The sequence below is a fragment of the Conservatibacter flavescens genome (assembly GCF_002795425.1).
GTDB lineage: Bacteria > Pseudomonadota > Gammaproteobacteria > Enterobacterales > Pasteurellaceae > Conservatibacter > Conservatibacter flavescens.
Window position 1 is genome coordinate 1 of the sequence record NZ_PHHA01000005.1, and the last position, 57,671, is coordinate 57,671.

A 57,671-nucleotide genomic window follows, 5' to 3' on the forward strand; every position below is an offset into this window, starting at 1 on the left:
TGAGGTGGCTCAGGTTGTGGTTGAGGTGGCTCAGGTTGTGGCTGAGGTGGTAAGGCTGCTAATGTCCAAAAATATTCATCTTTACCATTCACCGTACGTTTTGCGAGCTGCACTTCACCTGCACCCGTAGTTTGTGCTGTTCCGGTAAAAGCAGTATCGCCCGCTTCTCCCACATTCACCACAGGAATGGTATTCACGATTTGTGCTGCTTTAACAATATTCCCTTCAATGATATTTTCCGTACCGTCGGCTTTCACCGGAATCACTTTGGTGCTGCCTGTGGCTTTGCCACTGATATTTAATACGTCAGAAGTAGAGTTTGCCCCGTTAGCATCGCCTGGCGCATTCCACACAGTGTTCATTTTCACCACACCATTATCGCCGGTATAATCGCCATTGATATTCAGGGTTTGCCCCGTGCTGCTGTTATTTTTGTGTAAATCAATAGTGCCACTGTTTTTCACATGACCGACTATGGTACTGGCAGTGCCTGTTACACCTAGCACAGAATCCGTACTGATAGTTAAGCCGTGAGCCGTTGAAGCGCTGGTGGTTAATGTGCCGGCTAAATCAAGCTGAGTATTATTCAGATTAATCACTTCCCAGTTGATGATTTTATCGCCGTTGGCTGACACTTTAATACCGTTTAGATTTAGGGTATCGATCATATCATCGGCAATCTCTGCATCATCGCCGCCGTCCAACAACTGCGTGCCGTCATACTTACTAGAACTAACCGTTGCAGTATCGCTGCCATCGCCACCGTCAATGCCGTTAATAGCGGAATCGCCCGTCCAAGTAATGCTGTCGTCACCCTGTTGACCGAAAACTGTGCCAGAAACCACCGCACTTCCTTCAATCAGGATGCTATCGTTACCGTCTTTGGCAGCACTGTTATCTACGCCGGCATTGCCGCCGTACACATCACCATTCACTTTACCTCTGATAATAATGGTGTCCGCTCCGCCTGCGCCTTCCACTTTCGCTACTTCACCGTCCGCTTCAATGGTAATAGTATCGTCGGTAATACAGCCCAGACCGTCATATTTTGTGCTAATTGCACCGCCGCCTACCGTGTGCGTACCGTCAGTACAACTACTACGCAAATACCAGTCATTCGAGTCAATGCCCGTAATATCTGCGTTTTCTGGAATGCCATTTGTGCCTAAAGCATCATTATTCGTGCCTTGATATAAACGATAAGTAAATTGATGTTTTTGTGGTGCTTTCACTGAAATACTGTCATTAGATACCACATCATCACCAATTAAACGGAAATTATCTGCGGGTGAATCGCCATCTACTTGTACAACTTTGATCCCCTGTTGTGTAAGACCACCATGACTACCCTCTACAGGCGTAATTTGAATATTGGTTTGGCCTGCTGAATTGCCTACGATATGCAGCACGTCAGAAACAGAATTGCCCTTATTATTTCCATCATCTTCTAATAATAACGTATCTAGCTGTAAACGCGCCTCGTTTTTACCTTCATAGTGGGCCTCTAAATGCAGCACATCACCCGCTTTTTTGTCATGGCTAAGGTTAATCACCCCTTTATCACTGCGGACGTTTCCTCTATCTGCTCCAATTGTGGCACTAATGGTGTAATTATTCGTTCCTGTACTTTCATAAGCCCCATTTAATACCGCGCCATTACTTAAGTTTAAATTATCTAGGCTTGCTGTAGTGTCAGTATCTTTTTTATTTAAATGCCAAGTAAATTGATTATTTAAATTCACATTAAGCTGTGCAACAGGATTGGAGGTTTTATAAGAAAGGCCGGTCATCTCACCCGCATCTTCCCCATTAACAACTAAATCATTTGTACCTTCCGCAGAAATTAGCCACCCTTTATCCGCTGCCCTAACAGAGGTATCATCTCCTGAAAATGTAAGGGTAGAATTTCTCATGCCTAAGCGATTAACAATTAATGAGGCCGTTTCTGACGTTGTTGAAATATCGGTATTTCTTAAGGCAATACTTTGTCCCGTTGCCGCAGCTGCTTGCAAATAGTCCTGATTATCAAATTGTAACGCGGTACCACCTGAAATAATCTTGCTTGAACTGGTATCAAAATCCGCTTTTAATGAAGAATTGTTACCTAATAAACGAACCGTTGGCGCACGACTTTCTGCTGTAGAATCTAAAATCATATGCCCTTTCGACTCAATACTTGCGCCACCTGCGCCAACAGCACGAGTCTTACCGATTTTTAAAGCTGAAGAATGTTGACCAGAACGGCCTAAAGTAATTTCAGAATCATTGAGGAGCACTTTATTATTTTCACCAGAAACATAAACCCCGACAATATAATCACCACTACCATTCGTACTGCTATCAAAGGCATTAATCGTCGTTTTGCCCGTTGATTCATAAATGGCGTTAGAACCGGCATTGTCGTCTGCTCGAATCACACGAATACCGGATAAAAGATAAGGTGTTGCAAAGCCAAAGAAGCCATTACCTGTTGCAGCAGAATTTGTTACCGTAATATCTGCATTATTCACTGTAATTTTTGAGGTTGTCCCCGCACGACGGTCTTCACCTGTAATCCCTGTACCGACTTGAATCCCATAACTTTCAGCTTGTCCTCTATCACCAAAAGCATTACTTTCTCCTGAATACACAACATTGGCCGTTAAATCATTTGCAGTCACAGAAGAACCGCCCCACGCAGTTACCCCTCTCACAGTAACTGTTTTGCCTGGCTCACCTGAGCGGATAGCTAAATTTAAATTATTGGCATTGAGGTGGCTATTATTCACCAATGAAATCACCGTTGAATCATAACGTGTGTATCTAGCACTATTCGTTGTGGCATCAATACCCAAGTCGCCATTGATACTCACATTCGCATCGCTTCGCACCCCAAGTCTGAGCACACTTGTCCAACCCACCTGAGTTGACAGATTTTGGCCACTTATTTCGCATGAACCATTAGGCACATCCCAACCCGTATTCCCTGCTCTAGCCACACATTCTGCTGCATAAGCGTTCGTTGATAAAATACTCCCTTGTAGGGCTGTAGCAGCTATACCTAGTGCAGCAACGCCAAGCATTGTTTTTACACTACTTTTCACTTTACCTGCATTTTTGGCAAGCTCAGAAACCGCAACATAAATACCCATTTCCTTGCAAAATTTTACTTTATATATTTTGTTCATACGAAGCTCCAAATGATAAAAGATAGACCACTTACTACAACTTCTCTTAATTTAACACCAATTGTCAATATAGCAATGTATTTTGCAAAAAAAAAAAGTAAACCTAAGAAATTAAATGTAAATTTAACAACTTGATAAATTCTAAAAGCACATAAGCCCCCACCTTTAGACACAATTCGACTACAGGAGGTATCATGAAATACGGTTTTGCTACGTGGGCTTCTGCGGTGATGATTTATTGATGAACTTAAGTACGATGATTTTAGCTCATGAATATAGATAATAAGATTAGATGTCGGATTATGCAACCAAAGTCGCTAACCCGACCATAGAAAGCAAATGGAAATGATTAATGCCCTTCAAAATCAACGAGGACAAAAGGTTCAACACCTAAATTACGTAAACGCTGTGCGCCCCCCAAATCAGGTAAATTGATAACAAAAGCCGCGTGATTGACTTTGCCACCTAAACGCTCAACTAACTTTACACAGGCCTCAAGGGTGCCACCTGTAGCAAGCAAATCATCAATAATTAATACATTATCTTCTGCTTGAATTGCATCAGTATGAATTTCAAGTGTATCTTCGCCATATTCTAGCTGATAACTCTGTGAAATCGTTGCTCGAGGTAATTTGCGAGGTTTACGCACCAAAATAAAAGGTAAATTTAGCGCCAATGCCACTGGTGCGCCAAAAATAAACCCACGAGACTCAGTGCCAATAATTTTATCAATCCCTTTATCTTTATATTGCGCGACAATTAAATCCACAGTGGCTTTAAAGGCTTCAGGCACTTCAAGTAAGCTAGTAATATCCCGAAAAATAATCCCATCTTTTGGATAATTTGGAATAGATTTAATAGTATTCTTAATTAAAGTCAGTTGTTCATTCATTGTTTATACCTAAAAAAGTGCGGTCAAAAAATAGATTTTTTTCCTTCTATTAAAAAAGGAAAAGTATGTTTTCTCTTTTATTACACAATATAACATAATCGCTCTGTAATAAATAATGAAATTATTTTTTAATAAATATCTTCATTATCGCGACGGGTTTTTAATAATTTTAACACCCAAACATATTGTTCTGGTGTCGGCGTAACAAAATATTCAATTTCAGCATTCATTGCACGCGCGGATTGCGCCGGCTCTTCTGTCAATGACATGGCTGGGCGAATTTCCATTTCATATAAACCACGTTCTGCGTTATAGCGAGGGAACATTGGAATAACCACCGCTTTTGCCAATTTCGCCATTTTGTTCAAACCTGGCAATGTCGCCTTATATGTGGCAAAAAAATCCACAAACTCACTGGCTTCCGCCCCATAATCTTCATCTGGCAAATAATAGCCCATATTTCCTTGCTTAATAGACTGCAAAAAAGGTTTAATGCCATTTTGTCGGGCATACATTTTGCCGCCAAAACGTTCACGCGTCGCGTTCCAAAGCCAATCAACCAAAGGATTACGATGAGGATTATACATGGCAGTCATAGGCATACCATGAGTATGCAAAATGATTCCGGAGGCATCAATTGCCCAACCATGAGGAATCATCAGAATAATATTTTTACCTTCCTCACGGGCTTTTTGAATATGCTCTAAACCGATAAATGCACTGCGTTTCTGCAAATGTGCCTTTGAACGTATTGCGATTTCCCCAATGCCTAACATGACTTGGGCTGCGGTTACAAACATCTCGTCGATCACTTGTTCTCGTTGTTGCTCCGTCCAATGGGGAAAACAAAGTGTCAAATTTACTCTCGCTTTATGGCGAGGTTTATGGGCTTTGCGGGCGATTAATAGTCCTAATTTACGCGCAAATTTATCACGCCAACGAAAAGGCACAAAAGCCAATCCCGCCAACACAACAATACCTAACCAAACACCCCAATATTTAGGGTGTAAAAATGCCCACAAAAAACGAGGTTCATACCCTACGCGAGCGGTTAAACGAACGTGTTCTTGTTTGCTCATTATCCAAACCAACCTTGATCGTAAATCATTTTACTCGCCATAATAAATGACATAATCACAACCATTGGACGAATTAAGACTTTCCCTTTAGTTAATACCATTTTAGCGCCTAAATTCGCACCAATAAATTGCCCTAACATCATAATTAACCCCACGCTCCACATCACATGTCCGCCAATTAAAAAGAATAATAAGGAGGCAACATTTGAGGTAAAATTCAAAACTTTTGCATGTGCTGTCGCTTTGGCAAGATTGAATCCTAATAGCATGACAAAAGCAAGGCTAAAAAAAGACCCTGTACCTGGTCCAAAGAAACCATCATAAAATCCAACCCCTAATCCAATCGTCAACGCAAATCCCCAGTAAGAAATACGTTGTTGGCGATCTTCTTCACCCAGTTTAGGCGTAAATAAAAAATATAAACCAATGGCGATAATCAAGATTGGCAATATGCCTTTTAACACCGAAGAGTCAATTTGTTGAATTAATACCGTACCAATCACTGCACCAATAAAAGTGAGCAAAATTAAATGCCAAACTTCTGATAATTTAACCGCTCTTTGTCGAATAAAATATAAGCTAGCCGAAAATGAGCCGCCACAAGCTTGTAACTTGTTTGTTCCCAATGCTAAGGCGGGTGGCATACCTGTTGCAAGCAGGGCGGGAATAGTAATTAATCCACCTCCACCAGCGATAGCATCAATAAATCCGGCTATCAGTGCAACAGCAAATAATATCCCTAAAATCTCAATACTTAGCTCCATCAGTTATCCTTATTTTATTCTAACCATGTATTTCTATCAGGAGAGTTTAACACCTGCTGACATAAAAATGGCGCAGGAGGTGGCGTTTTCGCTTTTGCGACAGTATTCGATGGGGGCGCGGGTTCAAACCAAGAATAAAGCTCATCGCCACACCCTTCCCCAGCCGGTATTGGCGCTTGATTTTCACAATATTGCGCCCCTTTCGGACATGTTAAACGCACATGAAAATGGGAGTCATGACCAAACCAAGGACGAATTTTTTGTAGCCAATGACGATCACCTTTTACCGTCTGACATAATTTGACTTTAATCGCTGGATTAACAAAAATACGTGACACTTGCGGATCTTGCGCAGCCAGACGAATTAAATTTGCATGATTATCTGTCCAAACTCTGTCATCAACCCGTTGCGCTTTTCGATTCACAACTAACAAGCCCTTGCCATCTGAATTAAGAGCATCTTTAGCCGACATTCTTCCCATTCGTAACCAAATATCTGCATCTAATCCCATTTGATGACTGGCATGACCGGTTAAAAAACGACCGCCACCAGGCATAGCAATATCACCAATTAACATATCGGGCATACCGGCCGCTTTCACCTTTTTCCCCAAACGTTGCAAATAGCTAATCATATCAGGATGTCCATAAAAGCGGTTACGATTTAAACGAATAACTTGATAGCCATCACCTTCTGACGGTAAAGCCTGTGCGCCGATGATACACCCATTCGAATAGCCCCCTATCGGTTGAGGCTCTCCTGGAATCGGGCGTTTTACTCGCTGCCATTCCTGAGGCGAGGCCACGACCTCACCTGCCAATAAAACTGTTCCAAAAATAACCGCACTTAGTGTTTTAAATATTGCTGTTTTCATATATATCGTCAAATCCTTGTTAAATCATGTCCGCACGATGAAACTATTTTTTCCACCACACGCACAACTCCAATCGTTGATTAATCTACTTATTACACTGTGCTTTAAAACGTAATAAATGATCCATCAAAACAATAGCCATCATTGCTTCCGCAATAGGTACTGCACGAATGCCTACACAAGGATCATGGCGACCTTTTGTGACAACCTCAACCGGTTCGCCTTGTAAATTCACTGTTTTACCCGGTATGGTAATGCTTGAAGTCGGTTTTAACGCGATTGTGGCGATAATGGGTTGACCTGAGCTAATTCCGCCTAAAATTCCGCCAGCATGATTAGAAACAAATCCATTTGGTATCATTTCATCACGGTGTTGGCTCCCTTTTTGTTCTACCACCGCAAAGCCATCACCGATTTCCACGCCTTTTACCGCATTAATTCCCATCAACGCATGAGCCAGATCCGCATCTAAACGATCAAATACCGGCTCACCGAGACCTACAGGCACATTTTGCGCAACCACTGTTAATTTTGCCCCAATAGAATCCCCTTCTTTTTTCAAAGTGCGGATCAATTCATCAAACTTTTCTACCGCCTGTTCATCTGGGCAAAAAAATGGATTGCTATTCACCTGTTGCCAATCAATATTTTCAATAGTTTGTGGCGCAATTTTTATTTCACCCATTTGTGACAAAAAACCACGCACTTCAATACCAAATTGCTCACGTAAATATTTTTTTGCAATCGCACCGGCCGCAACTCGCATAGCGGTTTCACGCGCCGAAGAACGACCGCCACCGCGGTAATCACGTATGCCATATTTTTGTTGATACGTAAAATCCGCATGGCCTGGACGGAAACGGTCTTTAATCTCACTATAATCCTGAGATCGCTGATCCCCATTTTTAATAATCATACCGATACTTGTGCCCGTGGTTTTTCCTTCGAACACACCGGATAAAATTTGCACTTCATCATCTTCTCGACGTGGTGTCGTATAACGAGAGGTTCCCGGTTTACGTCGGTCTAAATCAGGTTGAATATCTGCCTCACTTAATACCATATTCGGTGGTACACCATCGACAATACAACCCAATGCAATGCCATGGGATTCACCAAATGTGGTGACACGAAAAAGTTGTCCAATACTATTACCTGACATATTAAGTTCCTACTGTTTGTTCTGTTGATGCATTTTGGATATTCACGTCTAAACGTTCAATCGCAATTTTCACACCATGCTGTTTGAAAAGTTGATTAATTCGATAATTAATAAAATTAGTTGCTGGCACGCGATCATCAAGATCAGCCACATGCACTTGTAATTCATACTCCAACGCATTTTTGCCGAAAGCCAAGAAGTTTACATTAATTGCCTGATCTTGCAAGACCCTTGGCGCTTCTGCCGCTGCTTGATGGAGTAATTTCGCCACCAAATCCAAATCTGTTCCATAGTCAATATTAACCGGAATCACCACACGAGTCATTGTATTATGTAATGTCCAGTTAATAAAACGATCTGTCACAAAGGCCTGATTTGGCAACACTACATCTTTGTTATCTGCATCAACCAATGTCGTCGAACGTAATCGGATTTGTGTCACCACTCCCGTATATTGTCCTACGGTTACTTTATCGCCCACGCGCACTGGTCGATCAAATAATAAGATCAAACCTGAAATAAAACTACCAAATATCTCGCGAACCCCAAAACCAAGCCCCACCGAAAGTGCGGTAAAAATCCACTGAATTTTTGTCCAAGATAACCCAAGATTAGAAAACGCCCAAATACTGCCGATTACAATGACAATATAACGCAAGATAGCCGTTGTTGTATGAGCAATACCTCGTGAAAGCCGGGTACGAGAAAAAATTAAAACCTCTAAAATTCCATCTAAGTTACGAATTAACGCAAAGGTGATTAACAAGACAAAAAGCGTTCGCATTAAATTCAATAAAGTGATGGTTTCAATATGATTGCCTTCACCGCTCTCCCACAAGATAAAACCATCTAAATAATACGCAACGCTAATTAAATCAGACCAAATGAGATAAAAACAAACTAATAAAATAATCCACCCGACAAAATCGGCAATTTGAAATAATTGTCGGTTCACCGTAGAAATTTTAATGGCGTTCTTTTCTTCCAGTTCTAAATTATCTTTCGTTTTTTCATCACTATTTTCCTGCTGGCGAATTTGTTGACGTTTTTCTTGTAAACGACGATAGGCCATACGGCGTGATGATACCGTAAAAATACGGTAAACCAATTGACGGGCAAAAAACCAAGCAATAACAAGTAGATAACTATTTAGCAAATGTTTAATAAGTACATTTGCCGTATAATAGTAGCCTAAAAAAATCAATACCATTAACGAAATCGGCACGATAACTAAAATCGCTCGTGATAATTTTAACCAACGAGTATTTGCCACTTCCCCAACCTCTTCCGCATCATGTTCATAACGCTTAATCGCCTTATTAAAGAGAGGAAAAATAACAAACTGACACATAACTAAAGCAACAAGGCTCATGGCTTCGCCTAATACGTCATCAGAATAATCCACACTTTCAATATAAGAAAAACCAAACGCGACGACAAATAATACGTACATTGTGATAGATTTTTTTATCGCATAACGGAAAGACTCATTACTTCTTGGTGACATACCAAAGTGTAAATAAGCAATACCATGAGGACGTAATAACGACAATACTGTTGCAAAGAATAACCAATGGGCTGATAAAATGAGCGATAAAATCCACAGTAATGACTTATTTGTAAAAACGATATTGCCTAAAAAAGACACAATACCAAAGAAGATAAAAGTACTTGGCAACGCCAAAATCACCGTCCAAAATAATGCTTCCGGTGTATGCCAGTGACTATCTTTTTTCAAGGTGTTCACATTGGCCGCTAGCGTATTTAAGCGCTCTTTAATGGCTGATTTTTTCCATGTAATCACAAAATAGCTCAATAATAACGCTATCCCGATGGCGATAATGATCCCTAAATGCGCGGAAATTTGGCTTAAATCCACTGTTTTGGATAGTTCTGTCAACTCCCATAATGCCCGGTTAGGGAATTGTTTAAACCATTCCAAATCCATCACGCTATTACTCGGCACCCAAAAACTTTGTTGTTGGAGTTGTTGTTGCAGTGAGTCGCTAATCGACATGACTTGCTGTTGATAAAGTTCAATATTCACTGCCAAATTCAGCTGATTATTCAATGAATTAATCAAATCAGATAGGAGCTTATAACGATCTTGGAAAATCTTTTCTAGTTCTAACCGCTCTTTTTCACTCAATACCAAATTTTGTTCTTTTGCCAATGCCTCAATCGCACTTTTAGGTTCACTCAAACGGCTACGTACTTCGGTATAATTAAAAATTTGCACCCTTAAATCCGTAATAAACTTCGGTAAACCTTTGATGATCTGGTCTCTTGGCAAATCTTGGCGCTGTTTATTAATTACTCGCGACAGAATTAATGTGCCTTGCAATACATTAATTTGATTTTCAATATATTGTTGTGTTTGTTTCAAATTATCTAATACGGTTTTAATGTAAAGATTATTCTGCGACAGCTCATTCATTTGTTTTGTCTGCTGTAATAAATCTTCACTCAATCGGGTATTGATCGCAAGCTGAGATGCTATCGTTGGGTTACTCACATTTTGCTGCTCGGATTGTGTTGCTTGAGTAACCTGATCTTGCGATGCTTGCAAATTTCGGTCATTAATGGCTTCGATTAATGCGACGATCTGCACCTGTAATGCCTGTTGCTGCGATGTTTTCTCTTCAACTTTTGCTTCATGCAATGTGCGTAATTTATCATTTTCACGCAATAACGTTTGGTGATAGGCTTCTCTTAAGGCAATTAACGCTAATTCAGTTTTATAACGATTGCGTTGAATATCATCACTCGCATTGACAAATAAACGCTCTAACTCTTGCGTACGCGTTAGATTTTCTTTTAATGTCGTTTGTACCCAGCTCACGACATTGCTTTGCCCGCCCCCTTGATTATTCAGCTCAATCAGTTCTTCTTGTACTTTTTCCAATTCAGCCTGTCGAGCATTTAAACGTGACTGCAATTCATTTAATGTTAAATCGGCAAAACTTTTCTCAAAGTTAGTTGCCATCTCTTCGCGATATTTCTCACTGTTTTTGTGACTAAGCTGCAAAGAGGTATTCGCCTCTGCCACCTCTTTATTTAATGCTTCGTTTAAACGCTTTTGTTCATCAATTTTATGTAACAAACTCTGCGTTTCATCCAGTAAGCGAATTTCCGTTTTATCCGCTCCTGCATTTGTTGCAGCTTCAAGCTGCGAAGTAATCGCTGATAAATTAGGCAAATCTTGCAAACGATTATCTTCAGCATATGCCGACCAAATCATCAACCAAGAACAACAAAAAATAAGCCACTTTTTCATTTCTTTTTCAATCCTAACTATCTAAAACGATGGGTTAATTATTTAATACCAACGGTTTTTCCACAACCTTAACTTCGTCACCTGTTGTTTGATTTTTGATAAACACATCAAGTTGATTAAAGGCTATGTCTATATTATTTTCATTAAATAATTGGTTAATCCGACGATTTAAAAAGTCTATCGTCACAGTACGATCACCAATTTGTCCCACATATACCCGCATTTCATGATCTAAGGTGCTATCACCAAAGTTTAAAAAATAAGCCTTTGGTGCGGGTTCTTTTAAAACTTTCTCTGATTCACTTGCCGCTTGCAGCAATAATTGTCTTGTCAATTCTAAATCAGAACCGTAAGCTACCCCAATTTTAATCACGATACGTGTTACTGAATTGGACAACGCCCAGTTTGTTAAACGTTCCGTCACGAAAGCTTTATTTGGTACAATCACTTCTTTTCCATCAAAATCAACAAGGGTTGTCGCTCGCATACGAATTCGCGATACGGTTCCTGAATATTGTCCAATTGTAATCACATCACCAATTCGAGCAGGACGTTCAAACAAAATAATAATTCCTGACACAAAGTTAGCAAAAATTTCTTGTAAACCAAACCCTAATCCAACAGATAATGCCGCAAATAACCACTGTAACTTACTCCAAGAGACACCTAATGTCGAAAAAGCCAAAGCTGCGCCAATTGCAATGACAAAATATGAAGAAAGAGTGGTGATAGTATAAGGCGTACCTTGAGATAAAGTGAAACGTGAAAATATCGCCACCTCAAGGATCCCCGCAATATTGCGTACTATCGCGTAAGTTACCACTAAAATCACAATCGCTTTTAACAAATTGAGTAAGGTAATGGATTCTACGACCGTTCCCGATTCCGTTGTGACATTTTGTTGCCACAAGGTGAAGCCATCAAGATAATTTGCAACGGTAATTAAATCCGCCCATACCCAAAACAGCATGATGCCTAATCCAACCCATAGCACAAAATCCACCATGCTGAGCACTTGTGTCCTGACTTGAGTAATTTCTAATTCATCTTCTTCTAAACTGGCCAGTTCGCCCTGTCCTTCTTCTGTTTCCGCTTTAATTTGTGTTTGAGCGCGTTTTTCTTGTAAACGACGATACGCGAGACGGCGGGCAGAAACCGCAAATGCACGGTATACCACTTCACGTAACAATATCCAAGTGACAAGGACAAAATAAGAAGCCATTAAATGTTTAATTAAAGTCAACGCCGTATAATAATATCCCACAACAATCAGACTAATTAACATCACCGGAGAGAGAATTAAAACAAGACGAGCAATCACAAATAAATACCGGCGCGAGTCCGTTTGTTTCATATGTGTATTGCTTTCATAGGTAGAAATCGCATGTCTAAAACGAGGACCGACAATGAACAGAGAGATAATCAGTGCCGTCACTGTCACCACTTCTCCAATGGCATCATTAGTTACGCCAGTACTGTCTAAATGTGTCAACACTGAGGTGTTAAGTAACAAAATAACTAACCAAATAGAACGTTTTAATACCTGACGAAACATTTCTGCACTTTGTTGCGAAAGTGCAAAATGACGAAATGCTAAACCGTTCGGGCGTAATATGGCCAACATAAAGGCAAAAAACAACCAATATCCCGCCATTTGACAACACCACAACAACATCGGTGTAGGTGTCTCAAAAATGATATAAACAGCAAGCAATAACACCACCAAAAACAACATTGTACTTGGTAAGCATAAAATAAAGGTCCAAAAAATGCCGGCTGGCGTATGCCACTGACTATCTGCACTTAATGTATTAATTTGTCCATCAATCAATTTAATCCGTCTTTTAATCTTCTCTTTTTGCGAATAAATGCCCGCAGACAATATCAACAATAAAAGAATAAAACTGCCGACAAGTAAGACATGATCTTTCCAATTAAAGAAATTAATTAACTTATTTATTTCTTTTAATTGCCATGTGGCTGTTGGTAAAAAATTTTTTACCCAATCTACATCAATTGGCGCATTGCTTTTTACCCAAAAGCTCTGTTGTTGAAGCTTGTTATGTAAATCATCACTGATGGCAATCACTTGTTGTTGGTTTAAGTCAATATTGATTGAAGCATTTAACTGATTATTTAGCACTCTAATTAAATTAGACACAATATCTAGACGTTCAGCCACAATACTTTCTAGTTCAACTTTGTCTTGTGTATCAAGTATCAATTTATTCTCTGTCGCCAACGTCTGAATATAACGTTCACTATCCGTTAACTTATCGCGCATTTCTGCTAAGTCGAATAATTTAACGCGCAAATCCGAAATACGTTTTGCTAACCCTTTCACCATTTCATCTTGTGGTAAGGCTTGTTTTTGTTTATTAATAATGCGAGAAAGCGCGAGCGTGCCTTGTAATGCACTAATCTGTTCATCAATATTCCGTTGCGTTTGTTGCAAATTATCCAACATATTTTTAATACGCAGATTATCTTGTGACAAGATATTCATCTGCGTTGTTTCTGCAACTAAGTCTTTGCTCAATGTCGCATTAATTTGTAACTCTGACAATACAATTGGGCTTGTATCTTTTGTAAAAGTTTCTTGCTGATTTTTAGCAACTTGCTCAACTTGTGCTTGTGAGGCTTGTAAATATTTTGCATTAATGGCTTCTTGTAAATTTGTGCTTTCTGCCTGTAACTGCTGTTGTTGCCAATTTTGCTCTTCTCGCTGCGCTTCATATACTTGAGTTAAAATATCATTAGAATATAACAGGCTTTGAGCATAGTTATTTTTTAAATCAATTAACACTAATTCCGTTTCTAATTTATTGCGTAACGGTTGATTGATTTCGCCTAAAAGTTGGCTATTGATTTCTTGTGTTCTTTGCGCTCCCGCCGTTAAAATACTTTGAGCCCGCTCCGGTACTGCATTTTGCGTAATGACTTGCGCATTAATTTTCGTTAATGCTGTCTGTATTTGCTGCAGTCGCTCAATAATTGCACTTTGTTCTACTTGCAATTGGTTCAACGATAATTTTTCTAAATCTGCTACAGATTTAACCGCACTTTTCTGCTTTGCCGCCACTAAGTTTTTTTTACTCGCCTCTAGTTCCGATGGTGCATTTTGAATCTCGGTTTCTAATTGCTGATTCTGTATTTTCTGTTTTTCAATCTCGGCCAATAAACTGAGATTTTGTTCTAAATCCTTAACCAAGACTTTTGTCTCAGAGCTTTCTGACGACGATTCTTGCGCTGCTTTAAGTTGTGCATTAAGCTCTTTTTCTGTAGGGAGCGCCAATACAAATTGACTTTGCAACAACAAGCCAATACTTATCAATAAATATGCAATATATTTTTTCGTTTTCATCATTCGTCTTTTCTTAATAATTGTACTAATGCTTGTTTTAACATTACCCGTGATATTTTAATACCATGCTGAGCCTGTATTGGCAATGGATAATATGCGATGGGTTGTTTGAATTTTTCTATTTTTTCTGCTATCCAACTACGTAATTCTGTCACCTGTGCCGTAGAAAAATCACCAGAAAATTGCACCATTGCCACAGGGCGTTGGCCAAACTCAACATCATCAACAGGCAACACAAAAGCTTGTTTAACTGTTGGATACTGTTGTAATAGAGCTTCAATCTCTTCCGGTTGAATATTTTCTCCTCCCGAGATAAATTGATTATCTAAGCGCCCAATAATCACTAATTCACCATTCACCCAGATTCCTTTATCTCTCGTTTGCAACCACCCTTCGGAGTTTGTAAAAGGTACAACCGCCCCATTTTGCCAATATCCTAAGCCTAAACCTGCGCCTTTTAACCAAATTTCCTCATCGACTAATCGTAATTCACGTCCTAATAATGGTTGCCCTACGCCAACATGCTCATCACTTTTTTTCGCACAAACTGTAGACGCCATTTCCGTCATACCATATCCAGAATAACTTTGAATATTCAATTGACTGAGCTTTTGAGTTAAGGCAATGGGAATATGCGTGCCACCTAAAAGAATATGCTGAGTGCGCCAAGAAAGACATTGTTGCATTTCTATATAAGCGAACATTCGCTGTAATTGAGTGGGAACGAGAGAAACATGTGTGGCTTCTAACACCGACCCATAAAAATCCTCTCCAGGTAACATTAATATGCCATGACAAGATAACCAACGCCACAGGATACCTTGCCCTGAAACATGAAATAACGGCAAAGATAATAACCATGTATCTTGCTCATTAAACGCCATTAATCTGCACACGCCCTGTGCATTATCTAGATGTGCTTTTATATTATGCACAACAGCTTTCGGATTGCCTGAAGATCCCGATGTTAATGTCAAGGTAAGAGAATGAAAAAGAGGACTACATGTTTTTCCCTCTCCTGTCGGCACCAAACCAGTTTCTTCATGAAATAAGAAAGCAATTTGGTTATCTTGACAAATGCGTTGAATTTTCTCAGGGGAAAAAGCGGGATTAATCCCTAACACACGTCCTTGTAATTGCAGAACCGCCAAATAAGCTAACACGAATTCAAGGCTATTTTTCCCACACAAACCAACGCCAGTCCCCATGCCAACACCTTGTTGTCGAAATAATACAGCTCGCGCATTAATCTCTGCAGCAAGCGCTTGCCAAGACAAATTGCCCTGCGTTGACCGCAAGGCAATTTGATGTTGCAAGCTAGAATCTCGACCATATTGTTGCCAAAGAGAAGTTGTCATCATGAATTAATTAGCAATAAAAAACGACCGCACTTCATCAATTAAATCTTGTGGCAAATGCATGGATTGCATCGCGCCTTCCAACATCAACATCTTACGCCCACTATTGGTATTGGTAATCACCCAATATGGCGTATCAGGGATTTGTTTTGGTTTCGTATGATTACCTGCGGCTAATAATGTCGCTTCATCTCGCGCAAAATAAACCCGCGTTCTGCCCTGTAAAGATTCTGTGGCTTGTGCAAAACTTTCTGGATTAGTGCGGTATAATACTTTTAACAATTCAAGAAAACGAACAACTGCCTTGCTCTCTTGTAAGAAATCTTCCGAAGCTAATAATTGGCGCACTTTCCCCACCACTTTTTCAATCGCTTCTTCTGGCTGTTTTTTCGTGATCACTTTGATAGGTTCTTCTTCCACTTGAGACGAACTCGCTACTTTTTCATTTTGTCCCGCTGTAGGAGCTGCTTCTTTAGGGGGAACCGCTGCCACTGGCGCCTCATCAGGTTGCCGAGATAACAGCGTAGAAGAAGACAAATTTAACAATCGGCGCAAAATATCTGAGGCACTTTCACCGATAGATTGTGTTTGGCTTGCAATATACTGATACAGCTCTTCATCAACTTCAATGATTTTCATTATTTCTTCCTCTTTTTATTCTCTGCTATAATGGGCATGTCCCTATTATAACTGCTTCCAAAACAATAGACTACGATAAAATGAATTTATTAAATTATCAATTTACACCACCAGCCTTTCCAAGTTCATCACCAACATTGGTTTTTATTCATGGTTTATTCGGTGATATGAATAATCTTGGCGTAATCGCTCGCGCCTTTAGTGAAAACTACCCTATTTTACGTGTTGATTTACGCAATCACGGTGAGAGTTTTCATACCCCTGATATGAACTACTCCTTAATGGCTGACGATCTCTATCGTCTTATTCAGCATCTCAAGTTAAACAAGCTAATTCTTATTGGACACTCTATGGGGGGCAAAACAGCCATGACATTTGCCGCCCGTTATCCTGAATTAGTCGAAAAATTAATTGTGATTGATATTGCTCCCGTATCTTATCAAGAAAAATGGCATACTCGCGTTTTCGAAGGGCTATTTGCCGTCAAACAAGCCGCGCCTGAAACACGACAACAAGCGAGACCTATTCTCGCGCAACATATTCAGGAAGAAAGCATTATCCAATTCATGCTCAAATCTTTTGACAATCAAACCACAGAAAAATTTCGCTTTAATGTGACCGCACTTTTTCAAAACTATAATACATTGATGGATTGGCAATCGGTCTCCCCTTGCTTAGTGCCAACACTATTTATCAAAGGAGGCGATTCGCCTTACATTCTCCCGGAATATCGCACGACTATTTTAGCGCAATTCCCACACTCAACCGCCTTTACTATCAGTGGTTCTGGACACTGGGTGCATGCGGAAAAACCCACTCACGTTGTACGTGCCATTGAAAAATTTTTAGAAAAATAGAGGAAAAAATGACCGCACTTTGGCAAGCCGTAACTGCTGCATTGGCAGAACAAAATCCTTATCAAAAAGTCATGCTTGTGCATCAACTCTACCATGAGTTACTTCCTAATGCCCAACTAGATGATGAACTTGATTTTCCCGATGTCTCTGCACAACAAGAAATAGCAGGTTTTCCAAACACACCACGCTTAGTTGCACCTAAAGACGTTCCAAAACGTTCATTTGCCACATCGGAAGGCTATGCAGCCACTTTTCATGCCATTGCCCATATTGAGTTTAACGCCATTAATCTCGGTTTAGATGCGGCTTGGCGTTTTGGTCGAAAAGCCCAACAAGAGTTAGGGGAAGGAAAACAATTTGTACAAGACTGGCTGCGTGTTGCGGAAGAAGAAGCTACGCATTTTACCCTAGTCAATGATCACTTAAATACGCTCGGCTTTCAATATGGTGATTTTGAAGCCCATGCCGGGTTATGGGAAATGGCACAAGCTACGGCCCATGACATTTGGGAACGTATGGCCTTAGTCCCTCGCGTACTTGAAGCGAGAGGATTAGATGCCACCCCTGTATTGCAAGAAAAAATTGCACAACGCAAAGATTTTGATGGTGTACGTATTTTAGATATTATCTTACGTGATGAAATCGGCCACGTCTCTATTGGTAATCACTGGTATCATGCCTTATCCACAAAACGGGGGCTTGATGCCATGCAATGTTTCGGGGAACTGTTACGCAAATACCGTATTGTCATCTTTAAAGGAGTGATTAACACCGATGCGCGTATTCAAGCCGGTTTTACCCAGTTTGAATTAGACTGGATTAAAGAAATTGAAGACTCTTTAAAAATAAAGGCTTAGGGTTTGTTGCGCTTTGTTTATTTTCATTTTTCTTTATTTGTGCTATAGTGCGCCCAAATCTAAAGTGGCTTCTCATTCGCATTGAGCCACCTCATTTATTTCAGTGGTTAAACGATGGCAAAACAAGATGCAGACTGCGTGACATTGGATCTATTTGCTAATGTACCTAAAGTTGGTCGCCCTAAAACTAACCCTTTAACCCGGGAACAACAACTACGCATCAATAAGCGTAATCAACTTAAACGCGATAAATCCAGTGGACTTAAGCGGGTTGAGTTAAAATTACACCAAGATCTCGTGATGGAGTTAGAAAAACGCGCTACTGATCTTGGAATAAGCCGATCAGAGCTTATTGAAACTATTTTACAAGATTATTTAAATATTCAGAAAGCAAGGAATTAACATGGCTATTGTTGGTCTATTTTACGGTAGTGACACAGGCAATACAGAAAATATTGCCAAAATGATTCAAAAACAACTCGGTAGCGATCTCGTAGATATTCGCGACATTGCGAAAAGTAGCAAAGAAGATATTGAAGCCTACGATTTTATCATGATTGGTATTCCTACATGGTATTATGGTGAAGCTCAAGCAGATTGGGATGATTTTTTCCCTACATTAGAAGACATTGATTTTACAGATAAATTAGTCGCAATTTTCGGTTGTGGCGACCAAGAGGACTATGCCGAATATTTCTGTGATGCTATGGGAACCGTTCGCAATATTATTGAACCACATGGTGCCACCATCGTCGGTTATTGGCCGACAGAAGGCTATAATTTTGAAGTCTCTCAAGCACTCGTAGATGAAAACACATTTGTCGGCTTGTGTATTGACGAAGATCGTCAACCTGAATTAACTAGCCAACGTGTTGAAACTTGGGTGAAGCAAGTGTATGAGGAAATGTGTTTGGCAGAGCTTGCTGATTAATCATTTTTTAACATTTTCCATTTAAACGTTGCAATTGATAAGCATTAGCCTTAATATAACTAAGGTTATCATACATTATTTAGGAACTAATAGGTATTCTTATGTCTGAAGAAAACATCAAACTGCTAAAAAAGGCTGGGTTAAAAATCACTGAGCCACGCTTAACGATTTTAGCCTTAATGCAAAAAAATAAAATCCAGCATTTTTCAGCCGAAGATATTTACAAAATGTTGCTCGAACAAGGCGAAGAAATCGGCTTAGCAACAGTGTATCGTGTTCTTAATCAGTTTGATGAAGCCAATATTCTGATTAGACATAACTTTGAAGGAAATAAATCTGTTTTTGAACTCGCGCCAACTGAACACCATGACCATATTATTTGCGTAGATTGTGGTAAAGTATTTGAGTTCAATGATGATATTATTGAGAAACGTCAACGTGAAATCAGCCAAGAACACGGTATTCAGCTTGAAAATCATAGCTTATATCTATATGGTAAATGTAATGATATTGAAAAATGTGATAAATAATTTTTAATATCTGTTATTTGATGATCTGCACTCTAAAAGTTGAATAATAAATCAACCCATTAAAGTGCGGATTTTTTTGGTGAAATATAACGGATTTTTTAAACCAATCTTTTAAATCTGAATTTTCTCTTTACCCATTATGCCCTATAAACTTCCAGTAAAATGTTTTATACAGCATCTTCACTGTCTAAACCCATCGCTTGGCCCTGTTCTATTTTGATGATCCGATCGACTCTCCCGATTAATTCATTAGGTTGATGAGTAACGATCACAACAGTTAATTGCTTTTCCAGCCATAATTGTTGTAATAAATTTAACATCTCTAGCCGTAACGCTGGATCTAACGCTGAGAAAGGTTCATCTAATAACAAAATCGGTTTATCCCGTAATAGGCAACGCGCCAAAGCTACCCGTTGTTTTTGTCCGCCTGATAATTCCGTAGGTAAGCGAAATAACAACTCTTTCAATCCAACCGCATTAGCCACCTCTTCAACTTGTCTTAACTCAGCCCCATCAAGTTTCAAATTCGGCTTCAATCCTAGCGCAATATTTTGTTGAACATTTAAATGCGTAAATAAATTATTCTCTTGAAAAAGCATTGATACTGGCCGTAAGTGCGGTGCGGTTTGCGTGTGTTTTTCATTGTTCAGCCAAATGTCGCCACTGTCTGCGAATTCAAATCCGGCAATTAAATTGAGCAACGTACTTTTTCCAGCACCACTTGGGCCAACAATCGCAACGCGTTCTTGTTGGTTAATATGTAGGTCAAATGCCATTGGCATTTCTGGATAATCAAACTTAAGTTTATTTAATCGAATCATGTCTATTTTTTTCAACCATTTGGAAAATACCCAAACAAATTACCAATAAAATCAATGCGGTTACTGCGGCTTCATCTCCCCGATAACTGCCTAATTGTTGATATAATAAATGCGGTAATGACGTAAATTGATGATTACCAAACATGGCTATCGCGGTAAAATCACCTAAAGACAACGCACAAGCTAGGGCAAATGCATATTTCATTGGTTGAGCTAATTGCGCCCATTCAACCCAACGTAAGCGTGCCCAACCTTGAATGCCTAAAGATTGACACAGTTTTTCATAATAGATCATATTATTGTTCATCGGCACCGCTAAAATACGGATCACAAAAGGCATAGCAGCTAACGCATTACAAAATACGACAATGATAAATAAATGATATGTCGCAAACTCAACTTGTTGTGACCATAAAAAAAGACCGATGGCTAATAATAATGTCGGTACCGCGAGAATTAACATCCCCGTATTCAGTAACATATGCGCTGTTTTGTACCAGTGTAACCAATATAAACGACGTGATAATAGCAATAATGCACTTGCCATTAAGAGCGAACATAGCGCGGATAAAGGTGCGATCGATAACGAATAACCTAATGCGCGCCATAATTGTGGACGAGACCAAATTGTCCATAATGCTTCAGAAAAGAGCCCCTGAACAACAGTGTTTAAGAGGGGTAACACCAGGAATAAGCTAACACATACAATCACAAAAAATTGCCAAATTTTAACCGCTCTTCCTTGCGTTGCTTGCCATTGTTTTCGCTGATGTAACGTGGTCTGTGACATTGGCGAGATTACACTGTTTATGCCAAATAATACAAAACAAAACACAAATTGTAACAACGCATACATTCCCGCTTTGGATAAGTCAAAATCAAACACTATTGCCTGATAAATGGCGACTTCTAATGTAGTATACTGTGGCCCTCCTCCCAGTGTCAGCACAATCGTGAAGCTGGTAAAACATAACATGAAAATCAAAGCAAACGCAGGAAATATTTGCTGTTTGATATAGGGCCATTCTAAAAGACGTATAAAATACCAACTGCGAAGATTAAGCTGTGCGGCGAGTTGATGGCTTTGCACAGGAATGGTCTGTAACGCCTGTAAAAACATACGGGCCGCAAGAGGAATATTAAAAAACAAGTGGGTAATCAGAATACCTGTTAGACCATAAATATGAGGTTGAAAATCTATGCCGAAAAGCACCGCACTTCGTGCTAACCAGCCTTGATTACCATAAATCCCAATCACCCCAAAAATCGCCACCAATGCAGGTAATACAAAGGTTAAAGAAAATAATTTAAGTAAAAACCTTTTGCCATAAAAAGATTGATAAAAAAGTGCACGAGCAAAAATGACACCGATAATGACCGAGAGTAAAGCCGATAAAAATGCCTGTCCAAAACTAAACTTGATGACATGGCGCACATAAACATCCTGCCATATATCTTGCCATGAATAGCTTTCCCCACTCCAAAATACCATTTGTAGTGCATTAAAATATACCCACAGCAAACACAACAAGACCGCCACGCCACCTAGATAATGTTGTGGCCGAAGTTGCGGATTGTTCAGTAAACGCCACATCATTACTTAATCAAAGCACTTTGCCAAACATCTATCCACTGCTTTAACTGTTCTGAAGAAGGAAAATCCGTCCCCAAAATGCGAGTACCTGCCTGCTGGGTTCTTAACGCATCAAAATGTGGTTCTATCTCGCCGGCAATCACTGGCAGCATAACGTTTTTTATACTGATTTCTTTTTGTGCTGCGGGTGTTAATAAAAATGATAAAAATAACTCAGCGCATTCATTTTCTTCACTTTTCGCTAATTTTGCTGCGGTTTCAATTTGTAGCACACTTCCCTCTTCAAACATCGTTGCGGCATACTGAGATTTTTGCTCCTGCAGCAAGTGATATAATGGCGAAGTCGTATAACTCAATACCAAATCCGCCTCGCCTTTAAGAAATGCGCCGTAGCTTTCTGTCCAACCCTTCCCAACAGTGACGGTATGCTGCGCTAATGTTTTCCATGCATTCGGTACTTGCTCAACCTCATACACCTGATTTAACCACACTAACAATCCACGCCCCACACTACTGGTACGTGGATCTTGATAAATCACTTTCAAATCCTGTCGCTCAACGAGTTCTTTTAAGCTTTTTGGTGGGTTATCTAGTTTAGTTTTATCATAGACAAACGCATACTGCCCAAAATCATAGGGTAAAAAAGTATCGCTATCCCATGTTATCGGCAACGCCAATTGGGTTAAATCGACTTGATTGGGTGCAAACAAACCTGATTTTTTAGCGGCTTCTAATTGATAGTTATCCAAGCCCAATACTAAATCTGCTTTTGTTTTCTTTCCCTCTAAACGAAGTCGGTTTAACATAGTTGTACGACTATCGAAGGGGATTAAATTCAAATGGCATTGAGAATATGTTTGTTCAAACATTTTTTTGATTTCAGGGCCCGGCCCCCAATCTGCAGAGAAAAACTCTTCTGTATAAACATTAAGTGGTGTGATATTAGCCGATACTGCAGAAGAAAAAGAAAGTGCGGTACAAAAAGCAAATATTTTTAATTTAGACATAAAAATCCTTTAATCTAACAATGAATTAAAGGAATTTAAGTGTGGTCAGACAATGTTTTGACCTAACTCAAATCCCTACGCAGATACTAATCAGTTCAGGTTCTATGGGTATTTTCTCAGCACGTTGGCACCCCATTGAGCATTAGTCGAGTTTATGACGTTCAATCAAATAATGCAACTACTTTAAATGGGAAAATACCCCCATATAATTTGCACTCACATCTTGATTTAACCAAAATCTTCCGGTTAATGGATTGTAATGATAGCCAGTCAAATTTTGACATTGCAACTCGACATCATCACACCATGCTAATAATTCAGCCGGTTTAATAAATTTCTCATAATCGTGAGTCCCTTTCGGCAGCATTTTCAGCACATATTCCGCCCCAATAATCACCAATGCCCAAGCTTTGAAAGTACGGTTTATTGTTGAAAAAAACAATACGCCATCGGGTTTCAATAAGGCCTTACAACTGGCAATTATCGAACTTGGTTCAGGAACATGTTCCAACATTTCCATACACGTAATGACATCAAATTTTTCTGCAGAAAGTGCGGTTTGTTTTTGCAAAAATTCTTCAATTGTAATTTGTTGATAATCAATCTCTAAACCTTGCTCTGTTGCATGATTACGCGCAACTTGTAGCGGTTCAACCGACATATCAATCCCTGTCACTATCGCACCTTGCTTTGCCATGCTTTCTGACAAAATACCGCCCCCACAGCCCACATCAAGTACGGTTTTTCCGACCAAACCATTACTATGGGATAAGATATAGTCTAAACGCTTAGGATTCAGTTGATGAATGGGTTTAAAATCGCCTTCAGGATCCCACCAACTTGCCGCCATTTTTTCAAATTTGTCTAGTTCTTGCTGATCGATATTTTGCATAATACCCTTATTATATAATCATTTATCAGAACAAACGGTTATCTACTGTTCTAAAATAAAACAGTATAATACTGTATTTTTAATAATTCTGTTAACTTTATCAATAATACGCGTATTTAAGCACATTTTATGCTATAATTCCCCACAATTTTTTCCAAAACTCAATTGATGACAAACTAGGATTTTTCAATGAGCGATTTAGCCCAAGATATTACCCCTGTCAGTGTTGAAGAAGAACTGAAATCTTCTTATCTCGATTATGCCATGTCTGTTATTGTAGGACGTGCGTTACCTGATGTCCGCGATGGTTTAAAACCGGTACATCGCCGTGTGCTATATGCCATGCACGAAGGTGGCAATGCCTATAATCGCCCTTACCGTAAATCAGCACGTATTGTCGGGGATGTAATCGGTAAATATCACCCGCATGGTGACAGTGCAGTATATGACACCATTGTACGTATGGCACAGCCTTTCTCACTACGTTATACCTTAGTAGATGGACAAGGTAACTTTGGTTCTGTAGATGGTGACTCGCCGGCTGCAATGCGTTATACCGAAGCTCGAATGACCAAAATTGCTCATGAACTACTGGCAGATTTAGATAAAGAAACCGTTGATTTCTCACCAAACTATGATGGTACAGAAATGATCCCTGATGTGTTGCCAACAAAAGTGCCTGCATTACTGGTAAACGGCTCCTCAGGAATTGCGGTCGGTATGGCGACCAACATCCCCCCTCACAATCTTGGTGAAGTATTAGATGGCTGTCTCGCTTATATCGATAATAATGACATCACTATTGATGAGTTAATGCAACATATTCCAGGTCCAGACTTCCCTACTGCTGCGTTAATAAACGGTCGCAAGGGGATCGAAGAGGGTTATAAAACCGGACGTGGTAAAATTTATGTGCGCGCGAAAGCGGAAATCGAAACTGATGATCGTGGTCGAGAAACCATTATCGTTAATGAAATCCCTTATCAAGTGAATAAAGCTAAGTTAATTGAGAAAATCTCTGATTTAGTGAAAGAGAAAAAAATCGAGGGGATCAGCGCGTTACGTGATGAATCTGATAAAGATGGTATGCGCATCGTGATTGAAGTGAAACGTGACGCGGTGGGTGAGGTACTATTAAATCAACTTTATGCACTCACGCAATTACAAGTCACTTTCGGGATCAACATTGTCGCATTAGACCATGGTCAACCAAAGTTATTAAATTTAAAACAACTGATTGAAGCTTTCGTATTACACCGTCGCGAAGTCGTCACGCGTCGTACTATTTTTGAATTACGCAAAGCCCGTGAAAGAGCGCATATTTTAGAAGGTTTAGCCATTGCCCTTGCCAATGTTGATCCTATCATTGAATTAATTCGCAACGCACCAAACCCAGAAGCGGCAAGAAAAGGTTTAATCTCTCAAGGTTGGGCCCTTGGTCATGTCGAAGAAATGTTGGCTGCGGCAGGGGTTGATGCAGCACGTCCTGAAGAATTATCTGCAGAATATGGTTTCCGCGACGGATTGTATTACCTTACCGAAGTTCAAGCCCAAGCGATTTTAGATTTACGTCTACAAAAGCTCACGAACTTAGGAAAAGACGAAATTCTAGATGAATACAAAAAACTCATTGAGGTGATCGGGGAATTACTCTACATTTTACGTAGTCCTGAACGCTTAATGGAAGTTATCCGCGAAGAATTAGAACAAATTCGTAACCAGTTTAATGACCCACGCAGAACTGAAATCACTGCGGCTTCAGGTGATATTGATCTTGAAGATTTAATTGCTCGTGAAGATGTGGTTGTTACCCTTTCTCATGAAGGATATGTAAAATATCAACCTCTTACAGACTACGAAGCACAACGTCGTGGTGGTAAAGGTAAATCAGCGACTAAAATGAAAGATGAAGATTTCATTGAGAAATTATTAGTGGCGAATACTCATGATACCATTCTATGTTTCTCTAGTCGTGGTCGCTTGTATTGGTTAAAAGTTTATCAATTACCACAGGCGAGTCGCGGCGCTCGTGGTCGTCCAATCGTCAATATTCTTCCACTAGAAGAAAATGAACGTATTACCGCGATCTTACCAATTTCTGAATACGCTGAAGATCAATTTGTCGTGATGGCTACAGCTGGCGGTATCGTCAAGAAAACAGCTTTAACCGAATTTAGCCGCCCACGTGCTAACGGGATTATTGCAGTAAACCTACGTGATGAAGATGAACTCATTGGCGTGGATATTACTAACGGTAGTAATGAAATCATGCTCTTCTCCTCACAAGGCCGTGTTGTACGCTTTGCGGAATCTGCTGTTCGAGCAATGGGACGTACCGCTACTGGTGTACGAGGCATTAAACTTGCCTTAACTAATGATTTATCTGAAGATGAAAATGCAGTAGACATTGAAGAAACGTCAGATGACAGCGCAGAAGACATTCTAGACTTGAATATTGATAAAGTCGTTTCTTTGGTTATTCCAAAACATAGCGGAGAAATTCTCACTGCCACCCAAAACGGTTACGGTAAACGCACTAAATTAGATGAATATCCTGCAAAATCCCGTAATACAAAAGGCGTGATCTCAATTAAAGTGAGTGAACGTAACGGTAAGGTTGTTGCCGCTGCTCAAGTTGAAGAAAACGATCAAATCATGTTGATTACCGATGCAGGTACATTAGTCCGAACCCGTGTTAGCGAAGTCAGTATTGTTGGACGTAATACACAGGGTGTGCGTTTAATTCGTACGGCTGATGACGAACATGTTGTGAGTTTAGAACGACTTGCCGAAGCAGATGAAGACGAGTTTGAGGAAGAGTTAGAAACCGCAGTGTCTCAAACAGAAAGCGCGACAGAATAGTATTTCAGCTTTCAAAACTAAAGGTGAACTCAATTATGATGTTCACCTTTATTTTATTTAATTCTAATACCGCGAAAGGCATTATTTCTCTTATTCAATAATTGGGACAATCTTGGTAGCATGGGAACCTTTTTCGCCGTGGACAGCTTCAAAATTCACTTTTTGTCCTGCTTTCAACGAACGATATCCTTCCATTTCAATTGCAGAATAATGAGCGAAAATATCCGCATCATTCCCTTCCATAGAAATAAAACCAAATCCCTTTGCATTATTAAACCACTTTACTACACCTACTTCCATAATTAACCTCTATATATCCATCTTTTTATAAAAGATTATCACTCAATAAAACTACAGGTTTATTTTCCAATAATGCCCTTCGTCCTATACTAATACTACCGCGACATATTCAACTAATTTACAAAATGGAGCAACTAAAAAAATGCAAAAATTTGGCCTAGATCACAAAATTTTCTATAAAAATTAAGCTGATACGATTACAACACATTTTTAACAATATGCTGACATAAAAAAAGAAGCGCCAACCGCGCTTCTTTTGTAAACCCAATTAAAGTTATTTCTTTCTTTCAATCCAATGTCCATCAACAAAATCCACCACCCATTTTGTAGCTTTGCCATTTTTTTCTGATGTGACATATTGGCGTTTCTCTTTGCGACTAAAACGAATAATCGCTTCATTCCCCTCAGGATCTTGCTGAGGCGCATCGGCTAAATATTGTAGTTTTTCCGGTAAACGCTCACGATATGTTGCCAATTCAGCCACTTTAGGCGCTCTTGTTTCCCGTGATTTCGGGAAGTTATGAGCAGACATAAACACACCACTTGCACCATCTCTTAAAACAAAATAAGCATCAGACTTCTCACATTTTAATTCAGGGAAATGAACTGGATCTTCTTTTGGCGGTGCAACCTCACCATTTTTTAAAATCTTACGTGTGTTATCACAATGTGTACATCCCATGTATTTACCAAAGCGACCCAGTTTTAAGTGCATATCTGCGCCACACTTATCACATTCCACCACCGGTCCATCATAGCCTTTGATTTTAAATGTGCCTTGTTCTACCACATAACCATCACAGTTTGGATTATTCCCACAAACATGTAATTTGCGATGAGCATCAATCAAATAGCTATCCATAGCCGATCCGCATTTAGGACAACGCTTACGCGCCATCAATGCTTTCGTTTCTGAAGCTTCATCTAACACATTTAATAACTCCGCTTCCGGAATCAAATTTATTGTCGTTTTGCACCGCTCTTTTGGTGGTAAAGCATAACCGGTACAACCTAAAAACACCCCTGTACTCGCAGTTCGAATCGCCATTTTTCGCCCACAAGTCGGACAGTCTATATCCGTTGGCACTAAGCTATTTGGCTTCATCCCCCCTTCAAGTTCATCCAGTTCCGCTTGCGTTAATTGAGTCGAGAAATCCTTAAAAAATTGATTAAGTTCTTCTTTCCAATTTTTCTGCCCATTTGCAATCTTATCCAAATCAGCTTCCATATTGGCCGTAAAATCATAACTCATCAATTCACTAAAAGATTGATTTAACCTATCCGTCACGATCTCACCCATTTTCTCCGCATAAAAACGACGGTTTTCAGTGCGCACATAACCACGCTCCTGAATCGTTGAAATAATCGTTGCATAGGTAGACGGACGGCCGATTCCCCGTTTTTCTAATTCTTTGACTAACGCGGCTTCTGTAAAACGTGCGGGCGGCTTAGTGAATAATTGTTTTGGCTCCACCGACTTTAATTGCAATACATCGTTGATCGACACAGCAGGCAAAACTTGATCTTCTGCAGACTTACCTAGCGGAGGCAGCACTTTTGTCCACCCATCAAAGCGTAAAATACGTCCTTTTGTTTTAAGTTCATAATCACCCGCTTTTACCGTTAATGTCGAGCTATCATATTGAGCAGCAGGCATTTGACAAGCAACAAACTGGCGCCAAATTAAATCATATAAACGTACCGCATCTTTATCCATTCCTGATAAATTATCTGCCAACACATTCACATCCGACGGTCGAATTGCCTCATGTGCCTCTTGAGCATTATCTTTACTCGAATAAAAATTCGGTTTCTCGGGCAAATACGCGCCCCCAAAGTGTTTATCAATATATCCACGCGCCATAACTAATGCATCTTGGCTTAAATTGGTGGAATCCGTACGCATATAAGTGATATAGCCAGCTTCATACAAACGCTGTGCTAACATCATGGTTTTTTTCACACCAAACCCCAAACGAGTGCTTGCTGTTTGTTGCAAAGTAGAGGTAATAAAAGGCGCTCTCGGGCGTGAACTTGTGGGTTTCGTTTCTAAATCGGTCACAATATAATCAGAAACTTGTAGAAAATCGACCGCACTTTGAGCTTGTTCCGCATTTTTAGGATCAAATTTTTTCCCTTTATACTCCACAACATCTAACGCCAATGGCTGTTTAGTCGCGGTATTTGTCAGAACAGAAACTTCCCAATACTCTTCGGGATTAAAGGCTTTTATTTCACGCTCACGCTCTACCAATAATTTTACCGCAACAGACTGTACTCGCCCGGCGGATAAACCTCTCGCAACTTTTTTCCATAATAACGGAGACACCATAAAACCCACTACACGATCAAGAAAGCGGCGGGTCTGTTGTGCATTCACACGATCTAAATTAAGCTGCTCTGGTTTTTCAAATGCTTGTTTAATCGCATTCTTCGTAATTTCATTAAATACCACACGACTAAAACGGCTGTCATCTCCTCCTATGACTTCACGTAAATGCCATGCGATTGCTTCCCCTTCTCTATCCAAATCGGTAGCAAGATAAATATGATCCGCCTTTTTCGCTAAGGATTTCAGTTCAGCAACGACCTTTTCTTTACCAGGCAAAATCTGATAGTTCGCCTGCCAGTCATGATAAGGATCAATCCCCATGCGTTTAACAAGTGCATTTCGATCTTTTTCTTCTTTAATTTGCTTTTTCTCTTCTGCACTCAATCCTTTAGTCGAAATCGGCTTCGCTTTCTCCCCCATTGAACTCCCTGCTGTAGGTAAGTCACGGATATGCCCCACACTAGATTTGACCGTATAATTACTGCCTAAATATTTGTTAATTGTCTTCGCCTTAGCCGGCGACTCAACAATCACCAAGGATTTGCTCATTTCTTATCTCAACTTTTTTTAATCGGTTAAACATTTAATTAATACTATAATTGGGCTGAACAATAGCAAGCTTTGTTATGAATTACAATACTCTATAACGATAATTACAAAAAACCCTTGATAAATACTACAGATTTTTACTCACAAATTTAGTATAATAACGCGGTGAATTATCTAACCCATACTCAAACTATGACAACATTGCACGAACTACTGACCGAACACCTCCCCCAAATCCAAGCCCAATACAAACAGCAGCACAGCAGCCAAGCGCTAAAAGACATTTTGCTCATCAGCCTTGGCAGCGGCGAGAAGCGCGCCAAATCTGCCAGCTTGTTCTTTGACGATGGCGAGCTGCTTGCGGACGATTGGCAAGCGGTGGGCGAAAAAATTTTGGCAAAACTGACCGCGCTTTCTCGGCATTTTGAGGCGCCTGTGCGCTGGTTGAAGGTAGAATGGGTTATCAGCGAACAAGCGACCACTTGGGGCGCGCTGCCTGCCGAGCTTGCCAAGTATAAGCGCAATTATTATCGCTCAGGGCTTGCATTCGGTGGCGTTACTTCGCCGTATTTGATGGCGACCGAGATGGAGCTCAACAGCCACGCCGCCTTATATCAAGGCGCGGACAAGCCTGTGGCTGGCATTAACCAAGCCAATTTAGAAAAATACATCAAATCGCGCTTTTCGTCCAAGCAAATGCCAAGCTTTAGCGCGGATATGCCCGTCATCGGCTTTATCACCGCTGGCGTGTTTTTAAACACCGACACCGCGTCTTGTGTGTCGCTGTCCACCTTGCAGCGTCAGCACGCGCGCCGCCAGCTGCCTGATTTGACCGCGCCTCAAACCGCAGAATTTGTCGCGCTGGGCACGCAGTATTTGAGCCGCCAAATCAAAGACGATGGCTTGTTTGACTATGGGCATTTTCCTTGTTTTGGCAGAGCCATTCCCACTTATAACACGCTGCGCCACGCCAGCAGCTTGTACGCGCTGCTTGAGGGCTTGGAGCTGTGCCAAGCGCTACAAGACACGCCTGACGCCACCCTACACACCATCAGCAATACGCGCTTGCAGGCGGCGGATTTGGCGCACATTCGCCAAAAAATTGACAAATCGCTGGATTATTTCATTGCCAACTTCACCAAAGATTATGACGGCGGCAAGTCTTATGTGATTGAAATCAATAACGAAATTAAGCTTGGCGCCAATGCAGTGGCGATTTTGGCGATGGTAAAATACGTCCAAATCTTTGGCAAATCTGACCGCGCTTCTCGCCTGCTTGCGTTGTGTGAGCGCTTGGCGTGCGGCATTGTAGCAATGCAAGAAGCGGACGGCAGTTTTGTGCATATTTTGGACGCCGATACCCTTGCGGTTACTGCCAAAACACGCACGATTTATTATGACGGCGAAGCGGCGTTTGGACTGATGCGCCTGTATGGTGAGACCCAAGATCCGCGCTGGCTTGCGTGCGTGGAGCGTGCCTTTGACTTTTTTATCGCCAATCATCACGAAAAAGCCCACGACCACTGGCTATCTTATTGCTCAAACGAGCTGATTCGCTACAAGCCAGAGCGCCGCTATTTTCAGTTCGCGGTAGATAATGTCAAGGGCTATTTAAACTTTATCCAAAACCGCCTGACCACATTCCCAACGCTGCTTGAGCTGTGCATGGCGTTTCATAAAATGCTGCTTGCGCTTGATAAGCACCCCGAATACCAAGACGTGCTGCGCGATTTTGATGTGGCGGCGTTTTATCGCGCCTTGCACGCACGCGCCAACTATCTGGTGAACGGCTTTTTCTTCCCAGAAATGGCAATGCACTTTGCCAAGCCAAACGAGATTTTGCACGGATTTTTTATCCGCCATCATGCGTTCCGCGTGCGTATTGACGATGTGGAGCATTATTTGTCAGGCTTTGTGCATTATCACGAATTGCTCAAATCAGGCAAATATCCAAAAAGCCTGACGGCGAAGGCTTATGAGGCTGACAGTTTGACGGTTGATACTCATAAAGCAAGTCGCAAAGTCTCAGGCAAACAGCACTATTTTTTCTTAAATGAAGACATCGGACAAAAATTAACTGGCATTGAGAGCTCGGCATTTTTACGTGCAAAAGTATTTTTGGAACAACTGGGTATCACGCCAACATTTGTAACTCAGCGATTTAATAGCTCAATACAAGAAAATCGCGACAAATACATTAACAGTGGCGCATTGCCTGCTGATATGCAATTATTAACCATGATTGACTTTTTCCGTGAAGCGCGTGCGGATGCCCCTGCCAATCCTTATTCTGACACTCACCAAGACACGCTACAATACACAATTTCCCAAGATAAGCGCACCGTCAGAGTTCATCAAGGCAATAAACGCATCATGGTAAAATACTACCGTGCCGATTGTCAAACAGTGCACTTTGTGCGCTATCATGATGACGATGGCGTTTATCGCTTTGACTATTACGATTATCAGGGCTATTTGTCATCTGTCAGAATCAAGAACCCTAAAACCCAACAAATTATCAGCGAAGCATTTTATCGCCAAGATGGTAGTTTATGCTTAAGTTTTCACTATCGTGGCGACGACAAAAATACATTGCGCAGCATTCTTGTAAGCGACCAACATGGCATGACCACTCATCATTTTAACAACCTGGATGATTTGATTGCTTTATTTTTAAATAGATTGGCTGCCCAATACCCATCGGAAGACACGTTATATTTTATCGTAGACCGCAATTTACGATACTACAAAGCAACTCAGCAAGTAAACCGCCTAAACGTGAAAGTTATCCCAGTTGTGCACAGCACTCATACTATTGGTGCGCCAGATTTGCCAGACTCTCCCTTAAAACGCCATTATCGCGAAATACTCAAGGATTTAACCAAGCCTAACGCAGTTGTTATCCTGACAGAACGACAAAAACATGACATCACTGCACGTTTCGGCTCATACGATAACTTACACGTGATTCCGCACGCTATTGAGCAACTCCCTACGCCTCGTGCTTTTAGTCAGCGCATCCCTCAAAAAGTTGTTACAATCGCGCGCTACGCCCCTGAAAAACGACTTGATCTCATGATTGAAATCTTTGCTGATGTAGTTAAAGCCTTGCCAAATGCCACCTTAGACATCTATGGTTATGGCAGCGAACAAGCTAAAATGCAAGCACAGATTGAGCGTTTCGGCTTGCACAACAATGTTTTTTTAAAGGGTTTTACTACCGATCCACATGCCGCCTTTAGCACCGCTTGTTTATCGTTATCTACCAGTGCAATGGAGGGATTTTCCCTAACCATACTGGAAAGCTTGTCTTGTGGCTGCCCTGTTATTTCCTTTGATATTGCGTACGGCCCATCAGCCATGATTGAATCAGACAAAAACGGCTACCTCATTTCTTTTGATGATCGCCAAGCTTATGCTCAGCATATTATTCACTTGCTTCAAGACCCTGTTATTAACGCACTGTTCTGCCAAAATGCCTATCAAAGCGCAGCGTCATTCACCGCTCAAGCTGTTGCCGAAAAATGGACAGAGTTATTTAAAAAAGTTTGATAAAACACCAACATACACCGATTGTTAAATTCATTTTGAGATATGTCGGGCAGCCTGTTAGCTGCCACGTCTATGCATAAGCTCAAAATGAATTTATTTGGTTATAAACTATTTAAGACACTATAAGCTGTTTTTTCTCCTCTAACTCTTCCCAGCGTAAGAAAGCGGATTCTAACTCTGCTTCTGTGTCAGCAAGTGCTTGTAATTTAGCGGAAGTATACTCATGAGGCTGTTGAAAAAACGCGGATTCACCCACTTCAGCCTGAAGAGCGGTCAGTTTTTGCTCTAATTCTTCTAATAATTGTGGAAGCTGTTCTAGTTCTCGCTGTTCTTTATAAGACAACTTCGCCGGTTTTTGGTTTTCTACAAAAACTTTTTCCGTTTTAACCGCACTTTCTTGTGAAGATTGCGGGGCTTTTTTTATGTTGGCGGCCTGCTGCTCCGCGCGTTGTGCAAACACATTTGCCTGTTGTTGTTTTGCATCATAAAATCCGCCTACATATTTATTTAAAACACCCTTGCCTTCAAAGAAATAACATTCCGTCGCCGTGTTATCAATAAATTGACGATCATGGCTAACAATGAGCAACGTTCCTTGATAATCCATTAAAATTTCTTCTAACAGTTCCAAAGTTTCTACATCCAGGTCGTTAGTAGGTTCGTCCAAAATTAATAAATTGTTCGGTTTTAATAACAACTTTGCTAATAGAAGCCGATTTCGCTCACCGCCTGATAACGCTTTTACCGGTGTCATCGCGCGTTTTGGCGGAAATAAAAAATCTTGTAAATAGCCCAAAACATGTCGTTTTACCCCGTTGACTTCAATATCTTGTTTGCCGTCTGCGACATTATCCATTACTGTTTTTTCTGGATCTAATTCGCTACGATATTGATCAAAATAAGCGATATCTAACTTTGTACCACAGCGTACTGTCCCTGTGGTTGGCTGAATTTCTCCAAGTAATAATTTGATAAAGGTTGTTTTACCGCAGCCATTTGGCCCGACTAATGCGATTTTATCGCCACGCAAAATTGTGGTACTGAAATCACGTAATAATGTTTTGCCTGCAACTTCATAGCTCACATTTTCCATTTCAAATACGATCTTACCTGAGCGGCTCGACTGGTCGATCTGAATTTTGGCACTTCCCATTAATTCTCGACGTTGACGACGTTCTTCTCTCATTGCTTTTAACGCTCGAACACGCCCTTCATTGCGGGTGCGGCGTGCCTTGATGCCTTGACGGATCCAGACTTCTTCTTGCGCGAGTTTTTTATCAAACAATTCATTCTGCAACGCTTCTACACGCAGATTTTCTTCTTTGGTACTCAAATAGAGATCATAATTTCCCGGATAAGACACTAACTTGCCTCTATCTAAATCCACAATACGCGTGGCCATCTTTCGGATAAAAGAGCGGTCGTGAGAAATGAAAATAATGGAGCCTTCAAAGTCAAGTAAAAACGTTTCTAGCCACTCAATTGCTTCCACATCTAGATGGTTAGTCGGTTCGTCTAATAATAATACGTTAGGGCTACATACCAATGCGCGTGCTAAAGCCGCTTTACGCAACCAACCACCTGACAAGTCCGATAATAAGGTATCTGCTGATAACTCTAATGTTGCTAATACTTCGTTGATCTTATTCTCAAACTGCCAACCATTCATATGCTCTAATTTGGCTTGAACTTCTGATAATTGATTTAAAATCTGTTCACTATAATCGGTTTCTAATTGACGGGAAATTTGATGATATTCTTTTAATAAATCAGCAAGATGAACAATGCCTTCGGCGACATAATCAAATACATTACCTTCGGCATAACGTGGCGGATCTTGTTCCAAACGAGCAATCACAATTTCTTTTTCATATTGAATTCGACCATCATCTAACGCAACGTCACCGGATAAAATTTTCATCAACGTAGATTTACCCGCGCCATTACGCCCAACTAAACATACTCGTTCTCCTGCTTCAATATGCATTTCTGCATGATCAAGTAAAGGGTGGTCTCCAAAAGAAAGATAGCCATTGGTTAAACTGATTAATGCCATGAAAATCAACTGCCTTATAAATTTATAAAAATTGGGGGAATTTTAGCAGTTTTGTGGGTAAGAGCAAATGAGAAATGCGCCTCCTAAACAATGGTGACGGATTTCATTTTATTCATTAAGACATTTATCCTTTACGACAACACAGACACCGCTTTAATCTGTACATATACCGGCTGCCCTTCAATCAGTTGCAAATCCTGCAAGGACCATTTACTAATCGTCGCCCACAAACGATAATTGGCGACTTCGACTTGTACATCAACTCGATTATCTTGTATTTCAATCGCCGTTACAATGCCGTTAAGAATATTGCGGATACTACTTTTTTCGGGGTAACTTAGCGCTAAAGAAACATCTGTGCTACGAATACACAAGCGCACAAGCGAACCAATGTCCGCAGGTATGGCGTTAACCCACAACTTTTGTTCATTGCTGAGTTGCAGCGCGGTCATATTATAAACGGGATGGTGATAAAAAATTGGTAAAGAAATGACCGCACTTTGTTCGTTTTCTTGTTGTTTCCACGTCGCAAATAGCGGGCTATTCCACATGTTTTCTAGTGTGTCATAAGCTTTGACTTTCCCATTCTCCATCAATACGACATTCTCAGCTAAACGTAAGAGTTCATCAATACTGTGAGTCACGTATAAAATAGGAATATCAATTTCTTTTGTGAGTTTTTCTAAGTAATTTAATAACTCGCGTTTGCGTGGTAAATCCAGTGCTGACAACGGTTCGTCCATTAATAAGATTTCAGGCTCACTTAATAAAGCCCGCCCAATGGCAACCCGTTGTTTTTCTCCGCCAGATAAGGTTAAAGGATAACGATGTAATAAATCTTTAATCCCTAATAATTCAACGACATGATCAAATTTTGTTTGGCTGCTATTTTTCATGCCATAACGCAAATTTCCCTTAACAGAGTAATGGGGAAACAGGCGCGCATCTTGAAACACATACCCTATATTACGCCGATTCGATGGCACAAAGCTTTGTTCATCTACAAGTACGCGATTATTCAAATAAATTACGCCTGAATCGGGTTTTGTTAAGCCGCTGACTAAATTAATTAGTGATGATTTTCCAGAACCTGATAAGCCAAAAATTGCGGTAATTCCGCGCGAAGGCAAAGTTAAATCAGCCTCTAATAACAAATTTCCTAAGCGTTGTTTTACATTAATTCGCAACATGCTGTTGTCCCAGTCGTTTCTGCATACGTCTTGCTAGCCATTCGGATAGTAATAAAGAAATTAAAGAAAGTATAATCGCTAAGATACACAAGCGTGCAGCCTGAGATTCAGCACCTGGCGTTTGAATAAAAGAATACATCGCAAGGGGAATAGTTTGCGTTTCTCCCGCAATATTTGAGACAAAGGCGATCGTCGCCCCAAACTCTCCCAACGAGCGCGCAAAACCTAATACGACTCCGGCTAATACTCCGGGTAGCGCAAGGGGTAAAGTTATGGTAAAAAATACTCGCCAAGCTGAAGCGCCTAAAGTGCGAGCTGCCTGCTCTAATTTTATATCAATACTTTCAAGAGAAAGCCGAATAGCCCGAACAACCAAAGGAAATGCAACGACTGCCGCCGCTAGTACAGCGCCTTTCCAGCTAAAAGCAAAACTTATCCCAAACCACTCAAACAAATATTTCCCAATGAATCCGTTCCGCCCCATTGCAACGAGCAATAAATACCCGATGACCACGGGTGGCAATACCAATGGCAAATGAATTATGCCACTCACTAATGCTTTGCCGTAAAAATTTTTACGGGCTAAAATCCACGCCATTAAAATGGCCAAAGGTAAGCTCCAAAGCATCGCATTGAGTGAAACGGATAAACTGAGTTTTACCGCACTCATTTCGAGCGGACTAAGATTAAAAAAAGAGAGAAATTGAGTTAACAAACACGCCCCGATAATCAATATAAAATGGGCGAATCTTGTCCGCCCGTTGAAGATGATATAAACATTATTTTACTGAAAAACCATAGTTTACAAAAATGTTTTTCGCCCGCTCTGAAGACAGGTAATTTAAAAAATCTTGCACTTCTGCATTATCACGTCCTTTTAATGCGGCAACAGGATATTCTACAGCGGTATAACTGCCCTCAGGAAATATCCCCACAACTTTCACTTTCTGACTAACTTTAGCATCAGTCGCATACACAACCCCAAGGGGTACTTCGCTTTGTTCCACTAGCGCAAGGGCTGCACGTACATCTTTTCCTCTTGCTAAACGAGGTTCAACCTGTTCCCATAGGCCTAACTTAATGAGAGACTCTTTCATATATTGACCAGCTGGTACATGATCAGGATCGCCTACTGATAAAAACTGCCCTTTTAATTGTTCAATCCATGTTCCTTGAGAAATATCGACATTTTCAACCGCACTTTTTTTAGGGGCAATCATGACTAAATCATTTCCTAATAAGACTTTTTCCGTATTTTTTGCAGTAAGATTTTTCTCTGATAAATATTTCATCCATTTATTATTGGCTGAAATAAAAATATCAGCTGGCGCGCCCTCCTCAATTTGCTTGGCCAGTGTGGAAGAAGAAGCAAAGGAAAATACGATATCTTCTGTCGGCTTGTCTTTTTTATATTCAGCAGCCACATCTTGCAAGGCGTTAGTTAAAGAGGCTGCTGCATAGATAGTAAGTTTAGCCTGAACTACAGAACTGCAAGCCAATAATATTGCCGCAAGGCCCAGTGTTAATTTTTTGATTGTTTTCATGATTAGTTACACTCCTTTGGTTATATATATAACTATATATGTAACAAATTATATAACAAATAAAAAAAGAAAAGCTACTGTGGAGTAAAAATTTCTTTTAAAATAAACAAAACAAGGTAGGGAACAATGCTTAACACTGAAATTTTACTAACCATTAAATTACAACAACAACTCTTTGTTGATCCGAAACGAATCCGTTTACTCAAAGAAATTCAACAATGTGGGTCAATAAATCAAGCGGCGAAAAATGCGCGTGTCAGTTATAAAAGTGCATGGGATCATTTACAAGCCATGAATGAAATCAGCCCAAGTCCATTACTTGAGCGCAATACAGGTGGAAAAAATGGCGGAGGTACTTTGCTTACGCCCTATGCCGTCCGTTTGCTACAACTATATGATCTCCTTGAACAAACTCAAGAAAAAGCCTTTAGTATTTTACAGGATGAAAATGTGCCGCTAGATAGTTTGCTTTCTGCCACCGCTCGTTTTTCATTACAAAGTAGCGCACGCAACCAACTATTTGGCCGAGTACACAATTTAACTTTTGATCATGCGACTAGTTTGGTAGAAATTAAGATTCCCACACTGCCCCATCCTGTTTATGCTGCGATTACAGAGAAAAGTGCGGTACGTTTAGGGCTAAAAACGCATCAAGAAGTTATGTTAATGTTTAAAGCCCCTTGGGTCAAAATCTCGCAAGAGATGCCGTCAGAAAATAATAAAAATATTTTTCAAGGAAAAGTTATCTCAGTAACAAGTAAAGGGGAAGATAAAGAGGTTATGATCCGTATTACACAGGAGATAGCCCTTTGCGCCCGATTATCCGCACAACAACACATTGTTCAAGATGATGTCGTTTGGGCACAAATTGATCCCGAGCAAATTATTTTAGCCACATTATTTTAGACGATTAACAAGGTATGATTTGTTTTGGGGCGTATGGCATACGCCCCTGTTTGAACATTATAAGTTATTTAAATCTAACACATCTGTCATATCAAATAACCCTTGTTTACGCTGTGCGATCCATTTTGCAGCGCGCACGGCACCATTCGCAAAAGTCATTCGACTAGACGCTTTATGAGAAATTTCTACTCGTTCACCAATATCCGCAAACCAAACCGTATGTTCCCCAACAACATCTGCAGCGCGAATTGTGGCAAAACCGATTTCATCACGTTTGCGCTCGCCTGTAATACCTTCTCTAGCAAACACGCCATGAGTTTTTAAATCACGCCCTAAGGTTTTTGCAATATGCTCTCCCATAGACAATGCCGTACCAGACGGTGCGTCAACTTTATGGCGGTGATGTGCTTCAATCACTTCAATATCACAATAATCCCCCATAACTTTAGCCGCTTTTTCTAACAGTTTAAAAACTAAATTAACGCCAACGCTATAATTAGAAGCAAATACAATAGCAATTTTTTCTGCTGCTTGTTGAATCGCTTGTTTACCCGCTTCATCAAAGCCTGTTGTTCCAATAATCATGGCTTTTTGGTTTGCAATACAAAAATCAAGATGTGCAAGCGTTCCCTCAGGACGAGTAAAATCAATTAATACATCAAAATTTGCGCTTTCAAGCGCCAAATCATCTGTCACTTTAATTCCTAAATGCCCAATACCGGCTAGTTCACCAGCATCAGCGCCCACTAAAGAAGAGCCTTTTCGCTCAAATGCCGCACCTAATTTAACGCCCTCACTCGCTTCAACCGCTTGAATAAGTTGGCGTCCCATGCGGCCACCCGCACCGACTATTGCGATTTTTAATGTCATGTTTTATCCTTTATCACTGTCAATTTTCAATAGACCCTACTGAATTTCAGGTTCTGTCCATAATTCTTACATGTACTGTAATCTCTTCACGATCATGATACAAATGCTTGGCTTGAAGATCAAATTGAATCCCTTTTTTACTCAATGCATTTTCCAGTTGTTGTAAACATTGTTGTACTTCTAGATAACGCTTTTTCATGGGGAGTTTCAAATTAAAGATGGTTTCTGTACACCAACCTAAGGTTAACCACTTAGCGATCAACATAATGACACGGCTAGGCTGTTCAACCATATCACACACTAACCATTGAATTTTCTTACGTTTTGGAGGCTGAAATCTAAAACCATCTTCTGCGCAATGCTCAATACGTCCGGTGTCGTGTAGGCTGGCCGCCATTTTTCCATGATCCACCGCATAAACAAATAGCCCTCGTTTGACTAATTGATAAGTCCAACCGCCAGGACAAGCACCAAGATCGACCCCAAGCATCGTATCATTCAGGCGTTTCTGCTCTTGCTCACGCGGGATAAAAGTATTAATTGCCTCTTCTAATTTCAAGGTGGAACGACTTGGCGCATCAGAAGGAAATTTTAGACGTGGAATCCCCATAAAATAAGCAGAATGATTGCGATTATAAGAATAGCCTACATAGCATGCGTTAGATTTAATGAAAAAAATATGCAATGTTATCCCGCTCTTTTGACTTTCCTGAAAATTCAGCCAACCTTGCTTTTTCATTCTTTGGCGCAAAGGCACAGTAAACTTACGACAAAAGGTTAATAATGCCTTAGCTTCATTTGTATCCGCAGTTTCCACCCACAACTCTGTACTTTGCTTTAAAGAAAGTGTTGTCATCTGTTGATATTGCTCGATGATTGGACTAATTCGATCCTCTAATGATAAATCGGATAACAAATCTGATACCACAATCATTTGGCGTGCAAAAATCAACTGATTAAATGGGATTTCTTGTGCCAAACGATCCGCTTCGTTTGGTTGGTAACATTCAAAAATAACATACCCTTGATTTTCTTGTACTCGAGCAAAGCCAAAAACACCTAATCCGCTAGCCTTTTCTGAAATCTCTGCAGCGACTTCTTTTTCAAATCCGTTGCGGCAATATAAAACTAATTTATTCCACATCAATTCCATATTATTTCTTCACACTCAAAGATTAATCAACCCTACGCAGACTAACATAAAGCAAGGCTGCCCACCCAATTAAAAATGCAACACCCCCTAATGGCACAAACATCACAAACGCTGTCGTATTCAATAATGCCATTACATATAATCCGCCACTAAAACAAACGATGCCTAATAACCAAAAAAATCCGATAATATTGACCGCTCTTTTTCGCTGAACCCACACGGACTGCGCTTGTGTGGCTGCCATAAAGCAACCTATAATCAATAAACTGACTGTATGAAGCGCTTGGTAACGCCAACCTTTTTCAATCCATAACAAGGCTGCTGGAGATAAATGCCCTTCCAAACTATGTGCAGCAAATGCCCCAAAGCCAACTAAAAAAAAGCCGCTCAACGCGGCGCAAACTAAAAAACGATTTCCCATTTATCTTTCTCCACCATTCATCGCTTGTTTGATCCAATGACGAAAAGCCACTATTTTTGCCTCTTCCACATTATTTAAATGGTTCACGACATAAAATGACTTTGAATCTTCCATTTGACAATCCAAAGCCGGCTTCAGATTACCATGTTCAATTTCCTGTTTAGCCAATAATTCATTTGCTAACACAACGCCTTGTCCATGAATAGCTGATTGCAGGGCCATAAAAGTATGACTAAATAACGGCCCATGCTGAATATTCACATTTTCAACCTGTAAATAATCTAACATATTTTTCCAATTATCTCGTGTATGCACATGAATTAATACATGATTTCTCAAATCTTCGGGTTGATGTATAGGCATTTTTTGTAATAATTTCGGTGAAGCTAAAATTTGTAACTTCTCTTTCGCCAAACTCTCCACATGAAGATTTGTCCAATTGCCACGACCATAATAAATTCCTACATCAATATCTTCACTCAGAATGCCTTCATCTTGATCCACCCCTTTAATGCGTACTTCAATATCAGGATATAAGGCATTGAACTCACTTAATCGAGGTACTAACCAATGAATACCAAAACTCTGCGGCACACTTATGGTTAAATGTTGTACATCTTTCTGTTGTAATAATTTATCTGTCACATCAGATAATTTACGTAGGATACTTTTAACGTCAAGATAATAGCTCATACCGAGTTCGGTTAATTCTAATGCCCGATTTTTACGCTTAAAGAGCGTGATCCCTAAAAAGTCCTCGAGTAATTTAATCTGATGACTAATTGCAGCTTGTGTCACAAATAATTCTTCAGCTGCTTTAGTAAAGCTTAAATGCCGTGCAGCCGATTCAAAAGATTTCAATGAATTCAAAGGAGGCAAACGTTTACTCATAAATTTTTCTCATCTGAACAACGTATTTTTATTATTCGGATTAGATTTTTTTATCCTTCAAATAAAAAAATCTCGCTTGTCCGACCACAATATTCTACATAAAATAGCGGACATACTTAATTAAGTACGAATTACTTCCTTACTGGTTGAGCGTTTCATATTTAAGTATGATGTTGTGTTTGCATGTCTGTTCAGGAAACTGAACAAAAAAGTAACATTATGTTACTTTAACTTCCTGTATTTTAAACCTATTATTGGGTTGTATATAACGCCGTTCTATTTGAACGGCGTTTTTTTATGTCCACTATTCTACCACAATTCCTTAAGCAAATATGCATAATATTTTTGTTCTTGTTTCAAATGAGTTGACTCTATACAAAGGGCAGAGAATGGTGTAGATTAAAAACAATTGATGTCAAAAAAGAGCTTAAGGATACAAGATGACAAAAAATATTGACTGGGCCAATTTAGGTTTCGGCTATACAAAAACCGATTATCGCTACATCGCCTATTGGAAAAATGGTGAATGGTCAAAAGGTGAACTTACACAAGATAATATTCTACATATCAGTGAGGGCTCAACGGCATTACATTATGGCCAACAATGTTTTGAGGGACTCAAAGCTTATCGCTGTAAAGACGGTTCCATTAATCTTTTCCGCCCGGATGAAAATGCTAAACGTATGCAACGCAGCGCCGATCGTTTATTAATGCCTAGAGTGCCTGTTGAAATGTTTATTGATGCCTGTAAACAAGTCGTAAAAGCAAACGAAGAATGGGTCGCACCCTATGGTACGGGAGCCACATTATACCTACGTCCATTCTTAATTGGTGTAGGAGACAATGTCGGGGTGAATCCTGCGAAAGAATACATTTTTTCTATTTTCTGCTGCCCTGTGGGAGCTTACTTTAAAGGCGGTCTCAAGCCGACTAATTTCTTAATTTCTCGCGAATTCGATCGTGCGGCGCCACATGGTACAGGTGCAGCAAAAGTAGGCGGAAACTATGCAGCTAGCTTGCTTGCTGGCAAAGTAGCTAAAGAGCGTAATTTTGCAGATTGTATTTACCTCGATCCCGCTACCCATACAAAAATTGAGGAAGTAGGATCAGCTAACTTTTTTGGTATTACCCACGATGATAAATTTATCACGCCTTTTTCTCCATCTATTTTAGGCAGTATTACAAAATATTCCCTGCTTTATTTGGCAGAACACCGCTTGGGGTTAAAAGTGGAAGAAGGGGATGTTTATGTCAATCAATTAGATAACTTTAAAGAAGCTGGAGCCTGTGGTACTGCCGCAGTCATCACACCGATTGGCGGTATTCAAGATGAAGACAATTTTCATGTTTTTTATTCTGAAACAGAAGTTGGCCCTATCACTAAACGTCTCTACGATGAATTAACCGGTATTCAATTCGGTGATATCGAAGCCCCAGCCGGGTGGATTGTCAAAGTTGACTAAACACAAAATTCTTTCAATACCTACCGCACTTTTCTCATGATGAGTGCGGTAAGTATTTGTAAAAAATCGTTCATGACTTTACTAAATGCATTGAAGCCCGTAAAATAAAGACCTAGTTCAACAGCTTTTGACCCATTATGTTAAAATTACGTGGCTTACTTTCTGTTATCATCATAAGCGTATTTATTTCCGCTTGTACAACCAATCTTGAACGACCGACAGATGTCAGTTATATTGAGAAAACCGATCTCACCTGGCAGCAACATCTTCAACAATTAAAACAAATTCGCTCTTACGCCAGCAATGGACAACTTGGTTATATTAGCCCTTCTGAACGCTTTTCTACCCGTTTTGAATGGCACTACAAAAATCCGCGTGCTTATACCTTACGACTTTCCTCCACAATCAGCAGCGCAAGCCTATTGATCGAAATGCACGAACAAGGCATGACAATATCTGATCATAAAGGAAGACAGCGTTCAGAGCGTGATGCCCAAATGTTACTCAGAGAAGTGATTGGTATGGATTTTCCATTAAATCAATTTACTTACTGGCTAAAAGGCCAACCGGACGAAAATGAAGATTACAAAGTAGGCACTAATCATCTATTAGCCACATTCAGTTATCCGATAGAGGGGCAAATATGGACTGCGGATTATCTTAGCTATCATGAGGAGCGACAGCCAGCCTTACCCAAAGATATTCTACTAAAAAATCAAAATCAAACTTTAAAAATTCGGGTAGATAGTTGGACATACTGATGAAAACTGTGTCATTTTCCACCACACTTTCGCAACAAATTGCTAAGGGAAACCCTAAAAATCGTTTCCCTAGCCCTGCAAAACTCAATTTATTTCTATATATTAATAATAAGCGACCTGATGGTTATCATGAGTTACAAACCTTATTTCAATTTTTAGATTATGGTGATTGGCTAACCATTGATGTCATCGATACCCCAGAGATTATCCTCACGCCATTCATTCCGAATTTAGCCGTCGAAGATAACTTAATTTATCGCGCCGCCAAACTCTTACAACAAAAAAGCGGGGTGAAAAAAGGCGCTAAAATTCATTTAGATAAAATCCTCCCAATGGGCGGTGGAATCGGTGGGGGTTCATCAAATGCCGCGACAACCCTGATTGCGCTCAATAAATTATGGCAAACAGGATTTTCACTTCAGGCATTATCGGATTTAGGATTACAACTCGGTGCGGATGTGCCTATTTTTGTACATGGTAAAGCGGCATTTGCGGAAGGCGTTGGTGAAAAAATGACTGATTGCTACCCGAAAGAAAAATGGTATATCGTCATGAAACCTGATGTTTCTATTGCGACAGCAAAAATCTTTGCCGATCCGCATTTACCACGTAATACCCCCAAAAGAGTACTTTCTCAACTATTAACAGAAAAATACGAAAACGATTGCGAAAAAGTTGTTTTAAATCATTATCCAGAGGTTGAAGAAATCCTATTGTGGTTGTTACAATATGCACCAACTAGATTAACAGGTACAGGAGCTTGTGTTTTTGCTGAATTTGACAGTGAATCAGCAGCACGAACAGTATTCCAAATGAAACCTGAACATTTTGAGGGTTTTGTTGCAAAAGGCGCAAATATCTCCCCTTTGCACCAATTACTTAATGATTAACCGTTTTATAATTCCGATTGCATAGCAATCCTAACTTTACTTTCAAACCTGAGGTTTAACACTATGCCTGACATTAAGCTTTTCGCTGGTAACGCAACACCAGAGCTAGCCAAACGAATTTCTGAACGCCTTTACACCTCTTTAGGTGATGCTACGGTTGGTCGCTTTAGCGATGGAGAAATTCAAGTTCAGATTAATGAAAACGTTCGTGGTGCAGATGTTTTTATTATCCAATCTACTTGCGCTCCAACTAATGACAACCTCATGGAATTAATTGTCATGGTCGATGCCTTACGCCGTGCTTCTGCGGGCAGAATTACGGCTGTCATTCCTTACTTTGGGTATGCTCGTCAAGATCGTCGAGTGCGTTCTGCCCGTGTTCCGATTACAGCAAAAGTAGTCGCAGATTTCTTATCTAGCGTAGGGGTTGATCGCGTGTTAACCTGTGATTTACATGCTGAGCAGATTCAAGGCTTCTTTGATGTTCCTGTAGACAATGTCTTTGGCTCGCCGGTGTTAATTCATGATATGTTGAAAAAAACCGACTTGGATAACCCAATTGTGGTTTCGCCTGATATTGGTGGTGTGGTACGTGCCCGTGCCATTGCAAAATTATTAAATGATGCCGATATGGCTATTATTGATAAACGCCGCCCACGCGCAAATGTTTCACAAGTCATGCATATTATTGGTGATGTAGCGGGTCGCGATTGTATTCTTGTCGATGACATGATCGACACTGGTGGCACATTATGCAAAGCTGCTGAAGCACTAAAAGAACGCGGTGCAAAACGTGTTTTTGCTTATGCGACACATGCTGTATTTTCAGGTTCTGCGGCTAAAAATCTTGCCAGTGATGCATTAGATGAAGTCGTCGTAACAGACACGATTCCGCTTTCTCCTGAAATCAAAGCACTAAACAAAGTACGTACATTAACGCTATCAGGCATGTTAGCTGAAGCTATTCGTCGCATTAGCAACGAAGAATCAATTTCAGCAATGTTTAACTAAATCAATATGGGTGAACAGCTTGTTCACCCTTACTTAACTTTTTAACGCCTCAAAAATCTTTTCGGCTAGCGCTTTTGAAATACCAGGCACAGATGCAATTTCATCTAATCCCGCATTTTTAACCCCTTGCATACCCCCTAAATATTTTAATAAGGCTTGGCGACGTTTTGCCCCTACACCTTCAATTGACTCAAGACTACTATGTGTAAAAGCTTTTTGCCGTTTTTTACGGTGTCCTGTAATTGCATGGTGATGGCTTTCATCTCGAATATGCTGAATCAAATGTAATGCCAAGCTATCTGCGGGTAAATTCATTTCTCTATCTTGCCCACTGATAATCAACGTTTCTAAACCTGCTTTGCGATCAACCCCTTTCGCTACCCCAATCAACATCGGTTGGTGTTTATCCCATTTGACATCAAGCCCATTGAATACTTCCAGCGCTCGATTAAGCTGCCCCTTGCCTCCATCAATAAAAATAACATCGGGGATTTTATCTGGTTCAAGATCTCTGTCATAACGTTTTTTCAGTGCTTGCTCCATCGCAGCATAATCATCTCCCCCCGTAATTCCGTCAATATTAAAACGACGATAATCCGATTTTATTGGCCCCGCTTCGCCAAATACGACACAAGAAGCAATGGTTTGATTCCCCATTGTATGACTAATATCAAAACATTCCATACGTCGAATTTTTGCGATATTCAATAAGGATTGTAATTCATGATAACGCTCCTCAATTAATGAAGCTTGTTTTAACCGAGTAACAAGGGTTGCTTGCGCATTTTTTTTCGCAAGTTCTAGATATTTCGTTTTATCCCCTTTAGTTTGCGCTTGGATAGTCACTTTGCGGCCGGCTTGCTCACTTAATAACTGCTCCAGTTCGACTCTTTCTGCCAGTTTATGATCAACAACAATCGTATTCGGAATACTACGTCCCTGATGTGCTTGTAAATAGAATTGGCCAACAAAGGTTGCTGTAATTTCTGCAAGATCCGTATTAGCCGGTACTTTGGGAAAATAACTACGATTCCCTAAAATCTTGCCTTGTCGAATAAATAACACTTGTACACAAGCCAAACCATGTTGGTAAACTATCGCAACAATATCCATATCGTCTAAACGTTCATTAGACACAAATTGTTTTTCAATAACCGATCGTACAGCTTGAATCTGATCTCGAATTCGTGCAGCCTCTTCAAAATTTAATGCTTGGCTAGCCGCTTCCATTTTGCTAATTAAATACTCTAATACTTGTTGATCTTTCCCCTGCAAAAACAAACGTGCAAACTGTACTTGTTGAGCATATTCTTCATCTGTCACATAACCACTCACACAAGGCGCAGAACAACGTCCAATTTGATATTGTAAACAAGGGCGAGAACGATTGGCATAGACTGAATTTTCACATTGTCGAACAGGAAAAAGTTTTTGCAGCAAAGATAAGGTTTCACGTACTGCACCGGCATGGGGATAAGGCCCAAAATATTCACCTTGAATTTTTTTTATCCCGCGATATGCGGTCATTCTAGGATGGCGTTCTTGAGTGAGTAAAATATAAGGATAAGATTTATCATCACGTAATAAAACATTATAACGAGGTTGGTAGGTTTTTATAAAATTATGCTCTAATAATAGGGCTTCAGTTTCTGATGACGTAATCGTTGTATCAATATGATGAATTGCTGCCACTAACGCTTCTGTTTTACGACTACCTAAATTCGCCCGAAAGTAACTGGATAATCGCTTCTTCAAATTCTTTGCTTTACCCACATAAATCACTTGATGTTTATCGTCATACATACGATAAACACCAGGTTCATGAGTGACCGTTGCAAGAAACGTTTTCGCATCAAACATAATAAAATTATTTTACTAAAATCGACCGCACTTTTTCTAAATCTTCTGGAGTATCAACCCCCACAGCCGGCACTTCTTTAGCCAACTCTACATGAATTTTTTCGCCATACCACAAAACACGGAGCTGTTCTAAAGACTCAATTTGCTCTAATGCGGTAGGCTGCCATTGCACATAATGCTTAATAAAACCTGCTCGATAAGCATAAATCCCAATATGACGTAAATAGACGGAGCCAATATTTAATTGAGACACATCAAACTGATTTTGGCTGAGTGTTGCAAATTCATCACGATGCCATGGAATCACTGCACGAGAAAAATAAAGCGCATATCCCTCTTTATCGGTTAATACTTTCACCGCATTAGGATTAAACAACTCTTCCGCTGAGTGGATTTGTACCGCAAGCGTTGCCATATTCACGCCGCTATTCGCCAAGTTTGTTGCCACTTGGTTGACAATGACAGGTGGAATCAAAGGTTCATCACCTTGAATATTCACGATAATCTCTTCATCTGCGATCGCTAATTTTTCGACTACTTCGGCGAGACGTTCAGTACCGGAGGAATGCTTATCTGAGGTCATACAAACTTCCGCGATGTTTTCCACCGCCTGTCTAACCTGCTCATGATCTGTTGCAACAATGACTCGGCTAGCACCTGATAATTTAGCGCGTTCTACGACATGAGCAATCATGGGTTTTCCAGCAATGTCTGCTAATGGTTTACCGGGTAAGCGACTTGAAGCGTAACGAGCGGGAATAATTACGGTAAAAGCAGTCATATATTTATTCCTTCTCTTCCTGTGAAAAAATAGGCTCTGCTCGCTCAGCTAATAACACAGGAATCCCTTGTTCGATAGCATAAGCGACATGATCAAAATGACAAATTAAACGCTCATTCCCTTTATCATATTCCAGTCGCCCTTGACACATAGGACAAGCCACAATCTCTAATAATTTATGATTCATGTTTACTCGCTTTTATTGATTCAATTAATGTAAATAATTTAGCGGTATCACCTACTATCTCTGTTTGTACAGGCACATACCACCAGTTTTCTTGCGCAAAGCCTCGACATTTTACCGCATCTTTCTCTGTCATAAAGAGCGGTCTATTTTGGGAAAATTTTTTAAAATCTCCCGCAGTATATTCTTGGTGATCCTGAAAGGCTTGAGTAACAATTAATGCTAAACCTAACTCTTGTCGCAACATATTAAAAAAGCGTGTTGGATTGCCAATACCTGCAATGGCATTAATCTGCTCAAATTCATCAAATGTTTTTTGTTCTTGAGTCAGTAAATTCACTGCATACAGCGGAACCAAACGCATAAAAACATCGGCTTCATTGGTTAATGCGCCATTTGTTACAACAAAATCAACCTCTCGTAAACGAGACGGCAACTCGCGTAGTGGCCCAGCCGGTAATAAAAAACCATTGCCTAATCCAAATACCGCATCCATGACCACAATTTCTATATCTCGCTGTAATTTGTAGTGCTGCAAACCATCATCACTAATAATGATATCGAGATCATAGTGTCGTTGTAATAATTCAATACTGTGTTGACGATTGGGTGAAATACAGACCGGTACGCCTGTGCGATGCGCTAATAATACAGGTTCATCTCCTGCTAGTTTTGGATCGGATTGCGCTGTAACAAGCAGGGGAAATGTTTTAGACTTTGCGCCATAGCCTCGAGAGATAATCCCCACTTTCATATCACGCGCACGCAATTGTTGTACTAGCCAAAGTGTAAAAGGGGTTTTACCATTTCCCCCCACAGATAAATTGCCAACCACGATAACCGGAAGTGTTGCTTTATAGCTTTTAAGCAATCCCCAAGCAAAAAGCTGGCGCCGTACCTGACTGACTAGCCAAAATAACGCTGAAAAAGGCAATAAAATATAACTAAGTATTATACGTTTATACCAAAATTTCATACTATTGCCTCATATGTCGACACTTTACTCACCAAATTGCATTTGGTGCAACTGACGATAAATACCATTATGCGCCAATAAAGTTTGATGATCTCCCCGCTCTTTTACTTCACCATGCTCAATAACCAAAATTTCATCTGCTTTTTCGATGGTAGATAAACGATGAGCGATCACTAAAACTGTACGATCTTTTTGAATTTCTTCAAGGGCAGCTTGAATAGCGCGTTCTGATTCCGTATCTAGCGCTGATGTTGCTTCGTCTAAAATCAACACTGGCGCATTACGCAATAAAGCACGAGCAATGGCTAAACGTTGGCGTTGGCCTCCCGATAAACTCGCGCCATTTTCGCCAACTATTGTGTCTAAACCATGTTCAAGGCCATCAATAAATTCCATCGCATGCGCAGCTTTTGCCGCTTTGATAATCTCCTCTCGGCTATATTTATCAGTTGCCGCATAAGCAATATTATTCGCTATCGTGTCATTAAATAAATAAACTTGCTGCGATACAATGGCACAATTCTCACGCAAATCAGCTAACTTATATTCTTTGATATTGACACCATCTAATAAAATTTCGCCTTGTTCAATATCATAAAAACGCGGTAATAAACTAGCGATTGTTGATTTTCCTGACCCCGAACGTCCAACTAAAGCAACGGTTTTACCCGATTCAATCTGAAAAGACACGTTACGTAGTGCTGCTTGTTCTTTGCCTTGATAGCTAAAAGTGACATTCTTAAATACAACATCGCCTTTTACTTCTTTGCTTTCATATTGGCCTGTATCTTTTTCAGTTTCTAAATCCAAAATAGCAAATAAGGTTTGACATGCTGCCATTCCTCGTTGGAATTGTGCGTTCACATTGGTTAAGGATTTTAATGGGCGCATCATAGCAAGCATAGATGAAAACACGACCGTAAAAGAACCCGCTGTCAAATTTTGGCTCATAATAGAAGGCATTGTGGCCAAATAAAGTACGGCAGCTAAGGCAAACGAAGCGATAACTTGCACAACAGGATCGGCAATCGCATCGGCCATCATCACTTTCATTCCCTTGCGACGCATATCATTACTCACATGATTAAAACGTTCTTCTTCGATCTTCTGTCCACCAAAAGCCAAAATTTCACGGTGTCCTTTTAACATTTGTTCCGTCGTGGCCGTTAAATTCCCCATAGAATTTTGCATATTTTTGCCTAAACGACGAAAATGTTTCGAAACCACGCGAATTAACACCGCAATAATCGGGCCAATCACAAACAATACAATAGATAATTGCCAGCTCGTATAAATCATTACACCTAGCAAAGAGAGAATATAAGCACCTTCACGCACAATCGTCACAAGAGCACCAGAAGAAGAATTGGCTATCTGTTCTGAATCATAAGTGATTCGAGATAATAAATTTCCCGCTGGGTTTTTATCAAAAAAACTCATTGACATATACATTAAATGCTTAAATACTCGGCGGCGCATCACCATCACAACTTTGCCCGAGACCCATGCCAAACAATAAGTAGAGATAAAGCTTGATACCCCGCGTAATAATATCAATAACACAACAACCACAGACATCATCTTCAAAAATGAGGCATCGGCTTTGCCAAAACCATCATCAAGCAACGGTTTTAGCATTGAAATTAAACTCGCATCGGTTAAAGCATTAAGTACGAGAGCTATCGCAGCAGCTATTAATCCTATTTTAAACGGTGAAATCAATGGCCATAAACGTTTGAACGTTTGCCATGTGGAAAAATCCTTATCTTGCATAATCACTCTTCTTTAAGGTCATTTATCATTACTTCTCATATTAATTATGGGTGCATTGTACCTTTATTTCCCCCTTTCTCCAATTATTCTACGATACCATGGTGAAAATTTGTGCCTTGCCGTTGTGACTTTCAGTTGTTCTTGTTGAAAAATGAGGGAAACTTGTCCAAAAAATGCCGAATTATACACCGCACTTTTATGCTGATGTAATCGCTCAATCACCTCAAAATGTGGCATTCCCCAAGCATTCCAACGGCCACTAGAAATCAACGCGATATCAGGCTGTGTTTCCGCCAATAATAATGCACTTGTCGAGGTTTTACTGCCATGATGTCCAACCTGTAACACATCTATTTTTCCCACTTGAGGCGCAAATTTTCGCTCCGTTGCAATATCCGCATCACCAGTCAACAGCACTCGGTAATAAGCATCTTCAATCAATACCACACAAGAGTCCTCATTCCCTGCCCGTTCCACAGGCTTGTTAGGAGATACGGCAGTAAATAGCAGCCCTCGCCATTCCCATTGCTTACCGGTGTAACATAAAGTGCGGTCAGTTTTCTCATAATTTTTATAAGATGACTGAAATAAAGCTGCATGAGGGTAATGCAGTAACAGCTCATCAACCCCACCTGCATGATCATTATCATCGTGGCTAATTATGATTTGTTCTAATACAATGCCTTGACGACGTAAATAAGGCAGAATCTCCAATTGCGCCATATTGCCTCCTGCCCATGCCCCCCCCGTATCATACAATACCGCATGCCCATTTTTGACGATTAATGTTGCTAATCCTTGCCCCACATCAAGGCTTTCTAACCGCCATTGCCTCTGATTTTCCCATCGACTGATACTCCAAAAAATCAAACACGTAATGGCAATAACTCCCGTTAAAAAATAGATCCAATAAAGCAGTCTTTTAGGTAATGAACGTTCGAGTTTTAAAGAAAAGGGAAAGGGGCTTCTCGCCAATAATTGCGCTAAAGCCATTTGTTTTTGCTGCGGTTTTTGATAAATAAAATAGCACGTAAGGCTAAATAACCCCGCTAATAAAAAGGTGAGTACTGCTATTTGTTGCCCAGAAAAATATACCCAGCTATCCGAAAAGACATTCAGCCATTCAGTACACCAAACGGCAATATTATTTGCCCATGACCATGAGCCTAGCGCGCCTGCTGTAAAAGTAGCGAACAGCACAATCGGCACTAATAATAGACTAAATATCGGTACAATAATAAGGTTTGCCCAAAAACTATGTAATGACATACCATAAAACATCAGCAATTGAATCGGGGTAAATAACCACAATAAACCCAACTGCAAATGCAATAACCCTAAGATATATCGCCCCTTACTTAAGGGAGAATATTGCAATGGCACGCCACGCCATTCCAATAAAGACAAAGGAAAGACTTGATACCATACAATTAAACATCCTACCGCGCCAACAGATAACCAAAAACTATCCGACAACATCATAAAAGGATCCCAAAGCAATAACACAGCCAATGTGCGTACAAACAATTGCCATACGGTAAAATATACGCGACCTAAACGGCATATCAGTACCACTCCCAACGCGATTATCGCCCGAAAAGTGGGGATTGAAAACCCAGCCAGTTCACTATACATTCCAGCCAAAAGGAGACCACCCAATAACGGCCAATAAGGGGATATGCGATATGTGGGCAGCCTCCATTGCAATAATCGTATTAAACCAAAACCCAAGCTCATGGCTAAACCGATATGTAATCCTGAAATGGCAATTAAATGTGCTGTATTGGTTTGTTGATAAACAAGCCACGTAGCCGGTTTAAACCATGCTCGTTCTCCGAATGCCAAGGCTAATAGCAGCCCTTGCTGCTCTAAGTTAGCGGTATGTTGCAAAGCTTGATTTAATCGTTGCTGTCTCCATGAAAAATCTTCTCCTATTTTGACCGCACTTTTAATCACTGCCTGTCCTGTAATTCCCTTAGCAAACGCCCATTTTTGTCGGTCAAAACCACCTTGATTAAGACGAGATGATAAGGGGCGCAATCGAAGTTCTCCTTGCCAAATTTCGCCCAATTTGGGTTGTGAGGGCGCTTGCCAAGTAGTGTATATCCTCGATGTCTGATTAGGCAATAACTCCGCTTCAATTACTAAGGTTTGGTAAGCCTGTTGATGTAAAATTTCGACAATAGTAAATGTCGCCTCTTGTTTTTTGGGTAAATAGGCAATCTGCTCTGCCTGCTGCACTAACTGTAAGGCTTGCCAATGAAACCAGCATAGCACTATCCCAATCATAACAGCTGTCCAATATTGTCGTGTTATCCATACAAACAATACCAAAGGCACCATCAGCCACCATGCTAATAAGCCTTCTATAGGCAATATAAGGAGCGTTCCCCCTATCAGCACAATGCTTATAGCAAGCACATCTAAATTAAAATATTTCATTTTTATACCGCACTTTTTACTTCACTGTGCCAATAAATCACAACGCTCACAACAACCTGTTGTTTTTTTAAACTCAATTTGGAAAATAGATCACAAAAATAAAATAAAAAATCGAAAAAATGCTAAATAATCTCCAATATCATATTTTTCTATTTGCTAAATAGAAAAAATTCTGATATTTATAGCCCCTTTGAAAACGGGGCGTATTTTTTGCGTTAAACCACAACTTTAGAATAGGAATGCAGTGATCAATAAGGCTCCGCCTAACATGGACACGTTTTCTATCAGGAGATAAACATGACAACGACAAAATCTTCTTTAAGCCTTTTAGCCTTGGCCGGCGTAGAGCCTTATCAAGAAAAAAAAGATGAAGAATATATGAATGAAGATCAAATACTTCATTTCAGAAAAATTCTAGAAGCCTGGCATGAACAAATCATGGGCGAAGCAGAACGCACTGTTGCACATATGCAAGATGAAGCCGCTAACTTTCCGGATCCGGCTGATCGCGCAACCCAGGAAGAAGAATTTAGTTTAGAGTTACGTAATCGTGATCGTGAACGCAAACTACTCAAAAAAATCGAACGTACTCTTAAGAAATTAGAAACAGATGATTTCGGTTATTGCGATTCTTGTGGGGTTGAAATCGGCATTCGTCGCCTAGAAGCTCGCCCTACCGCAGATTTATGTATAGACTGCAAAACCTTAGCTGAAATCCGTGAAAAACAAATGGTTGGCTAAATATTCAACCGTGATCACATTGAGGGCAGACCATTCTGTCCTCAATACTTCTCACCTTTTCCTTTCTGACGAAGCTGTTGACCCTAAATAAAAATCAGACTAAAATTCTGCCCATATTATCTGTATTAGGTTTAACCTTATTCTATTATTTTGGAGTGCATTATTTTAACTTATATTAAAAAATGGTTTGGCAATAAAAAATCATCTAGCCACCCTGTGTCTACCCAAACGCAGCAACATCAAGACAATAACAGCAAAGTTCATTCAGAACACAAAAACACTCATCACACAAAATCTATTAAACCTCATCGTTTTGATAAGCATATTATAAAAGCGTCCACTCATGGGGTCAGCCCTCGCTTAATTAGCAAACATGCTTTAACGGTTGTTGAAAAGTTACATCGGCATGGTTATGAAGCTTATGTTGTAGGCGGATGTTTACGAGATATTTTATTGGGAAAAAAACCCAAAGACTTCGATATCGCCACAAATGCACGCCCTGATCAAATACAAAATATTTTTCAACGCCAATGCCGCTTAGTCGGACGTCGCTTTCGTTTAGCTCATATCATGTTTGGGCGCGATATCATTGAAGTCGCCACATTTCGCGCTAATCATGACGAAATTAAAAATAATCATCAAGCGCGCCAAAGTGCGGAAGGCATGTTACTACGTGATAATGTATACGGCACGCTAGAACAAGATGCTGCCCGACGGGATTTTACTGTTAATGCACTCTATTATGATCCCCAACGCAATGAGTTACATGATTATTATAATGGTATTGACGATCTCAAAGCCGGTAAGCTACGTCTAATTGGTGATCCTGTTGTTCGCTATCAGGAAGATCCTGTTCGTATGTTACGCGCCATTCGTTTTATGGCAAAACTGGATATGTTTCTCGATCAAGCAAGTCGTCAACCCATTAAACAGCTTGCGCCTTTATTAAAAAATATTCCGCCAGCACGTTTATTTGATGAATCACTGAAGTTACTACAAAATGGTTATGGGGTAAAAACCTATGGATTATTACGTGAATACGGGCTATTTGACCCCCTTTTCCCTACGTTAATTCCCTATTTTACCGAAAAAGAAGACAGCTTGGCAGAACGTATGATTTTAACTGCGCTCAACTCAACAGATGAGCGTATCGCTGATAATTTACGGATTAATCCAGCCTTTTTATTTGCTGCCTTTTTTTGGTATCCCTTACGTGAAAAAGTCGATATATTAAAAAACGAAGGTGGACTCAATAATCACGATGCTTATGCCCTTGCAGGTAACGATATTATTGCGCTGTTTTGTCGTTCTCTTGCCGCGCCACGCCGTCATACAGCTGTGATCCGCGATATTTGGTCTTTACAATTACAATTAATTAAACGTACCGGTCAATATCCAGTACGCACAATGACACACCCCAAATTCCGCGCAGCATTCGATTTATTAGCGATGCGTGCTGAAGTTGAAGGAGGGGAAACGATTGAATTAGCAACCTGGTGGCATGAGTATCAATTAAGCAATCCTCAACAACGGGAAAATCTCGTTGATGCGCAACAAAAACGGCAACCAAAACCCCGTAAAAAATATTACCGTCGTTCAAATCAATCTCGTTCTCGCAAGAGGTAGCCACAATGAATTGTGTTTACATTGCTTTAGGCAGTAATTTAGATTCACCATCGGCACAATTAACGCAGGCTTTGCAACGTCTTGATCATTTACCGATGAGCAAACTCGTAAAATACAGTTCATTTTATCGCAGCCAACCCCTTGGACCACAAGATCAGCCAGATTATATTAATGCCGTTGCCTGTTTACATACGGCATTGTCGCCCTTGGTACTGCTTGATGCATTACAAAATATCGAAAATGAACAAGGCCGGATTCGCGCACGCCGTTGGGGTGAGCGCACCCTCGATCTCGATATTCTATTATATAATAATGATATTATGGATTCAGAACGTTTGACCGTGCCTCATTATGATATGTATAACCGCGAATTTGTCATTGTGCCACTCTACGAAATCGCACCTAATTTAGTGTTTCCAGATGGGAAAAAAATTGCTGATTTAATACCGCACTTCGCCCATCATACCATGC

45 protein-coding genes, 1 pseudogene and 1 riboswitch (1 of these 47 running past the window's edge) are annotated in these 57,671 nt (G+C 40.2%); of the genes and pseudogenes, 15 read left to right on the forward strand and 31 right to left on the reverse strand.

Annotated features, from left to right (window positions below):
• The 11 genes and pseudogenes from CVP05_RS03610 to CVP05_RS12880 form a co-directional block, all read right to left on the reverse strand.
• Positions 1 to 3,167: autotransporter outer membrane beta-barrel domain-containing protein (locus CVP05_RS03610; protein ID WP_133118700.1), on the reverse strand; the 3,167-nt coding region annotated here is incomplete at its 3' end.
• 349 nt (positions 3,168 to 3,516) lie between these two features.
• Positions 3,517 to 4,059 carry an adenine phosphoribosyltransferase gene (gene apt / locus CVP05_RS03615; protein ID WP_100288219.1) on the reverse strand — a complete coding sequence of 181 codons (543 nt, stop codon included), beginning with the start codon at positions 4,057 to 4,059 and terminating at the stop codon, positions 3,517 to 3,519.
• 128 nt (positions 4,060 to 4,187) lie between these two features.
• On the reverse strand, positions 4,188 to 5,138 hold the full coding sequence (lpxM, locus tag CVP05_RS03620) for a lauroyl-Kdo(2)-lipid IV(A) myristoyltransferase (RefSeq protein ID WP_165773117.1): 951 nt from the start codon (positions 5,136 to 5,138) through the stop codon (positions 4,188 to 4,190).
• The gene (locus CVP05_RS03625) at positions 5,138 to 5,902 is read right to left on the reverse strand and encodes a TSUP family transporter (RefSeq protein ID WP_100288220.1); all 765 of its coding nucleotides are present in this window, start codon (positions 5,900 to 5,902) and stop codon (positions 5,138 to 5,140) included. The genes lpxM and CVP05_RS03625 overlap by 1 nt, the downstream gene beginning before the upstream one ends.
• 14 nt (positions 5,903 to 5,916) lie before the next feature.
• Positions 5,917 to 6,777, reverse strand: a complete 861-nt coding sequence (gene mepA / locus CVP05_RS03630; RefSeq protein WP_100288221.1) for a penicillin-insensitive murein endopeptidase — start codon at positions 6,775 to 6,777, stop codon at positions 5,917 to 5,919.
• Between the two features lie 85 nt (positions 6,778 to 6,862).
• Complete coding sequence (aroC, locus tag CVP05_RS03635) at positions 6,863 to 7,939, reverse strand: chorismate synthase (RefSeq protein ID WP_100288222.1); 1,077 nt, start codon at positions 7,937 to 7,939, stop codon at positions 6,863 to 6,865.
• Position 7,940: 1 nt separating this feature from the next.
• The gene (gene mscK / locus CVP05_RS03640) at positions 7,941 to 11,216 is read right to left on the reverse strand and encodes a mechanosensitive channel MscK (RefSeq protein WP_100288223.1); all 3,276 of its coding nucleotides are present in this window, start codon (positions 11,214 to 11,216) and stop codon (positions 7,941 to 7,943) included.
• Between the two features lie 34 nt (positions 11,217 to 11,250).
• On the reverse strand, positions 11,251 to 14,580 hold the full coding sequence (gene mscK, locus CVP05_RS03645) for a mechanosensitive channel MscK (protein ID WP_423739120.1): 3,330 nt from the start codon (positions 14,578 to 14,580) through the stop codon (positions 11,251 to 11,253).
• On the reverse strand, positions 14,580 to 15,941 hold the full coding sequence (gene menE / locus CVP05_RS03650; protein WP_243389197.1) for an o-succinylbenzoate--CoA ligase: 1,362 nt from the start codon (positions 15,939 to 15,941) through the stop codon (positions 14,580 to 14,582). Before menE ends, mscK (CVP05_RS03645) begins: the two co-directional genes overlap by 1 nt.
• 3 nt (positions 15,942 to 15,944) lie before the next feature.
• Positions 15,945 to 16,517 carry a replication initiation negative regulator SeqA gene (gene seqA / locus CVP05_RS03655; protein ID WP_423739121.1) on the reverse strand — a complete coding sequence of 191 codons (573 nt, stop codon included), beginning with the start codon at positions 16,515 to 16,517 and terminating at the stop codon, positions 15,945 to 15,947.
• A gap of 3 nt (positions 16,518 to 16,520) precedes the next feature.
• Positions 16,521 to 16,577 (reverse strand): annotated as a pseudogene (locus tag CVP05_RS12880) (hypothetical protein); the annotation flags it as partial.
• Positions 16,578 to 16,657: 80 nt separating this feature from the next.
• Between CVP05_RS12880 and CVP05_RS03660 the strand changes: the two are divergent.
• The 5 genes from CVP05_RS03660 (at position 16,658) to fur (ending at position 19,752) form a co-directional block, all read left to right on the forward strand.
• Positions 16,658 to 17,434 (forward strand): alpha/beta fold hydrolase, encoded by a 777-nt coding sequence (locus CVP05_RS03660; RefSeq protein WP_100288227.1) that lies wholly within the window; start codon positions 16,658 to 16,660, stop codon positions 17,432 to 17,434.
• Positions 17,435 to 17,442: 8 nt separating this feature from the next.
• Positions 17,443 to 18,291 carry a ferritin-like domain-containing protein gene (locus CVP05_RS03665; RefSeq protein ID WP_100288228.1) on the forward strand — a complete coding sequence of 283 codons (849 nt, stop codon included), beginning with the start codon at positions 17,443 to 17,445 and terminating at the stop codon, positions 18,289 to 18,291.
• A gap of 114 nt (positions 18,292 to 18,405) precedes the next feature.
• The gene (ybfE, locus tag CVP05_RS03670; RefSeq protein ID WP_100288229.1) at positions 18,406 to 18,693 is read left to right on the forward strand and encodes a LexA regulated protein; all 288 of its coding nucleotides are present in this window, start codon (positions 18,406 to 18,408) and stop codon (positions 18,691 to 18,693) included.
• Between the two features lies 1 nt (position 18,694).
• Entirely contained in the window at positions 18,695 to 19,222 is a 528-nt protein-coding gene (fldA, locus tag CVP05_RS03675) for a flavodoxin FldA (protein ID WP_100288230.1), read from the forward strand.
• Between the two features lie 101 nt (positions 19,223 to 19,323).
• Positions 19,324 to 19,752 carry a ferric iron uptake transcriptional regulator gene (gene fur, locus CVP05_RS03680; protein ID WP_100288231.1) on the forward strand — a complete coding sequence of 143 codons (429 nt, stop codon included), beginning with the start codon at positions 19,324 to 19,326 and terminating at the stop codon, positions 19,750 to 19,752.
• Positions 19,753 to 19,919: 167 nt separating this feature from the next.
• Here fur and thiQ read toward each other — a convergent pair whose 3' ends face one another.
• The 4 genes from thiQ to ubiG form a co-directional block, all read right to left on the reverse strand.
• Entirely contained in the window at positions 19,920 to 20,573 is a 654-nt protein-coding gene (thiQ, locus tag CVP05_RS03685) for a thiamine ABC transporter ATP-binding protein (protein ID WP_100288232.1), read from the reverse strand.
• Positions 20,557 to 22,167, reverse strand: coding sequence for a thiamine/thiamine pyrophosphate ABC transporter permease ThiP (thiP, locus tag CVP05_RS03690; protein ID WP_100288233.1), 1,611 nt, complete (start codon positions 22,165 to 22,167; stop codon positions 20,557 to 20,559). The genes thiQ and thiP overlap by 17 nt, the downstream gene beginning before the upstream one ends.
• Before the next feature lie 2 nt (positions 22,168 to 22,169).
• Positions 22,170 to 23,174 carry a thiamine ABC transporter substrate binding subunit gene (gene thiB, locus CVP05_RS03695; protein ID WP_100288234.1) on the reverse strand — a complete coding sequence of 335 codons (1,005 nt, stop codon included), beginning with the start codon at positions 23,172 to 23,174 and terminating at the stop codon, positions 22,170 to 22,172.
• 54 nt (positions 23,175 to 23,228) lie between these two features.
• Positions 23,229 to 23,319: riboswitch (TPP riboswitch) on the reverse strand.
• Between the two features lie 33 nt (positions 23,320 to 23,352).
• A complete protein-coding gene (gene ubiG / locus CVP05_RS03700; protein WP_100288235.1) occupies positions 23,353 to 24,066 on the reverse strand; it encodes a bifunctional 2-polyprenyl-6-hydroxyphenol methylase/3-demethylubiquinol 3-O-methyltransferase UbiG in 714 nt (237 codons plus the stop codon).
• 189 nt (positions 24,067 to 24,255) lie between these two features.
• On the opposite strand from ubiG, the gene gyrA reads away from it, so the two are divergent.
• Positions 24,256 to 26,928: a DNA topoisomerase (ATP-hydrolyzing) subunit A gene (gene gyrA, locus CVP05_RS03705; protein ID WP_100288236.1), complete on the forward strand. Its 2,673-nt coding sequence runs from the start codon at positions 24,256 to 24,258 to the stop codon at positions 26,926 to 26,928.
• A gap of 90 nt (positions 26,929 to 27,018) precedes the next feature.
• Here gyrA and cspD read toward each other — a convergent pair whose 3' ends face one another.
• Together cspD and topA are read right to left on the reverse strand one after the other, a co-directional pair.
• Positions 27,019 to 27,228 carry a cold shock domain-containing protein CspD gene (cspD, locus tag CVP05_RS03710; RefSeq protein WP_100288237.1) on the reverse strand — a complete coding sequence of 70 codons (210 nt, stop codon included), beginning with the start codon at positions 27,226 to 27,228 and terminating at the stop codon, positions 27,019 to 27,021.
• 274 nt (positions 27,229 to 27,502) lie between these two features.
• Positions 27,503 to 30,109, reverse strand: coding sequence for a type I DNA topoisomerase (gene topA, locus CVP05_RS03715; protein WP_100288238.1), 2,607 nt, complete (start codon positions 30,107 to 30,109; stop codon positions 27,503 to 27,505).
• 192 nt (positions 30,110 to 30,301) lie between these two features.
• Here topA and CVP05_RS03720 point away from each other — a divergent pair, with 192 nt between their 5' ends.
• Positions 30,302 to 33,661: a glycosyltransferase gene (locus CVP05_RS03720; protein WP_100288239.1), complete on the forward strand. Its 3,360-nt coding sequence runs from the start codon at positions 30,302 to 30,304 to the stop codon at positions 33,659 to 33,661.
• A gap of 112 nt (positions 33,662 to 33,773) precedes the next feature.
• Here CVP05_RS03720 and CVP05_RS03725 read toward each other — a convergent pair whose 3' ends face one another.
• From CVP05_RS03725 to modA, 4 genes are all read right to left on the reverse strand, one after another.
• Positions 33,774 to 35,717, reverse strand: coding sequence for an ABC transporter ATP-binding protein (locus tag CVP05_RS03725; protein ID WP_100288240.1), 1,944 nt, complete (start codon positions 35,715 to 35,717; stop codon positions 33,774 to 33,776).
• A gap of 131 nt (positions 35,718 to 35,848) precedes the next feature.
• Complete coding sequence (gene modC / locus CVP05_RS03730) at positions 35,849 to 36,907, reverse strand: molybdenum ABC transporter ATP-binding protein ModC (RefSeq protein WP_100288241.1); 1,059 nt, start codon at positions 36,905 to 36,907, stop codon at positions 35,849 to 35,851.
• Positions 36,894 to 37,622 (reverse strand): molybdate ABC transporter permease subunit, encoded by a 729-nt coding sequence (gene modB / locus CVP05_RS03735; RefSeq protein WP_100288242.1) that lies wholly within the window; start codon positions 37,620 to 37,622, stop codon positions 36,894 to 36,896. The genes modC and modB overlap by 14 nt, the downstream gene beginning before the upstream one ends.
• A gap of 64 nt (positions 37,623 to 37,686) precedes the next feature.
• Positions 37,687 to 38,451 (reverse strand): molybdate ABC transporter substrate-binding protein, encoded by a 765-nt coding sequence (modA, locus tag CVP05_RS03740; RefSeq protein ID WP_100288243.1) that lies wholly within the window; start codon positions 38,449 to 38,451, stop codon positions 37,687 to 37,689.
• 126 nt (positions 38,452 to 38,577) lie between these two features.
• On the opposite strand from modA, the gene CVP05_RS03745 reads away from it, so the two are divergent.
• Entirely contained in the window at positions 38,578 to 39,357 is a 780-nt protein-coding gene (locus CVP05_RS03745; RefSeq protein ID WP_100288244.1) for a TOBE domain-containing protein, read from the forward strand.
• Positions 39,358 to 39,414: 57 nt separating this feature from the next.
• Here CVP05_RS03745 and dapB read toward each other — a convergent pair whose 3' ends face one another.
• The 4 genes from dapB to CVP05_RS03765 are packed head-to-tail and all read right to left on the reverse strand — an operon-like array spanning position 39,415 to position 42,692.
• On the reverse strand, positions 39,415 to 40,227 hold the full coding sequence (dapB, locus tag CVP05_RS03750) for a 4-hydroxy-tetrahydrodipicolinate reductase (RefSeq protein WP_100288245.1): 813 nt from the start codon (positions 40,225 to 40,227) through the stop codon (positions 39,415 to 39,417).
• 46 nt (positions 40,228 to 40,273) lie between these two features.
• A complete protein-coding gene (rlmM, locus tag CVP05_RS03755) occupies positions 40,274 to 41,371 on the reverse strand; it encodes a 23S rRNA (cytidine(2498)-2'-O)-methyltransferase RlmM (RefSeq protein ID WP_100288305.1) in 1,098 nt (365 codons plus the stop codon).
• Positions 41,372 to 41,402: 31 nt separating this feature from the next.
• Positions 41,403 to 41,801, reverse strand: coding sequence for a DUF423 domain-containing protein (locus tag CVP05_RS03760; RefSeq protein ID WP_100288246.1), 399 nt, complete (start codon positions 41,799 to 41,801; stop codon positions 41,403 to 41,405).
• The gene (locus CVP05_RS03765) at positions 41,802 to 42,692 is read right to left on the reverse strand and encodes a transcriptional regulator GcvA (protein WP_100288247.1); all 891 of its coding nucleotides are present in this window, start codon (positions 42,690 to 42,692) and stop codon (positions 41,802 to 41,804) included.
• A gap of 440 nt (positions 42,693 to 43,132) precedes the next feature.
• Here CVP05_RS03765 and CVP05_RS03770 point away from each other — a divergent pair, with 440 nt between their 5' ends.
• The 4 genes from CVP05_RS03770 (at position 43,133) to CVP05_RS03785 (ending at position 46,817) form a co-directional block, all read left to right on the forward strand.
• Positions 43,133 to 44,155 carry a branched-chain amino acid aminotransferase gene (locus CVP05_RS03770; protein WP_100288248.1) on the forward strand — a complete coding sequence of 341 codons (1,023 nt, stop codon included), beginning with the start codon at positions 43,133 to 43,135 and terminating at the stop codon, positions 44,153 to 44,155.
• Between the two features lie 137 nt (positions 44,156 to 44,292).
• Positions 44,293 to 44,916, forward strand: coding sequence for a lipoprotein insertase outer membrane protein LolB (gene lolB, locus CVP05_RS03775; protein WP_100288249.1), 624 nt, complete (start codon positions 44,293 to 44,295; stop codon positions 44,914 to 44,916).
• The gene (gene ispE, locus CVP05_RS03780; protein WP_100288250.1) at positions 44,916 to 45,806 is read left to right on the forward strand and encodes a 4-(cytidine 5'-diphospho)-2-C-methyl-D-erythritol kinase; all 891 of its coding nucleotides are present in this window, start codon (positions 44,916 to 44,918) and stop codon (positions 45,804 to 45,806) included. The genes lolB and ispE overlap by 1 nt, the downstream gene beginning before the upstream one ends.
• Before the next feature lie 63 nt (positions 45,807 to 45,869).
• Positions 45,870 to 46,817 carry a ribose-phosphate pyrophosphokinase gene (locus CVP05_RS03785; RefSeq protein ID WP_100288251.1) on the forward strand — a complete coding sequence of 316 codons (948 nt, stop codon included), beginning with the start codon at positions 45,870 to 45,872 and terminating at the stop codon, positions 46,815 to 46,817.
• Between the two features lie 33 nt (positions 46,818 to 46,850).
• Here the strand turns inward: CVP05_RS03785 and uvrC are convergent, their stop codons facing one another.
• The 6 genes from uvrC to CVP05_RS03815 all read right to left on the reverse strand — a co-directional run bounded on the left by uvrC (position 46,851) and on the right by CVP05_RS03815 (position 54,833).
• Positions 46,851 to 48,677, reverse strand: a complete 1,827-nt coding sequence (gene uvrC, locus CVP05_RS03790) for an excinuclease ABC subunit UvrC (RefSeq protein ID WP_100288252.1) — start codon at positions 48,675 to 48,677, stop codon at positions 46,851 to 46,853.
• Between the two features lie 7 nt (positions 48,678 to 48,684).
• On the reverse strand, positions 48,685 to 49,458 hold the full coding sequence (gene kdsB / locus CVP05_RS03795; protein WP_100288253.1) for a 3-deoxy-manno-octulosonate cytidylyltransferase: 774 nt from the start codon (positions 49,456 to 49,458) through the stop codon (positions 48,685 to 48,687).
• Positions 49,459 to 49,462: 4 nt separating this feature from the next.
• Positions 49,463 to 49,645, reverse strand: coding sequence for a Trm112 family protein (locus CVP05_RS03800; RefSeq protein WP_100288254.1), 183 nt, complete (start codon positions 49,643 to 49,645; stop codon positions 49,463 to 49,465).
• Positions 49,635 to 50,618: a tetraacyldisaccharide 4'-kinase gene (lpxK, locus tag CVP05_RS03805; protein ID WP_100288255.1), complete on the reverse strand. Its 984-nt coding sequence runs from the start codon at positions 50,616 to 50,618 to the stop codon at positions 49,635 to 49,637. The genes CVP05_RS03800 and lpxK overlap by 11 nt, the downstream gene beginning before the upstream one ends.
• 24 nt (positions 50,619 to 50,642) lie before the next feature.
• Positions 50,643 to 52,391, reverse strand: coding sequence for a lipid A ABC transporter ATP-binding protein/permease MsbA (gene msbA / locus CVP05_RS03810; protein ID WP_100288256.1), 1,749 nt, complete (start codon positions 52,389 to 52,391; stop codon positions 50,643 to 50,645).
• Between the two features lie 63 nt (positions 52,392 to 52,454).
• The gene (locus CVP05_RS03815) at positions 52,455 to 54,833 is read right to left on the reverse strand and encodes a DNA internalization-related competence protein ComEC/Rec2 (protein WP_100288257.1); all 2,379 of its coding nucleotides are present in this window, start codon (positions 54,831 to 54,833) and stop codon (positions 52,455 to 52,457) included.
• A 297-nt stretch (positions 54,834 to 55,130) separates the two neighbouring features.
• Here CVP05_RS03815 and dksA point away from each other — a divergent pair, with 297 nt between their 5' ends.
• The 3 genes from dksA to folK form a co-directional block, all read left to right on the forward strand.
• Entirely contained in the window at positions 55,131 to 55,574 is a 444-nt protein-coding gene (gene dksA, locus CVP05_RS03820; RefSeq protein WP_100288258.1) for an RNA polymerase-binding protein DksA, read from the forward strand.
• A gap of 297 nt (positions 55,575 to 55,871) precedes the next feature.
• Positions 55,872 to 57,200, forward strand: a complete 1,329-nt coding sequence (gene pcnB, locus CVP05_RS03825) for a polynucleotide adenylyltransferase PcnB (RefSeq protein WP_243389198.1) — start codon at positions 55,872 to 55,874, stop codon at positions 57,198 to 57,200.
• A gap of 5 nt (positions 57,201 to 57,205) precedes the next feature.
• Positions 57,206 to 57,671: the 5' portion of a 2-amino-4-hydroxy-6-hydroxymethyldihydropteridine diphosphokinase gene (gene folK, locus CVP05_RS03830; protein ID WP_100288260.1), read on the forward strand. The gene runs 20 nt beyond the window's last position; only the first 466 of its 486 coding nucleotides appear in the window; the start codon lies at positions 57,206 to 57,208; the stop codon falls past the right edge of the window.

Coding starts and splice junctions, on each gene's coding strand:
- rlmM (WP_100288305.1), bottom strand. CDS start 41,371: ATGTGGAATAAATTAGTTTTATATTGCCGCAACGGATTTGAAAAAGAA.
- CVP05_RS03800 (WP_100288254.1), bottom strand. CDS start 49,645: ATGAATCATAAATTATTAGAGATTGTGGCTTGTCCTATGTGTCAAGGG.
- dapB (WP_100288245.1), bottom strand. CDS start 40,227: ATGACATTAAAAATCGCAATAGTCGGTGCGGGTGGCCGCATGGGACGC.
- kdsB (WP_100288253.1), bottom strand. CDS start 49,458: ATGACTGCTTTTACCGTAATTATTCCCGCTCGTTACGCTTCAAGTCGC.
- gyrA (WP_100288236.1), top strand. CDS start 24,256: ATGAGCGATTTAGCCCAAGATATTACCCCTGTCAGTGTTGAAGAAGAA.
- CVP05_RS03760 (WP_100288246.1), bottom strand. CDS start 41,801: ATGGGAAATCGTTTTTTAGTTTGCGCCGCGTTGAGCGGCTTTTTTTTA.
- ybfE (WP_100288229.1), top strand. CDS start 18,406: ATGGCAAAACAAGATGCAGACTGCGTGACATTGGATCTATTTGCTAAT.
- CVP05_RS03745 (WP_100288244.1), top strand. CDS start 38,578: ATGCTTAACACTGAAATTTTACTAACCATTAAATTACAACAACAACTC.
- modC (WP_100288241.1), bottom strand. CDS start 36,907: ATGTTGCGAATTAATGTAAAACAACGCTTAGGAAATTTGTTATTAGAG.
- modA (WP_100288243.1), bottom strand. CDS start 38,451: ATGAAAACAATCAAAAAATTAACACTGGGCCTTGCGGCAATATTATTG.
- mepA (WP_100288221.1), bottom strand. CDS start 6,777: ATGAAAACAGCAATATTTAAAACACTAAGTGCGGTTATTTTTGGAACA.
- CVP05_RS03660 (WP_100288227.1), top strand. CDS start 16,658: ATGAATTTATTAAATTATCAATTTACACCACCAGCCTTTCCAAGTTCA.
- mscK (WP_100288223.1), bottom strand. CDS start 11,216: ATGAAAAAGTGGCTTATTTTTTGTTGTTCTTGGTTGATGATTTGGTCG.
- topA (WP_100288238.1), bottom strand. CDS start 30,109: ATGAGCAAATCCTTGGTGATTGTTGAGTCGCCGGCTAAGGCGAAGACA.
- thiP (WP_100288233.1), bottom strand. CDS start 22,167: ATGTGGCGTTTACTGAACAATCCGCAACTTCGGCCACAACATTATCTA.
- thiQ (WP_100288232.1), bottom strand. CDS start 20,573: ATGATTCGATTAAATAAACTTAAGTTTGATTATCCAGAAATGCCAATG.
- aroC (WP_100288222.1), bottom strand. CDS start 7,939: ATGTCAGGTAATAGTATTGGACAACTTTTTCGTGTCACCACATTTGGT.
- uvrC (WP_100288252.1), bottom strand. CDS start 48,677: ATGTTTGATGCGAAAACGTTTCTTGCAACGGTCACTCATGAACCTGGT.
- menE (WP_243389197.1), bottom strand. CDS start 15,941: ATGATGACAACTTCTCTTTGGCAACAATATGGTCGAGATTCTAGCTTG.
- CVP05_RS03785 (WP_100288251.1), top strand. CDS start 45,870: ATGCCTGACATTAAGCTTTTCGCTGGTAACGCAACACCAGAGCTAGCC.
- CVP05_RS03815 (WP_100288257.1), bottom strand. CDS start 54,833: ATGAAATATTTTAATTTAGATGTGCTTGCTATAAGCATTGTGCTGATA.
- lpxK (WP_100288255.1), bottom strand. CDS start 50,618: ATGAAATTTTGGTATAAACGTATAATACTTAGTTATATTTTATTGCCT.
- apt (WP_100288219.1), bottom strand. CDS start 4,059: ATGAATGAACAACTGACTTTAATTAAGAATACTATTAAATCTATTCCA.
- CVP05_RS03625 (WP_100288220.1), bottom strand. CDS start 5,902: ATGGAGCTAAGTATTGAGATTTTAGGGATATTATTTGCTGTTGCACTG.
- ubiG (WP_100288235.1), bottom strand. CDS start 24,066: ATGCAAAATATCGATCAGCAAGAACTAGACAAATTTGAAAAAATGGCG.
- cspD (WP_100288237.1), bottom strand. CDS start 27,228: ATGGAAGTAGGTGTAGTAAAGTGGTTTAATAATGCAAAGGGATTTGGT.
- ispE (WP_100288250.1), top strand. CDS start 44,916: ATGAAAACTGTGTCATTTTCCACCACACTTTCGCAACAAATTGCTAAG.
- thiB (WP_100288234.1), bottom strand. CDS start 23,174: ATGTCTAAATTAAAAATATTTGCTTTTTGTACCGCACTTTCTTTTTCT.
- CVP05_RS03665 (WP_100288228.1), top strand. CDS start 17,443: ATGACCGCACTTTGGCAAGCCGTAACTGCTGCATTGGCAGAACAAAAT.
- mscK (WP_423739120.1), bottom strand. CDS start 14,580: ATGAAAACGAAAAAATATATTGCATATTTATTGATAAGTATTGGCTTG.
- CVP05_RS03720 (WP_100288239.1), top strand. CDS start 30,302: ATGACAACATTGCACGAACTACTGACCGAACACCTCCCCCAAATCCAA.
- lpxM (WP_165773117.1), bottom strand. CDS start 5,138: ATGAGCAAACAAGAACACGTTCGTTTAACCGCTCGCGTAGGGTATGAA.
- lolB (WP_100288249.1), top strand. CDS start 44,293: ATGTTAAAATTACGTGGCTTACTTTCTGTTATCATCATAAGCGTATTT.
- CVP05_RS03725 (WP_100288240.1), bottom strand. CDS start 35,717: ATGGCATTAATCAGTTTAACCAATGGCTATCTTTCTTTTGGAGACCAC.
- msbA (WP_100288256.1), bottom strand. CDS start 52,391: ATGCAAGATAAGGATTTTTCCACATGGCAAACGTTCAAACGTTTATGG.
- fldA (WP_100288230.1), top strand. CDS start 18,695: ATGGCTATTGTTGGTCTATTTTACGGTAGTGACACAGGCAATACAGAA.
- CVP05_RS03765 (WP_100288247.1), bottom strand. CDS start 42,692: ATGAGTAAACGTTTGCCTCCTTTGAATTCATTGAAATCTTTTGAATCG.
- CVP05_RS03770 (WP_100288248.1), top strand. CDS start 43,133: ATGACAAAAAATATTGACTGGGCCAATTTAGGTTTCGGCTATACAAAA.
- dksA (WP_100288258.1), top strand. CDS start 55,131: ATGACAACGACAAAATCTTCTTTAAGCCTTTTAGCCTTGGCCGGCGTA.
- fur (WP_100288231.1), top strand. CDS start 19,324: ATGTCTGAAGAAAACATCAAACTGCTAAAAAAGGCTGGGTTAAAAATC.